Source organism: Rhizobium sp. C104 (assembly GCF_022354505.1).
Lineage (GTDB): Bacteria > Pseudomonadota > Alphaproteobacteria > Rhizobiales > Rhizobiaceae > Rhizobium > Rhizobium redzepovicii.
The window spans coordinates 1,367,719-1,425,389 of sequence record NZ_CP092348.1 but is presented as its reverse complement, the minus strand read 5'-3'; the positions used below and the strand labels follow the sequence as shown (position 1 = coordinate 1,425,389).

Annotated in this window: 45 protein-coding genes and 11 pseudogenes (2 of these 56 only partly in view); 24 read left to right on the top strand and 32 right to left on the bottom strand. The window is 61.6% G+C overall.

Translation table 11 applies throughout. The features are described from left to right. Window positions 1–297: pseudogene (locus tag MF410_RS08185) on the bottom strand (extracellular solute-binding protein); it reaches 1,507 nt to the left of the window's first position. Window positions 298–580: 283 nt separating this feature from the next. Between MF410_RS08185 and MF410_RS08180 the strand changes: the two are divergent. Next, window positions 581–1,245: pseudogene (locus MF410_RS08180) on the top strand (invasion associated locus B family protein). Window positions 1,246–1,359: 114 nt separating this feature from the next. Here the strand turns inward: MF410_RS08180 and hspQ are convergent. The 3 genes and pseudogenes from hspQ to MF410_RS08165 form a co-directional block, all read right to left on the bottom strand. Beyond that, window positions 1,360–1,689, bottom strand: a complete 330-nt coding sequence (gene hspQ, locus MF410_RS08175) for a heat shock protein HspQ (RefSeq protein WP_003539613.1) — start codon at window positions 1,687–1,689, stop codon at window positions 1,360–1,362. Window positions 1,690–1,847: 158 nt separating this feature from the next. Next, window positions 1,848–3,258: pseudogene (gene glnA, locus MF410_RS08170) on the bottom strand (type I glutamate--ammonia ligase). Between the two features lie 79 nt (window positions 3,259–3,337). After that, window positions 3,338–3,676 carry a P-II family nitrogen regulator gene (locus MF410_RS08165; RefSeq protein ID WP_003539626.1) on the bottom strand — a complete coding sequence of 113 codons (339 nt, stop codon included), beginning with the start codon at window positions 3,674–3,676 and terminating at the stop codon, window positions 3,338–3,340. A 344-nt stretch (window positions 3,677–4,020) separates the two neighbouring features. Between MF410_RS08165 and MF410_RS08160 the strand changes: the two genes are divergently transcribed. After that, window positions 4,021–5,493 carry an NAD(P)H-hydrate dehydratase gene (locus MF410_RS08160; RefSeq protein ID WP_097628915.1) on the top strand — a complete coding sequence of 491 codons (1,473 nt, stop codon included), beginning with the start codon at window positions 4,021–4,023 and terminating at the stop codon, window positions 5,491–5,493. 38 nt (window positions 5,494–5,531) lie between these two features. Here the strand turns inward: MF410_RS08160 and MF410_RS08155 are convergent, their stop codons facing one another. From MF410_RS08155 to uvrA, 3 genes are read right to left on the bottom strand one after another with little or no spacing between them, the layout of a single operon-like run. Further along, window positions 5,532–6,338 carry a DUF72 domain-containing protein gene (locus MF410_RS08155; protein ID WP_097628914.1) on the bottom strand — a complete coding sequence of 269 codons (807 nt, stop codon included), beginning with the start codon at window positions 6,336–6,338 and terminating at the stop codon, window positions 5,532–5,534. Between the two features lie 24 nt (window positions 6,339–6,362). Then, window positions 6,363–6,824 carry a GNAT family N-acetyltransferase gene (locus MF410_RS08150; RefSeq protein WP_097628913.1) on the bottom strand — a complete coding sequence of 154 codons (462 nt, stop codon included), beginning with the start codon at window positions 6,822–6,824 and terminating at the stop codon, window positions 6,363–6,365. After that, on the bottom strand, window positions 6,821–9,742 hold the full coding sequence (gene uvrA, locus MF410_RS08145) for an excinuclease ABC subunit UvrA (RefSeq protein ID WP_097628912.1): 2,922 nt from the start codon (window positions 9,740–9,742) through the stop codon (window positions 6,821–6,823). The genes MF410_RS08150 and uvrA overlap by 4 nt, the downstream gene beginning before the upstream one ends. A gap of 283 nt (window positions 9,743–10,025) precedes the next feature. Between uvrA and MF410_RS08140 the strand changes: the two genes are divergently transcribed. Further along, the gene (locus tag MF410_RS08140; RefSeq protein ID WP_003586486.1) at window positions 10,026–10,532 is read left to right on the top strand and encodes a single-stranded DNA-binding protein; all 507 of its coding nucleotides are present in this window, start codon (window positions 10,026–10,028) and stop codon (window positions 10,530–10,532) included. Between the two features lie 83 nt (window positions 10,533–10,615). Here the strand turns inward: MF410_RS08140 and MF410_RS08135 are convergent, their stop codons facing one another. After that, complete coding sequence (locus tag MF410_RS08135) at window positions 10,616–11,263, bottom strand: MarC family protein (RefSeq protein WP_097628911.1); 648 nt, start codon at window positions 11,261–11,263, stop codon at window positions 10,616–10,618. Window positions 11,264–11,513: 250 nt separating this feature from the next. Here MF410_RS08135 and gyrA point away from each other — a divergent pair, with 250 nt between their 5' ends. Further along, window positions 11,514–14,336 carry a DNA gyrase subunit A gene (gene gyrA / locus MF410_RS08130; RefSeq protein ID WP_097628910.1) on the top strand — a complete coding sequence of 941 codons (2,823 nt, stop codon included), beginning with the start codon at window positions 11,514–11,516 and terminating at the stop codon, window positions 14,334–14,336. Window positions 14,337–14,670: 334 nt separating this feature from the next. On the opposite strand, the gene MF410_RS08125 is transcribed toward gyrA, so the two are convergent. Next, window positions 14,671–14,826: a hypothetical protein gene (locus MF410_RS08125; protein WP_003539654.1), complete on the bottom strand. Its 156-nt coding sequence runs from the start codon at window positions 14,824–14,826 to the stop codon at window positions 14,671–14,673. A gap of 142 nt (window positions 14,827–14,968) precedes the next feature. After that, window positions 14,969–15,247, bottom strand: coding sequence for a hypothetical protein (locus tag MF410_RS08120; protein ID WP_097628909.1), 279 nt, complete (start codon window positions 15,245–15,247; stop codon window positions 14,969–14,971). A gap of 90 nt (window positions 15,248–15,337) precedes the next feature. Here MF410_RS08120 and coaD point away from each other — a divergent pair, with 90 nt between their 5' ends. From coaD to tgt, 5 genes and pseudogenes are all read left to right on the top strand, one after another. Next, the gene (gene coaD / locus MF410_RS08115) at window positions 15,338–15,832 is read left to right on the top strand and encodes a pantetheine-phosphate adenylyltransferase (RefSeq protein WP_097628908.1); all 495 of its coding nucleotides are present in this window, start codon (window positions 15,338–15,340) and stop codon (window positions 15,830–15,832) included. Between the two features lie 58 nt (window positions 15,833–15,890). After that, window positions 15,891–16,464 (top strand): annotated as a pseudogene (locus MF410_RS08110) (peptidylprolyl isomerase). A gap of 28 nt (window positions 16,465–16,492) precedes the next feature. Then, window positions 16,493–17,003: pseudogene (locus MF410_RS08105) on the top strand (peptidylprolyl isomerase). Window positions 17,004–17,079: 76 nt separating this feature from the next. Continuing rightward, window positions 17,080–18,165 carry a tRNA preQ1(34) S-adenosylmethionine ribosyltransferase-isomerase QueA gene (gene queA, locus MF410_RS08100; RefSeq protein WP_097628906.1) on the top strand — a complete coding sequence of 362 codons (1,086 nt, stop codon included), beginning with the start codon at window positions 17,080–17,082 and terminating at the stop codon, window positions 18,163–18,165. Continuing rightward, window positions 18,162–19,292: a tRNA guanosine(34) transglycosylase Tgt gene (gene tgt, locus MF410_RS08095; RefSeq protein ID WP_097628905.1), complete on the top strand. Its 1,131-nt coding sequence runs from the start codon at window positions 18,162–18,164 to the stop codon at window positions 19,290–19,292. Before queA ends, tgt begins: the two co-directional genes overlap by 4 nt. 2 nt (window positions 19,293–19,294) lie before the next feature. Here the strand turns inward: tgt and MF410_RS08090 are convergent, their stop codons facing one another. The 11 genes and pseudogenes from MF410_RS08090 to MF410_RS08040 all read right to left on the bottom strand — a co-directional run bounded on the left by MF410_RS08090 (window position 19,295) and on the right by MF410_RS08040 (window position 30,450). Next, complete coding sequence (locus MF410_RS08090; protein WP_239620307.1) at window positions 19,295–20,377, bottom strand: acyltransferase; 1,083 nt, start codon at window positions 20,375–20,377, stop codon at window positions 19,295–19,297. A 224-nt stretch (window positions 20,378–20,601) separates the two neighbouring features. Further along, complete coding sequence (locus MF410_RS08085; protein ID WP_097628903.1) at window positions 20,602–20,985, bottom strand: hypothetical protein; 384 nt, start codon at window positions 20,983–20,985, stop codon at window positions 20,602–20,604. Window positions 20,986–21,070: 85 nt separating this feature from the next. Next, window positions 21,071–21,499: a DUF4864 domain-containing protein gene (locus tag MF410_RS08080; protein WP_097628902.1), complete on the bottom strand. Its 429-nt coding sequence runs from the start codon at window positions 21,497–21,499 to the stop codon at window positions 21,071–21,073. An 80-nt stretch (window positions 21,500–21,579) separates the two neighbouring features. Then, window positions 21,580–22,845: a beta-ketoacyl-ACP synthase II gene (fabF, locus tag MF410_RS08075; protein ID WP_097628901.1), complete on the bottom strand. Its 1,266-nt coding sequence runs from the start codon at window positions 22,843–22,845 to the stop codon at window positions 21,580–21,582. 13 nt (window positions 22,846–22,858) lie between these two features. Continuing rightward, entirely contained in the window at window positions 22,859–23,365 is a 507-nt protein-coding gene (locus tag MF410_RS08070; RefSeq protein WP_097628900.1) for a helix-turn-helix domain-containing protein, read from the bottom strand. Window positions 23,366–23,421: 56 nt separating this feature from the next. Continuing rightward, window positions 23,422–23,955: pseudogene (locus MF410_RS08065) on the bottom strand (NUDIX hydrolase). A gap of 130 nt (window positions 23,956–24,085) precedes the next feature. Continuing rightward, complete coding sequence (locus MF410_RS08060) at window positions 24,086–24,907, bottom strand: inositol monophosphatase family protein (RefSeq protein ID WP_097628943.1); 822 nt, start codon at window positions 24,905–24,907, stop codon at window positions 24,086–24,088. A gap of 31 nt (window positions 24,908–24,938) precedes the next feature. Continuing rightward, on the bottom strand, window positions 24,939–26,000 hold the full coding sequence (locus MF410_RS08055; RefSeq protein WP_097628899.1) for an ABC transporter ATP-binding protein: 1,062 nt from the start codon (window positions 25,998–26,000) through the stop codon (window positions 24,939–24,941). Continuing rightward, on the bottom strand, window positions 25,997–28,228 hold the full coding sequence (locus MF410_RS08050) for an iron ABC transporter permease (protein WP_097628898.1): 2,232 nt from the start codon (window positions 28,226–28,228) through the stop codon (window positions 25,997–25,999). Before MF410_RS08050 ends, MF410_RS08055 begins: the two co-directional genes overlap by 4 nt. Before the next feature lie 86 nt (window positions 28,229–28,314). Next, window positions 28,315–29,340, bottom strand: a complete 1,026-nt coding sequence (locus tag MF410_RS08045) for an ABC transporter substrate-binding protein (protein WP_097628897.1) — start codon at window positions 29,338–29,340, stop codon at window positions 28,315–28,317. A gap of 117 nt (window positions 29,341–29,457) precedes the next feature. Continuing rightward, a complete protein-coding gene (locus MF410_RS08040) occupies window positions 29,458–30,450 on the bottom strand; it encodes an ABC transporter substrate-binding protein (protein ID WP_131710914.1) in 993 nt (330 codons plus the stop codon). A gap of 235 nt (window positions 30,451–30,685) precedes the next feature. Between MF410_RS08040 and MF410_RS08035 the strand changes: the two genes are divergently transcribed. Both MF410_RS08035 and MF410_RS08030 read left to right on the top strand, forming a co-directional pair. Beyond that, a complete protein-coding gene (locus MF410_RS08035; protein WP_041683629.1) occupies window positions 30,686–31,426 on the top strand; it encodes a response regulator transcription factor in 741 nt (246 codons plus the stop codon). Further along, the gene (locus tag MF410_RS08030) at window positions 31,423–33,525 is read left to right on the top strand and encodes an ATP-binding protein (RefSeq protein WP_097628895.1); all 2,103 of its coding nucleotides are present in this window, start codon (window positions 31,423–31,425) and stop codon (window positions 33,523–33,525) included. Before MF410_RS08035 ends, MF410_RS08030 begins: the two co-directional genes overlap by 4 nt. On the opposite strand, the gene MF410_RS08025 is transcribed toward MF410_RS08030, so the two are convergent. Beyond that, complete coding sequence (locus MF410_RS08025; protein WP_097628894.1) at window positions 33,522–33,824, bottom strand: hypothetical protein; 303 nt, start codon at window positions 33,822–33,824, stop codon at window positions 33,522–33,524. The genes MF410_RS08030 and MF410_RS08025 overlap by 4 nt on opposite strands. A 127-nt stretch (window positions 33,825–33,951) precedes the next feature. Next, window positions 33,952–34,299: pseudogene (locus tag MF410_RS08020) on the bottom strand (calcium-binding protein); the annotation flags it as partial. 333 nt (window positions 34,300–34,632) lie between these two features. Here MF410_RS08020 and MF410_RS08015 point away from each other — a divergent pair. Next, window positions 34,633–37,005 (top strand): alpha-amylase family glycosyl hydrolase, encoded by a 2,373-nt coding sequence (locus MF410_RS08015; protein ID WP_097628893.1) that lies wholly within the window; start codon window positions 34,633–34,635, stop codon window positions 37,003–37,005. Window positions 37,006–37,050: 45 nt separating this feature from the next. On the opposite strand, the pseudogene MF410_RS08010 reads toward MF410_RS08015, so the two are convergent. Further along, a pseudogene (locus MF410_RS08010) lies at window positions 37,051–37,238 on the bottom strand (hypothetical protein). Window positions 37,239–37,446: 208 nt separating this feature from the next. Here MF410_RS08010 and MF410_RS08005 point away from each other — a divergent pair. The 7 genes and pseudogenes from MF410_RS08005 to MF410_RS07980 all read left to right on the top strand — a co-directional run bounded on the left by MF410_RS08005 (window position 37,447) and on the right by MF410_RS07980 (window position 42,618). Beyond that, entirely contained in the window at window positions 37,447–37,842 is a 396-nt protein-coding gene (locus tag MF410_RS08005; RefSeq protein ID WP_097628891.1) for a hypothetical protein, read from the top strand. Between the two features lie 197 nt (window positions 37,843–38,039). Then, window positions 38,040–38,870, top strand: coding sequence for a metallophosphoesterase (locus MF410_RS08000; RefSeq protein ID WP_097628890.1), 831 nt, complete (start codon window positions 38,040–38,042; stop codon window positions 38,868–38,870). After that, on the top strand, window positions 38,867–39,001 hold the full coding sequence (locus tag MF410_RS36585; RefSeq protein ID WP_275593026.1) for a hypothetical protein: 135 nt from the start codon (window positions 38,867–38,869) through the stop codon (window positions 38,999–39,001). The genes MF410_RS08000 and MF410_RS36585 overlap by 4 nt, the downstream gene beginning before the upstream one ends. Then, window positions 38,982–39,578, top strand: a pseudogene (locus MF410_RS07995) (TOBE domain-containing protein); the annotation flags it as partial. The gene MF410_RS36585 and the pseudogene MF410_RS07995, both read left to right, overlap by 20 nt. Beyond that, window positions 39,571–40,494 (top strand): sugar ABC transporter permease, encoded by a 924-nt coding sequence (locus tag MF410_RS07990; protein ID WP_097628889.1) that lies wholly within the window; start codon window positions 39,571–39,573, stop codon window positions 40,492–40,494. The pseudogene MF410_RS07995 and the gene MF410_RS07990, both read left to right, overlap by 8 nt. Beyond that, window positions 40,491–41,327 carry a carbohydrate ABC transporter permease gene (locus tag MF410_RS07985; protein ID WP_097628888.1) on the top strand — a complete coding sequence of 279 codons (837 nt, stop codon included), beginning with the start codon at window positions 40,491–40,493 and terminating at the stop codon, window positions 41,325–41,327. Before MF410_RS07990 ends, MF410_RS07985 begins: the two co-directional genes overlap by 4 nt. A 25-nt stretch (window positions 41,328–41,352) precedes the next feature. After that, window positions 41,353–42,618: an ABC transporter substrate-binding protein gene (locus MF410_RS07980; RefSeq protein ID WP_097628887.1), complete on the top strand. Its 1,266-nt coding sequence runs from the start codon at window positions 41,353–41,355 to the stop codon at window positions 42,616–42,618. A gap of 65 nt (window positions 42,619–42,683) precedes the next feature. Here the strand turns inward: MF410_RS07980 and MF410_RS07975 are convergent, their stop codons facing one another. After that, entirely contained in the window at window positions 42,684–43,664 is a 981-nt protein-coding gene (locus tag MF410_RS07975) for a substrate-binding domain-containing protein (RefSeq protein WP_097628886.1), read from the bottom strand. Between the two features lie 196 nt (window positions 43,665–43,860). On the opposite strand from MF410_RS07975, the pseudogene MF410_RS07970 reads away from it, so the two are divergent. Continuing rightward, window positions 43,861–46,705 (top strand): annotated as a pseudogene (locus tag MF410_RS07970) (insulinase family protein). A gap of 34 nt (window positions 46,706–46,739) precedes the next feature. On the opposite strand, the gene MF410_RS07965 reads toward MF410_RS07970, so the two are convergent. From MF410_RS07965 to MF410_RS07955, 3 genes are all read right to left on the bottom strand, one after another. Next, on the bottom strand, window positions 46,740–47,420 hold the full coding sequence (locus MF410_RS07965; protein WP_097628884.1) for a GNAT family N-acetyltransferase: 681 nt from the start codon (window positions 47,418–47,420) through the stop codon (window positions 46,740–46,742). Further along, the gene (locus MF410_RS07960) at window positions 47,417–47,908 is read right to left on the bottom strand and encodes a MarR family transcriptional regulator (protein ID WP_097628883.1); all 492 of its coding nucleotides are present in this window, start codon (window positions 47,906–47,908) and stop codon (window positions 47,417–47,419) included. Before MF410_RS07960 ends, MF410_RS07965 begins: the two co-directional genes overlap by 4 nt. A gap of 78 nt (window positions 47,909–47,986) precedes the next feature. After that, a complete protein-coding gene (locus MF410_RS07955; protein WP_097628882.1) occupies window positions 47,987–49,156 on the bottom strand; it encodes an MFS transporter in 1,170 nt (389 codons plus the stop codon). Window positions 49,157–49,324: 168 nt separating this feature from the next. On the opposite strand from MF410_RS07955, the gene MF410_RS07950 reads away from it, so the two are divergent. Beyond that, window positions 49,325–50,236, top strand: coding sequence for an agmatinase (locus tag MF410_RS07950; RefSeq protein ID WP_097628881.1), 912 nt, complete (start codon window positions 49,325–49,327; stop codon window positions 50,234–50,236). Window positions 50,237–50,283: 47 nt separating this feature from the next. On the opposite strand, the gene plsY is transcribed toward MF410_RS07950, so the two are convergent. Beyond that, on the bottom strand, window positions 50,284–50,943 hold the full coding sequence (gene plsY, locus MF410_RS07945; protein ID WP_097628880.1) for a glycerol-3-phosphate 1-O-acyltransferase PlsY: 660 nt from the start codon (window positions 50,941–50,943) through the stop codon (window positions 50,284–50,286). Between the two features lie 127 nt (window positions 50,944–51,070). On the opposite strand from plsY, the gene MF410_RS07940 reads away from it, so the two are divergent. Continuing rightward, window positions 51,071–52,579, top strand: coding sequence for a winged helix-turn-helix domain-containing protein (locus tag MF410_RS07940; protein WP_097628879.1), 1,509 nt, complete (start codon window positions 51,071–51,073; stop codon window positions 52,577–52,579). Here MF410_RS07940 and MF410_RS07935 read toward each other — a convergent pair. After that, window positions 52,552–53,064 (bottom strand): annotated as a pseudogene (locus MF410_RS07935) (MFS transporter); the annotation flags it as partial. The gene MF410_RS07940 and the pseudogene MF410_RS07935 overlap by 28 nt on opposite strands. Before the next feature lie 110 nt (window positions 53,065–53,174). Between MF410_RS07935 and MF410_RS36580 the strand changes: the two are divergent. Both MF410_RS36580 and MF410_RS36575 read left to right on the top strand, forming a co-directional pair. Next, window positions 53,175–53,474 (top strand): LysR substrate-binding domain-containing protein, encoded by a 300-nt coding sequence (locus tag MF410_RS36580; protein ID WP_275593025.1) that lies wholly within the window; start codon window positions 53,175–53,177, stop codon window positions 53,472–53,474. Further along, window positions 53,441–53,716 carry a LysR substrate-binding domain-containing protein gene (locus MF410_RS36575; RefSeq protein WP_275593024.1) on the top strand — a complete coding sequence of 92 codons (276 nt, stop codon included), beginning with the start codon at window positions 53,441–53,443 and terminating at the stop codon, window positions 53,714–53,716. Before MF410_RS36580 ends, MF410_RS36575 begins: the two co-directional genes overlap by 34 nt. Before the next feature lie 31 nt (window positions 53,717–53,747). Here the strand turns inward: MF410_RS36575 and MF410_RS07925 are convergent, their stop codons facing one another. After that, a complete protein-coding gene (locus MF410_RS07925; RefSeq protein WP_003586427.1) occupies window positions 53,748–54,428 on the bottom strand; it encodes a peroxiredoxin-like family protein in 681 nt (226 codons plus the stop codon). 72 nt (window positions 54,429–54,500) lie between these two features. Beyond that, on the bottom strand, window positions 54,501–57,671 hold the 3' portion of the coding sequence (locus MF410_RS07920) for an adenylate/guanylate cyclase domain-containing protein (RefSeq protein ID WP_097628878.1). Its footprint extends 75 nt past the window's final position; only the last 3,171 of its 3,246 coding nucleotides appear in the window; its start codon lies beyond the right edge, outside the window; it ends in the stop codon at window positions 54,501–54,503.

The following is a 57,671-nucleotide window of genomic DNA, read 5'->3' as shown; positions in this document are numbered from 1 at the left end:
CTCGTCCCTGGAGCGCTGCATCAGCGATTCGTAGACGAGATTGCCATATTCCGGATCCCACATGCCACGCGCCGTCGTGCGCATGCTTTTCAGGATGAACGGGTTAAGGCTGTCGAACGTGCCGACGACGCCATAGGTGATCTTGCCGCCCTTCTTCACGTCGGGATTGACGTAAGGGAAGTGTTTGTAATCAGCCGGCAAGGCCGGTTCGCCATGCATCGCGATGCCATGCAGCGGCTCGGCGGCAACAGCGCCGCACAGCAGCGAGAGGACGAAGGGGACGACGATCCGGAGCATTCGGCAATCCTTGCGGCCACGAAAACGGGCATGATTCACCGCGGAGATTATCATGGGGTCGAGCGATTCCAACACGAAGCGGCGATTTCTTTGGCATCGCGACGAAATGCTCCTCAAATGGCCAAAGAAAAGCTGGATATCTTGAACGCTGCGATGTAACAGGTGAACCCGAAGTTTCGGGGTCATGCATTTGCCTTATTTTTTTAAGAGGTGGGTGCCGAACGACCCGAGGTTGGGGCGGCAAGTCGCTGTCTCGAACGGATATCAGGAGACGGAATTCGTTATGATGTTCAAGTCTGAAAAGAAAATGCGGGCAGCGCTGTCCGTTCTGGCAGTGATGTTCGGCGCCGCTTCGGCTCCGATCTCCTCCTTCGCACAGGATGCTGCGGCACAGGCTCCGGCCGAGGGCCAGGCGCAGGCCGCCGGCGCGCCCAAGCTCGGCTGGTACAAGACCTGCAGCAAGCAGGAAGACAACGACATCTGTGTTGTCCAGAACTTGATTCTCGCCAATGGCGGCCAGCTTGTCACGGCCGTTGGCCTGATCTCGGTCTCCGGCAAGATCAACCGTAAGCTCCTGCAGGTGTCTGTTCCCACGGCACGCCTGATCCCCCGGGCATCATCATGCAGATCGACGGCGGCAAGGGCCAGAAGCTCGACTACGCCGTCTGCCTCCCGGATAAGTGCACGGCTGAAATTCCGCTGACCGACGCGATGATCGCCAGCCTCAAGAAGGGCAGCGACGTGATCTTCACGTCAATCAACTTCCGCCGCGCCCCGAACCCGATCAAGATTTCGCTCGAAGGCTTCACCGGCGCTTATGACGGCGAACCGGTTTCCGAATCGAAGCTCGCTGAAAGCCAGCGCAGCTTGCAGGAAGGCATGCAGAAGAAGGCCGAGGAGGCCCGCAAGAAGCTGGAAGACGCCCAGAAGGCTGCCAAGGCGCAGTAATCCTGCCGCCGCCATATCGAATAGAAACCCGGCTTCGTGCCGGGTTTTTTTGTGTCAAAAGAAAAGGCCTCGCTGGGAGAGGCGAGGCCTTGTTGTTTGATCGGCGCCTTTGATTTAGTGGGCGAAGCTCATCTTGGGTTTGAACTGCCCTGACGGGGCCTGATCGAAAATCTGGTAGATCTGTGGGTTGCGAAGCGGCGTGCCGCTTTCGTCGTTCATCAGGTTCTGCTCGGAGACATAAGCGACATATTCGCTTTCGTCATTTTCGGCGAGCAGGTGATAGAAGGGCTGGTCTCTGCTCGGGCGCACCTCGGCCGGAATGGAATTCCACCATTCCTCCGTATTCGCGAACTCCGGATCAACGTCGAAGATGACGCCGCGAAACGGGAAAACCTTGTGCCGGACCACTTCGCCGATACTGAACTTTGCTACTCTTTCTTTCATGGTACGACTTCCTTTCATCACCAAATCTGGTGATTGGTGCCGCGCAAATCAAGATTTTTGCGCAAGCGCGTCACATGAACGTCATATCCTCCAGCTGGCGTCCATGACCCTGGGAGGGGAAAGCCCCGGCAGTCCGGGGCTTTCCGTGTTCAGGCCGATCAGGCCGAATAGTACATGTCGTATTCGACAGGATGCGGCGTCATTTCGAAACGCATCACCTCTGCCATCTTCAGTTCGATGAAGGCATCGATCTGGTCGTCGTCGAACACGCCGCCGGCCGTCAGGAACTTGCGGTCCTTGTCGAGACTTTCGAGGGCTTCACGCAACGAGCCGCAGACGGTCGGAATCTTCTTCAATTCCTTCGGCGGCAGGTCGTAGAGATCCTTGTCCATGGCCTTGCCGGGATGGATCTTGTTCTTGATGCCGTCGAGGCCGGCCATCAGCATGGCGGCGAAGGCGAGATAGGGGTTGGCGGTCGGATCCGGGAAACGGACTTCGACGCGCTTGGCCTTCGGGTTGGTGCCGAACGGAATGCGGCAGGAGGCTGAGCGGTTGCGGGCCGAATAGGCAAGCAGAACCGGTGCCTCATAGCCCGGGACGAGACGCTTGTAGGAGTTCGTCGACGGATTGGTGAAGGCGTTGATCGCCTTGGCATGCTTGATGATGCCGCCGATGTAGTAGAGGCAGCTCTCGGAAAGACCGGCATATTCGTCGCCGGCAAAGGTCGGCTTGCCGCCCTTCCAGATCGACTGGTGCACGTGCATGCCCGAGCCGTTGTCGCCGAAGATCGGCTTCGGCATGAAGGTCGCCGTCTTACCATAGGCATTGGCCACCTGGTGCACGACGTATTTGTAGATCTGCATCTTGTCGGCGTTGCGCACCAGCGTGTCGAACTTGATACCGAGTTCGTGCTGGGCGGCGGCGACTTCATGGTGATGCTTTTCGACGACGACGCCCATTTCGGATAGAACGGTCAGCATTTCCGAACGCATGTCCTGGGCGCTGTCAACAGGCGGAACCGGGAAATAGCCGCCCTTGACGCGCGGGCGATGGCCGAGGTTGCCGGTTTCGTAATCGGTGTCGTCATTCGACGGAAGTTCGGTCGAATCGAGCTTGAAGCCGGTATTGTAAGGATCGGCCTTATATTTGACGTCGTCGAAGACGAAGAATTCGGCCTCCGGGCCGACGAAGATCGTATCGCCGATGCCCGATGCCTTGAGATAGGCTTCGGCCTTCTTGGCGGTGCCGCGCGGATCGCGGTTATAAGCTTCGCCGGATACCGGATCGAGAATATCGCAGACGATGACCATGGTCGACTGAGCGAAGAACGGGTCCATATGCACCGTCTCGGTATCGGGCATCAGCACCATGTCAGAACTCGTTGATGGCCTTCCAGCCGCCGATCGAGGAGCCGTCGAACATCACGCCGTCAGCGAACATGTCCTCGTCGACGCAGACAACGTCCATCGTCACATGCTGCAGCTTGCCCTTCGGGTCGGTGAAGCGCAGATCGACGAACTTTACGTCGTTCTCCTTGATCTGCTTCAGAATTTCGCTTGCGGTCGCCATTAAATACCTTCCTCCGATTTACGATGACAATACATGGCTGCGCTGACCGTATCGAACTTTGCGCGCTTGGCAAAGTGGGTCAGATGGCGTCGATGCCGGTCTCGCCGGTGCGGATACGGATAACCTCTTCGACGTTGGAGACGAAGATTTTTCCGTCGCCGATGCGGCCTGTCTGCGCCGCCTTGCGGATCGCGTCGATGACGGCTTCCGCGTTCTCATCGGCCAGCACCACTTCGACTTTCACCTTCGGCAGGAAATCGACGACGTATTCTGCTCCGCGGTAAAGTTCCGTGTGACCCTTCTGACGGCCGAAGCCCTTGGCTTCCGTGACCGTGATACCTTGCAGGCCGACTTCCTGAAGAGCTTCCTTCACTTCGTCCAGCTTGAAAGGCTTAATGATCGCTTCGATCTTTTTCATGAGAAAATGTCTCTCCGCTTCTCCCGTTATGGCAGGAATTTTCCCGCTCGCCGGATATGATGCAGATATCGTGCCAGTTTGAAATCCGTCTTGTTAAAAAAATCCACGGATTTTGCCGAAACCGCCGCATTTGCCGAGAAGTCTGATGTCGATTTGGTGACAAAACAGTCGCGAAACTCCACCCTTCGATCAAAATCATATCGAAAATCCGAAAAAACTCATGTTTAAGGAGTCCTGCAAGTGCGTCCGTGCAAGATGAAAAGATAGGCAAATGCACAAAATTGGTTCCTTTCTTTATCATTTCAGGCGGTTGTTTTTTAGGCGTTTTTCGATTGAATAGGCCGATGAGCCACCAACTGTCCGACCTTCTTCTCACTCCTGCCGAGATGGCCGCCGTCGACACCGCTGCAGCCGCATCCGGTATCGATTCTTTTGGCCTGATGGAAAGGGCAGGTGCGGCGGTTGCGGCTGCAGCCCTGCGCCTTCATCCCGGAGCCTTGCGCTTCGTCGTGCTCTGCGGGCCGGGCAACAATGGTGGCGACGCCTATGTCGCCGCACGACATCTGCAGGAGGGCGGGGCTCCAATGGCGCTCTTCCATCTTGGTGATCCCTCCAGGCTGAAGGGCGATGCGGCCCGCGCGAAAGCCGGATGCGCGTTGCGGGGAGAACCGCTCCACCTCTATAGTCCCAAAAGCGGCGACGTCGTTATAGACGGCCTGTTCGGTGCGGGGCTTAGCCGAGAGGTGCCGGCCGATGCCCGCACTGTGATCGAGCGGATTGCCGAGGCCGGTCTCCCCGTGCTTGCCATCGACCTGCCCTCCGGCCTGGACGGCCGTACCGGCCGGGTGCTGGGAGCCGCCTTCCGGGCCAGCAACACCATCACCTTCATGACCCGCAAACCCGGCCATCTGCTGATGCCGGGCAGGGAGCTGTGCGGTGAGTTGGAGGTCTTCGATATCGGCATTCCCGCCCGCATCATTAGGGCCGAGGCGAGCGGCGTCATCGCCGAGAACAGGCCGGATGCCTGGAAGGGTGTGCTGCCCACCGAGCAGCTGGAAACCCACAAATACAAGCGCGGCCATCTGGTCGTCTTCTCAGGCGAGGCCGATAAGACGGGCGCCGCGCGCATGTCGGCGATCTCGGGCCTGAAGGCGGGGGCCGGCCTGGTGACGATCGCGGCCCCTCATGCGGCGATAGCCGCCAATGCTGCGCATCTCACCGCCGTCATGCTGCATGCGATCGACGATGCGGCCGATCTCGAAGACTGGCTCACCGACAAGCGGCTGCAGACCTTCGTTCTCGGCCCTGGTTTCGGCATCGGCGCCAGGGCGCGCGCTTTCGTCTCGGCGCTCGCCGAACGCCGGCTGGTGCTCGATGCCGACGGCATCTCCTCGTTCAAGGACGATCCGCAACAGCTTTTCGAACTTTTCGGCGGTGAGCCGCGCCTGGTGCTGACGCCGCATGAGGGCGAATTTTCGCGGCTCTTTCCCGATATCGGCGGCGACGATGCGCTGGGGAAGGTGGACAAGGCCTTAGCCGCAGCCCGCCGCGCCAACGCCGCGATCGTCTATAAAGGCGCCGATACCGTCATCGCCGCGCCGGACGGCCGCGCGCTGATCAATACCAATGCACCTGCCTGGCTTGCCACCGCCGGCTCCGGCGACGTGCTCGCCGGCATCATCGGCGGATTGCTCGCCCAGGGCCTGCCAGTCTTCGAGGCCGCGGCCGCCGGCGTCTGGCTGCATGGAGAGGCCGCCCACCGTGCCGGCAAGGGGCTGACGGCGGAAGACCTCGCGGCTCACGTCTTGCCACTTTAGCCCGGTCGGCGCATAGCCACTCCGAGCTCCGGGCTGGCTTACTTCGCCAGCAGTTTCTGCAGGGCCATCGCCCCATGCGGCGCATTGACCTTGCCCTCATGGATCATGAAGGCGAAAACGTCGCGCGGCTCGGCCTTGACCTTGCGATCCCCGTCGATCAGCGGCAGATCGTCAGGAACCTTGCCTTCGGCCCAGGTCTCGAGCCGGTCCGCCCAGGCCTTCAGGTCCTTGTCGGGGTAGCAGGTTGCAATATCGTCCGATCCTTTCTGCAGCCTGGCATAGACGAAATCGGCCGTGACGTCGGCGATCATCGGATATTCGAAATGTTCGGCGCAGACAGGCGCCACGCCGTATTTGGCAAGCAGCGCCACGAACTCCGGCACCTTGAAGGAATCATGGCGTACCTCGACCACGTGGCGAAGCGCCAGCCCATCCTGCTTTTCCGGCAGCAGCTTCAGGAAGGCCTCGAAATCGTCCGGATCGAATTTCTTCGTCGGCGCGAACTGCCAGAGCAGCGGTCCGAGATGATCGCCAAGCTCGCTGATTCCGGATGACAGAAAGCGTTCCATCGATTCACCGGCTTCGGCCAGCACTCGCCGATTGGTGACGAACCGGGTCGCCTTGAGTGAAAAGATGAAACCGTCGGGCACGTCGGCTGCCCATTTGGCAAAGACCGCCGGCTTCTGGGTGCTGTAATAGGTGCCGTTGACCTCGATGACATTCAGCTGGCGGCTGGCATAGTTCAACTCGTCCTTCTGTTTCAGGTCATCGGGAAAGAAATGCCCGCGCCAGGGCTCGAAGGTCCAGCCGCCGATGCCGGTGCGGATAGTGCCGGATTTCGTCATGTCGTCCTCCCCATTCGCAGCCGCTCAGGCTGCGTTGATCTGTTTCGCCATGTCAACGAGGGTCCATCCTGGCCGAGAAGGGTTCGGCCGGCGACCAGTTTCCTGAAACCCGAAGGCGCTATAAAGCGCGATATTCCGCTCCATGAGCGCATTCGTATAAAGCCGGATCTGCGGCTGCGCCCATTCGCGCGCTTTGGCTTCTAGCCAATGGAGCATCGCCAACCCATGCCCGCCACCTTGAAAGGCCGGTGACACCGCGATGCTGAACAGCAAGAGGTGATCCGAATGCCGCTTGACGACCACCAGGCCGGCCGTTTCGCCGCCGACCTCGCGCAGCCAGACCTCGCCGCGTTCGATTCGCGGCGTATAGTCTTCCGTCACCGGGATCGGCGGAGCGCCGAAGAGCTCGGTATACGGCCGATAGGCGGCTGCCGTCAGCGTCGCGACCCTTTCCAGATCATCGGGCGACGCCGGCCTCATCGTCATTCCGCCGCAACCGCCTTCTTCGCCGGCCGCCGTTCCAGCAATTCCTTGAGGAACTGCCCGGTGTAGGAGCGCTTTTCCTTGACGATCGCCTCGGGCGTGCCGAAAGCCACGATCTCGCCGCCGCCATCGCCGCCCTCGGGGCCGAAATCGAGCACCCAGTCGGCCGTCTTGATCACCTCGAGATTGTGCTCGATTACCACAACAGAATTGCCCTGGTTGACCAGTTCGTGCAGCATTTCGAGCAGCTTGGCGACGTCGTGGAAATGCAGGCCGGTCGTCGGTTCGTCTAGAATGTAGAGCGTGCGTCCCGTCGAGCGCTTCGACAATTCCTTAGCGAGCTTGACGCGTTGCGCCTCGCCGCCGGAAAGCGTGTTCGCCTGCTGGCCGACCTTGATGTAACCGAGACCGACATCCTTCAGCGCCTGCAGCTTGTCGCGCACTGCCGGCACCGCCGCGAAGAAATCGACGCCTTCCTCTACCGTCATGTCGAGCACGTCGGCGATCGACTTCTGCTTGAAAGTGACGTCGAGCGTCTCGCGATTGTATCGTTTTCCGTGGCAGACGTCGCAGGTGACGTAGACATCGGGCAGGAAGTGCATTTCGATCTTGATGACGCCGTCGCCCTGGCAGGCCTCGCAGCGTCCGCCCTTGACGTTGAAGGAGAAGCGGCCCGGCTGGTAGCCGCGTGCTTTTGCTTCCGGCAGGCCGGCGAACCAGTCGCGGATCGGCGTGAAGGCGCCGGTATAGGTCGCCGGGTTCGAGCGCGGCGTGCGGCCGATCGGCGACTGATCGATATCGATCACCTTGTCGATATGCTCGAAGCCGTCGATGCGGTCGTGGTCGGCGGGGTTTTCGCGTGCGCCCATGACGCGGCGTGCTGCCGATTTATAGAGCGTCTCGATCAGGAAGGTGGATTTGCCGCCGCCGGAAACCCCGGTCACTGCCGTGAACACCCCGAGCGGGATTGCCGCCGTGACGTTCTTCAGATTGTTGCCGCGCGCCCCGACTACCTTGATCTCGCGGCCCTTTTTCTGCTTGCGGCGCTCGTGGGGTACGGGAACGCCGAGTTCGCCGGACAGATATTTGCCGGTCAGCGACTTCGGATTGTCCATGATGTCCTGCGGCGTGCCGTGGGCGATGACCTGGCCGCCGTGAATGCCGGCGGCCGGGCCGATATCGACGACGTCGTCGGCCGTCATGATCGCGTCCTCGTCATGTTCGACGACGATGACGGTGTTGCCGATGTCGCGCAGGTGCTTCAGCGTGTCGAGCAGCCGGGCATTGTCGCGCTGATGCAGGCCGATCGACGGCTCGTCGAGCACGTAGAGGACACCCGTCAGCCCCGAGCCGATCTGCGAGGCCAACCGGATACGCTGGCTTTCGCCGCCCGACAGCGTGCCGGAATTGCGCGACAGGCTCAGATATTCCAGGCCGACATCGTTGAGGAAGCGCAGCCGGTCGCGGATTTCCTTGAGGATGCGCACGGCGATTTCGTTCTGCTTGGCGTTGAAGCTTGCCGGCAGTGTCTCGAACCAGTCGCGGGCGACGCGGATCGACATACCGGTCACTTCGCCGATATGCAGCGTGTCGATCTTCACCGCCAGGGCCTCTGGCTTCAGGCGGAAGCCGTTGCAGGACGGGCAGGGGGCCGCCGACATGAAGCGCTCGATGTCTTCGCGCGCCCAGGCGGAATCGGTCTCCTTCCAGCGGCGCTCGAGATTGGTGATGATGCCCTCGAAATTCTTCTGCGTCGTATAGGAGCGGGCGCCATCGGCATAATGGAATTCGATCTTGTCCTCAGTGCCGTTGAGAATGACGTCTTTGGCCTCGTCGGAAAGATCGTTCCAGCGGGTGCCGAGCTTGAAGCCGTAATGTTTGCCGAGCGCCTCCAGCGTCTGGTTGTAATAGGGTGAGGTCGACTTGGCCCAAGGGGCGATCGCGCCGTCACGCAGCGTCCGTTCGGGCTCGGGCACGATCAGATCCGGATCGATCTTCTGCTGGGCGCCGAGGCCGTCGCAGGTCGGGCAGGCGCCGAAGGGATTGTTGAACGAGAACAGCCTGGGCTCGATCTCGGGAATGGTGAAGCCGGAAACCGGGCAGGCAAATTTCTCCGAAAACAGCACGCGCTCATGCGTCTCGTTCAGCGACTTGTTGGCCGAGCCGCCGGCCGAGGTCTCTTCCGGCGGCAGCGGCTTGTCGGCAAATTCGGCAACTGCCAGCCCGTCAGCGAGCTTCAGGCAGGTCTCCAGGCTGTCGGCCAGGCGGGCGGAGACATCCGAACGCACGACGATACGGTCGACCACCACGTCGATGTCGTGCTTATATTTCTTGTCGAGTACCGGCGCCTCAGCGATCTCGTAGAACTGCCCGTCGACCTTGACGCGCTGGAAGCCCTTCTTCATCAGCTCCGCCAGTTCCTTCTTGTATTCGCCCTTGCGCCCGCGCACGAGCGGCGCAAGAATATAAAGACGGGTGCCCTCACCGAAATCGAGGATGCGGTCGACCATCTGGCTGACGGTCTGGCTCTCGATCGGCAGGCCGGTCGCCGGCGAATAGGGAACGCCGACGCGGGCAAAGAGAAGGCGCATATAGTCGTAAATCTCGGTGACGGTGCCGACCGTCGAGCGCGGGTTGCGCGAGGTGGTCTTCTGCTCGATCGAGATCGCCGGCGACAGCCCGTCGATCTGGTCGACGTCGGGCTTCTGCATCATTTCGAGGAACTGCCGGGCATAGGCCGACAGGCTCTCGACATAACGGCGCTGGCCCTCGGCATAGATCGTGTCGAAGGCAAGTGAGGACTTGCCGGAGCCCGAAAGCCCGGTCATGACGATCAGCTTGTTGCGCGGCAGATCGAGATCGATGCCCTTGAGATTGTGCTCGCGCGCGCCGCGGATGGAGATCGTCTTCAGTTCGCTCATCGTCTCAGCTTGGTCCTTTGGGATAACAGCCCTTATTTAGTGATGCCGACCGGCAAGTCGAGGCTGAATGTCCGCAACACCGAAGGTTTTCGATTCTGTTGACACGATCATAAGGATAAACTAGAACAAATAAAGAACAAAATTCCTGATGGATGCATGCGGCGTTCTGATGGATAAACATGTGGATTAAATGCCGCCCATGCGCATCGGCGGTCCGTGATGGTTTAAGGTGCGCCGATCGATTGAAACGCCGCCGGGCAGGGCGGCAGGCAGGGTGAGAAGCATGGCTGGTAGCGTAAACAAGGTAATTCTGATTGGAAACGTCGGTGCGGACCCCGAAATCCGCCGCACGCAGGATGGCCGGCCGATCGCCAATCTCCGTATCGCGACCTCGGAGACCTGGCGTGACCGCAATTCCGGCGAGCGCCGTGAGAAGACCGAATGGCACACGGTCGTCGTCTTCAACGAAGGCCTTTGCAAGGTCGTCGAGCAATATGTGAAGAAGGGCGCCAAGCTCTATATCGAAGGCCAGCTGCAGACCCGCAAATGGCAGGACCAGCAGGGCCAGGACCGCTACTCGACGGAAGTGGTGCTGCAGGGCTTCGGTTCGACCCTGACCATGCTCGACGGCCGCGGCGAAGGCGGCGGTGCAAGCTCCGGCGGCGGCCGAGGCAGCAGCAACAATGATTATGGCGATGACTACGGCGCCCCGGCTCCCTCTTCATCGCCGAGCCGCGGCGGTGGCGGCGGTAATTTCTCGCGCGATCTCGACGACGACATCCCGTTCTGATCAACCGCTTTCCCGGCTCTGTAGACTATCCGAGAGCATGATGCCTTTGATGGCGTCATGCTTTTTTCTTTGGTTTGCACCGTTCAGTGCGGTGTCGCGCTGATCAGATTGAGCGCCGCCTTTGCGCCGTCGACGACGAATTGCACCGCTAGGGCGGCGAGGATGACGCCGAGGAGCCGCGTCAGGATCGCCCGGCCGGTGACGCCGAGGAAGCGGTCGAGCCTTTCGGCAATCAGCAGCATGAGGAAGGTCAGCAGCAGATTGGCGGCGATGACGGCGATGAACTGGGCTTTTTCGACGGAGGTCGGCAGCGTGCCGGCAAGCAGGATCGTCGCCGAGATCGCGCCCGGGCCGGCGATCAGCGGCAAGGCGAGGGGAAAAACGGCGATATTTTCGATATGATCCTTGGTGACGGCAGCTTCGGTGGCCTTCTCCTTGCGCTCCTGCCGCCGCTCGAACACCATCTCGAAGGCGATCCAGAAGAGCAGCAGCCCGCCGGCGATGCGGAAGGCGCCGATCGAGATCCCGAGCACGCCGAGCACGCTCGCGCCGAACAGCGCGAAGACGGCAAGGATGATGAAGGCGATGGTCGAGCCGCGCAGCGCCACCTGCGTGCGCTGGGCGCGGCTCATGCCGGTCGTCAGCCCCAGGAAGATCGGTGCGAGCCCCGGCGGATCGATGGTGACGATGAGCGTCGTGAAGGCGTTGATCAATTGGTCGGCGCTTGCCATCGTCCCTCGAAAACCCCATATAGCCGCATGGTTTTTATGCGTGGTTTTTGTGATTGTGAAGCGGCGATTCCGATTTGGCAAATATCCCGCGGCGGCCCGCGGCGGATTTGTCCGGTGCGGCCGCGCTACTTGCATGTTTTACCCTCTTTAAGCCGCAAAAGCCTGTTCAAAACGCCCCGTGAAATTGGCGCGGGAACAGGCTTTCCGCTATAAATCTTCAAGTGATTCTCAGAAGAGATCGTGATCTGTTTTGACTGAGCAAACACCCCCCGGCGGCGGGAAGCTCCCGCCAGGCATCGAGCCCATCTCCATCATGGAGGAAATGCAGCGGTCGTATCTCGATTACGCCATGAGCGTCATCGTCAGCCGCGCGCTGCCCGACGTGCGCGACGGACTGAAGCCCGTGCACCGGCGCATCCTTTACGGCATGTCTGAGCTCGGCATCGACTGGAACAAGAAATACGTCAAATGCGCCCGCGTCACCGGTGACGTGATGGGTAAATACCATCCGCATGGCAATTCGGCGATCTACGATGCGCTGGCCCGCATGGCCCAGCCCTGGTCGCTGCGTCTGCCGCTGATCGATGGCCAGGGCAATTTCGGCTCGGTCGACGGTGATCCGCCGGCGGCTGAACGTTACACCGAATGCCGCCTCGAAAAGGCAGCCCATTCGCTGCTCGACGATCTCGACAAGGAAACCGTCGATTTCCGCGACAACTACGACGGCACGCTTTCCGAGCCGGTCGTGGTGCCCGCCAAGTTCCCGAACCTGCTCGTCAACGGCGCCGGCGGCATCGCCGTCGGCATGGCGACCAATATTCCGCCGCATAACCTGTCGGAAGTCATCGACGGCTGTATCGCGCTGATCAACGATCCGGCTATCGAACTGCCGGACCTGATGCAGATCCTTCCCGGCCCCGACTTCCCGACGGGTGCGAAGATCCTCGGCCGTGCCGGCATTCGCTCGGCCTATGAGACCGGCCGCGGTTCGGTCATCATGCGTGGTGTCGCGGCCATCGAGCCGATGCGCGGCGACCGCGAGCAGATCATCATCACCGAGATCCCCTACCAGGTGAACAAGGCGACGATGATCGAGAAGATGGCCGAGCTGGTGCGCGACAAGCGCATCGAAGGCATCTCCGACCTGCGCGACGAATCCGACCGTCAGGGGTATCGCGTCGTCGTCGAATTGAAGCGCGACGCCAATGCCGAGGTCATCCTCAACCAGCTTTATCGCTATACGCCGCTGCAGACGTCCTTCGGCTGCAACATGGTGGCGCTGAACGGCGGCAAGCCTGAGCAGCTGACCCTGCTCGACATGCTGCGCGCCTTCGTCTCCTTCCGCGAGGAAGTCGTTAGCCGGAGAACGAAATTTCTGCTGCGCAAGGCGCGAGATCGCGCCCATGTGTTGGTCGGTCTCGCCATTGCCGTCGCCAATATCGATGAAGTCATCCGCGTCATCCGTCAGGCGCCCGATCCGCAGTCGGCCCGCGAAGAACTGATGACCCGCCGTTGGCCGGCCGAAGATGTCGAAAGCCTGATCCGTCTGATCGACGATCCGCGCCATCGCATCAACGAGGACCTGACCTACAACCTGTCCGAAGAGCAGGCCCGCGCCATTCTCGAACTGCGCCTTGCCCGTCTGACGGCCCTTGGCCGCGACGAAATCGGCGACGAACTCAACAAGATCGGCGAGGAAATCAAGGATTACCTCGATATTCTCTCCTCGCGCGTCCGCATCCAGAGCATCGTCAAGGATGAGCTCACTGCCGTGCGTGACGAATTCGGCACGCCGCGCCGCACCGAGATCGTCGATGGCGGCCTCGAAATGGACGACGAGGATCTGATTGCCCGCGAGGACATGGTCGTCACCGTCTCGCATCTCGGCTATATCAAGCGCGTGCCGCTGACCACCTATCGCGCCCAGCGCCGCGGCGGCAAGGGCCGCTCCGGTATGACCACTCGCGACGAGGATTTCGTTAGCCGGCTATTCGTGGTCAACACCCACACTCCGGTCCTGTTCTTCTCCTCGCGCGGCATCGTCTACAAGGAAAAGGTCTGGCGCCTGCCGATCGGCACGCCGACCTCGCGCGGCAAGGCACTGATCAACATGCTGCCGCTCGCCCCCGGCGAGCGCATCACCACCATTCTACCCTTGCCCGAGGACGAGGAGAGCTGGGACAATCTCGACGTCATGTTCTCGACGACGCGCGGTACGGTTCGCCGTAACAAGCTGTCGGACTTCGTCCAGGTCAACCGCAACGGCAAGATCGCCATGAAGCTCGAGGAGGAGGGCGACGAAATCCTCTCCGTCGAGACCTGCACGGAAAATGACGACGTGCTGCTGACGACGGCGCTCGGCCAGTGCATCCGCTTCTCGGTCGACGACGTCCGCGTCTTTGCCGGCCGCAATTCGATCGGCGTGCGCGGCATCAGCCTTGCCGGCGGCGACCGCATCATCTCGATGACCATCGTCCGCCATGTCAACGCCGAGCCGTGGGAGCGCGCCGCCTATCTGAAGCGCGCCGCCAACGACCGCCGCCTGACGACAGGTGAGGCCGAGGAGATCGCGCTGGTCGGCGAGGAAGTCACCGAAGAGGGACAGCTCTCCGACGAGCGTTATGAGGAGCTGAAGCAGCTCGAGCAATTCGTGCTCACCGTCTCCGAAAAGGGCTTCGGCAAGCGTTCGTCGTCCTACGATTTCCGCATCTCCGGCCGCGGCGGCAAGGGCATCCGCGCCACCGACACGTCGAAGACAGGCGAGATCGGTGAACTGGTCGCGGCCTTCCCCGTCGATGATGGCGACCAGATCATGCTGGTTTCCGATGGCGGCCAGCTGATCCGCGTGCCGGTCGGCGGCATCCGCATCGCAAGCCGTGCCACCAAGGGCGTCACCATCTTCTCGACGGCCAAGGACGAGAAGGTCGTCTCTGTCGAACGCATCAGCGAGCCGGAGGAGGATGAGACGGAGGAGGCTGTCGAGGTCGCCGAAGGCGCCGCCACCACCGAGGAAGCGGCTGCCGGCGAGGCGCCGGCTGCCGATGGTGACCCGGCCGGGCCGGCTGAGGAATGATCAAGTAAAAAGGGCGGCTTCGGGCCGCCCTTTTCTTTTAACCCGCGCTCGTCCTTACCGGCCCAAAGAAAAAGCCGGACGCTGGGTGCATCCGGCTTTGAATGGCCTTGGCAGCGGAAGGGGTGCCGCTCAAGGTGGGGAAGGAGTTGGGATAAGAGGAATGTCAGAATGCGCTATGTTTTTCGTTCAGCGCCTTTACCTCTTCACCTTCGCGCCGAAGCGCAGATATTGTCGAGGCTACAGACACTATGAACATGACGCTGATAAGGGCGGTGAGCACTGTCAAGATCGTGAACATAGGCATTCCTTTCCTGGGGAGTTGCGTTCTCGCCCCTCAGTACTGGCCCAGTACGGCCGTCCGGGCCGAAGCATAGGGACCATAAACCTTGGACGTATCAACCTTCTGATCATAGAGAGCGACAGTTGCGGTCAGCATGCCCGTGACCATTACCATCCAGAGCACGTTAATCATCGTAATCTTGCCGGGCATCTTTAGTCCTTCCTGCCGCGATAATCGCATCTATGTATCGGTTGAATGAACGCATCCGTTTTAAAATGGTTCCGCCGGATGTTGACGGGGTGTTTACCAATGCCGATCTGAAGCCTCCTTGAATGTCTCGTTCATCTGGCGTTCAGATTCGAACGTCGTTTTTTGCGCGCAGCCGGCCCTGGGCCCGCACGATCGCGGCATGCTCGGCAAGCTCCGGCCGCACCCAGCTCACTTCGTAGCGATCGGCGAAATAGCCATAGGCTATCTCGGCGGCAAGCGAGGAAACGACGGCAAGTGCAACGAGCACGATCAGCATGGAATTGGTCTTTCGGGAGGCGCCGGACGCCGGAATGGCATCGGCTGCGTTGATGATCTGAGTTAAGCAGATCCTGTCTGAAACCGCCTTGAACGGGCCGTTCATCCACCGTTCAACCGTCCGGGATGATTGGCCAAATCACTTGCGGCAAGCCGGCATCCGTGACAAAAGGCGTCAAACCAACGGTCGGGCCAGATGACGACAGCTTTTTATCCCGGGTCTTTCGACCCGATCACCAATGGGCATGTGGATGTTCTGGTCCAGGCACTGAACGTCGCCGAAAAGGTGATCGTCGCGATCGGTATCCACCCCGGCAAAGCGCCGCTCTTTTCCTTCGAAGAGAGAGCCGAGCTGATCCGCCTTTCGCTGGCGGAAGCGCTGCCCGGCAAGACCGGCGACATCGACGTCGTCGCTTTCGACAATCTGGTCGTCGACGCCGCCCGCGCCCATGGCGCCACGCTTTTGATCCGCGGTCTCCGCGACGGCACCGATCTTGATTACGAAATGCAGATGGCCGGCATGAACAGGACGATGGCGCCCGATATCCAGACCATCTTTTTGCCGGCGGGAACGGCCTCGCGGCCCATTACGGCCACATTGGTCCGCCAGATCGCCGCCATGGGCGGCGATGTCAGCGCCTTCGTGCCGGCCGCCGTCTTGCAAGCCCTCTCATCCAAGCGCCCAGACTGATAAATACGAAGTCTGGCAAGCGCAAAGACCAGGCGAAACCCGCCGCAACGGAGCCCATATGAAACTCTTTTATCTCGCATTTGCCGGCGTGTTGTATCTCGCCTCCTTCGCGGGGGACGCCTTCGCCCAGTCGGCCGATCATTATCTCACCATCCAGTTGAAGAACGGCCCCGTCGTCATCCAGCTGATGCCTGAGGTAGCGCCGAAGCATGTCGCCCAGATCGAGGCGCTGGCCAAGAAGGGTGAATACGACAACGTCGCCTTCCACCGCGTCATCGACGGCTTCATGGCCCAAACCGGCGACGTCAAATACGGCAATATGGAAAAGGGTTTCGATGCGAGTTCTCGCCGGCACCGGCTCCTCCGACATGCCGGATATTCCGGCCGAGTTCTCCAAGACCCCGTTCGTGCGCGGCACGGTCGGCATGGCCCGCTCGCAGGATCCGAATTCCGCCAATTCGCAGTTCTTCATCATGTTCGCCGACGGCTCCTTCCTCAACGGCCAGTACACCGTTGTCGGCAAGGTCGTGTCCGGCATGGAAAATGTCGACAAGATCAAGCGCGGCGAAGGCCAGAACGGCGAAGTCAAAAGTCCCGACCGGATGATCAAGGTCGCCCTGGGCAAGAAGTAAGTTACGAGAGAAACAAGAGGAGAAGGCAATGGCCGAGATCAAGGATCCCGAAAACACCATCATTCTGGAAACCACCAAGGGCAAGGTTGTCATTCAGCTTCTGCCGCAGGTCGCCCCGGAGCATGTCGCCCGCATCAAGGAACTCGCCCGCGAAAAGGCCTATGACGGCGTCGTTTTCCACCGCGTCATCCAGGATTTCATGGCGCAGACGGGCGATGTCGAATTCGGCAAGAAGGGCTCGGAAACCTTCAATCCCGGCCGCGCCGGCATGGGCGGCTCCTCCAAGCCGGATCTGAAGGCTGAATTCTCCGCGACCACCCATACGCGCGGCACCTGCTCGATGGCCCGTTCGCAGAACCCGAACTCCGCCAATTCGCAGTTCTTCATCTGCTTCACCGACGCGCCCTGGCTGAACAAGCAGTATTCCGTCTGGGGCCAGGTCATCGAAGGCATGGACAACGTCGACAAGATCAAGCGCGGCGAGCCGGTTTCCGATCCGGGACTCGATCGTGTCGATGCGGGTTGCCGCCGACGTCTGATTGTGATTTCTGCTGAAACCCGCTCTTGCGCGTTAACCGCGTGGGGGCGGGTTTCGCTTTGTCTGAAAGTGCCGTTATGCGCGTAGACCTTTTCGATTTCGATCTGCCGGATGAACGCATCGCGTTGCGGCCCGCCGAGCCCCGCGACAGCGCCCGTCTGCTCGTCGTCAACCCCCATGCTGAAACCGTGCTCTCCGATCATCGGGTCGGCGATCTGCCGTCCTTTCTGCGGCCGGGCGATGCGCTGGTCTTCAATGACACCAAGGTCATTCCCGCCCAGCTGGAAGGCATCCGCCATCGCGAGGGTGCGGGCGGCCAGCAGGTGTCGGCAACGCTGCATATGCGCATCGGCCCCAGCCGCTGGAAGGCCTTTGCAAAACCCGGCAAGCGCATCAAGGAGGGCGACCGCATCGCCTTCGGTCATAGCGGCGAAAGCTGCTTTCTTGGCGCGCTCGATGCCACCGTCGAGGAAAAGGGCGAGGCCGGCGAAGTGACGCTCGCCTTCGATCTCGCAGGCCCGGCGCTCGACGAGGCAATCGCCGCCGTCGGCCATATTCCGCTACCGCCCTATATCGCCGCCAAGCGCCCCGATGACGAGCGGGACCGCGCTGACTACCAGACGATCTACGCCCGCGAGGAGGGCGCCGTCGCTGCCCCCACCGCCGGCCTGCATTTCACGCCTGCGCTGTTCGAAGCGCTCGACAGAGCCGGCATCGAACGCCATTTCGTCACGCTGCATGTCGGCGCCGGCACCTTCCTGCCCGTGAAGGCTGACGACACCGTCGATCACAAGATGCACCTTGAAAGCGGCACTGTCAGCCCTGAGACTGCCGCGCAACTGAACGCCGTCAAGGCAAGGGGCGGGCGCATCGTCTGCGTCGGCACGACCTCGCTGCGGCTGATCGAAAGTGCTGCGGAAGAAAGCGGCGAGATCCGCGGCTGGAGCGGCGCCACCGGCATCTTTATCACGCCCGGCTATCGCTTCAAGGCTGTGGACATGCTGATGACCAATTTCCACCTGCCGCGCTCGACACTGTTCATGCTGGTCTCGGCCTTTTCAGGCTTCGAAACCATGCATGCGGCCTATGAACACGCCATTTCGACAGGCTACCGCTTCTACTCCTACGGAGACGCGAGCCTTCTTTTCCGGAAAGACAAATGACAGAAAACTTCCAATTTACGTTGAAGAAGACTGATGCCGGCGCGCGCCTCGGCGAAATTTCCATGCCGCGCGGCACCATCCGCACGCCGGCCTTCATGCCGGTGGGCACCGTCGGCACCGTCAAGGCGATGTATCTCGACCAGGTGCGCGAGACCGGCGCCGACATCATCCTCGGCAATACCTATCATCTGATGCTGCGCCCCAGTGCCGAGCGCGTCGCCCGCCTCGGCGGCCTGCACAAGCTGATCCGCTGGGAACACCCGATCCTGACGGATTCCGGCGGTTTTCAGGTCATGTCGCTCTCCGGCCTGCGCAAGCTCGACGAGCAGGGCGTCACCTTCAAGTCGCATGTCGACGGCAGTCTGCACCATATGTCGCCGGAGCGCTCCATCGAGATCCAGGGGCTGCTCGGCTCCGATATCCAGATGCAGCTCGACGAATGCGTGGCGCTGCCGGCCGAGCCGAAGGAGATCGAGCGCGCCATGGAAATGTCGCTGCGCTGGGCCGAGCGCTGCCGGGTCGCTTTCGGCGAGCAGCCTGGAAAAGCGATGTTCGGCATCGTCCAGGGCGGCGACATCCCGGCGCTGCGTATCCGCTCGGCCGAGGCGCTGAGTCAGCTCGACCTCAAGGGTTATGCGATCGGCGGCCTTGCTGTCGGCGAACCGCAGGACGTCATGCTGCAGATGCTGGAAACGACGCTGCCGGTGCTGCCGCTGGAAAAGCCGCGCTACCTCATGGGCGTCGGCACGCCTGACGATATGCTGAAATCGGTCGCCCGCGGCATCGACATGTTCGACTGCGTCATGCCGACCCGCTCCGGCCGCCACGGCCTGGCCTTTACCCGCCGCGGCAAGGTCAATATCCGCAATGCCCGCCATGCCGAGGACATGCGCCCGCTCGACGATCAGTCGAACTGCCCGGCCTCGCGCGACTATTCACGCGCCTATCTGCACCATCTCGTCCGCTCCAACGAAGCACTCGGCGGCATGCTGCTCTCCTGGCACAATCTGGCCTACTACCAGGAACTGATGCAGGGCATCCGCAAGGCAATCGCCGAAGGCCGCTTCGCCGATTTCATGGCGGAGACGATGGAGGAATGGGCGAGAGGCGACCTCGAACCGGTGTAAGGCTACGTCACCCCCGCCTGGCTTTCCGAGGTAACCTTGGACACCGGACTTGGTGCAACCATCATTCCGAGCTTTTTGCGCACCGGCTCGTCGAAGCGAATGGCGACGACGCTGGCCACAATGAAAATCGCTATCACGACGACCATACCGGCCGCCGGGGAGGCTGGGAGGGCAAAGCCTCTTTGCCGCAGTAAATGCAGTAACTCGAAGATAGGCGCATGTAGGATATAAATCGGATAGGAAACTATCCCCAGCCAGCGGAATACCAGCTCGACAAGGCCGGTCTGCCTCGTGCGCATTGCGATCCAGACAATGGCTGGGAAAATCACCAAGCACATGAAAAGATCAAAATAGGGAAAACCGTAGAATGTGCTCGCGGGTATATTCGCGATCACAATCAGGCAACCACAGAGGAAAATGCCGATGGTGTTGCCTCTATTGAATGCATTCGGCAGCCGAACCTCGTACAACCTGTAAAGGCAGATCCCGAGCGAGAACGAGAACAAAATTCTCGAGAAGCCAAATCCGAAGTAGCCCGCCTGATGGCCAATGTCGAAATTGCCTCCAAGGGCTCCGTACAAGGTGATACCCGCTGTCCCGAGGGCGATGGCGAGCAAGATTCTGGACGAAAGTCGCACCAGAAGAATGGAGAACAGCACTCCAGCCCAGAGTTCGAAGAAGAGCGACCAACTCGGCCCGTTTAACGGAAAGGCGCCGCCCGTGCCTGCGTTTGGAATGAATAAAATCGCCCGCAGCAGAAGGCCGGCCAGGGTGAGGTAATCCAAGCCGAATTGAACGGCATAGCTGACGAGGCCGACAGGAAGCGACAGCAGATAGACAGGATAAAGCCGAATGATACGCTGCAGCAGAAATCCGCCGGGCGAAATCTGTCTCGTTGCCAGTTGCCGTTCGTATGAATTTGCAAGAACGACGCCGCTCAAAAGAAAGAAGAGATCAACGGCAAGGTAGCTGATATTCACGGGTATCGGACCAAGCGTGCCGCCGGTATGCAAAAACATGACCATGATGGCCGCGAATTCCCGCAAGGCTTCAAGACCTGTGAAAAATCGCTTGCCGGTATTCAACCTGCCAATCCCCCGCTGATGGTTTTTTACTCCAGCACGATTTCAAAATAGTTAGCGTAACGAATACAAGTGCTGAATAGTGTTTCATCCAACCAATGCCAGCGCGTCAAATGCCGTTGCTGTTGGCATCCGGTATCATCGGCACGCCGCTCATCCGGAACTGAAGCAGGGTCCGCAAAGCGATCGCTGAAGGCCGCATCGTCTCCACCTTATGGTGCCCTCGGTCAGCGGGTGGGAGTGCAACTTCCGACATCGGCCGGTTTGACGCGGCCGGTCTGAAGATCGCTCCATTGCGGTATGGACGGATCGGGGCCACCGATCGAGGCCTCAAACGCGGCGCGGTCCAGCTTGACCAGCCGTCCGCTTGAAAGGATGCTCACCATCTCCTTCTTGCTCACATAAGCCAGGCTGGCATCCAGCCGGCAGAAGAACTGCTTGCTGCCGTTCGATACGACCCAGCCGTAGCCGCCGGCCTTTCCTTTGGTCAGTTTTCCGACGGGATAACTCTGCTGTGCAAGCCTTGAAAAGGATTCCGCATGCGCCACACATGGCACGGTGGAAAGGCCGATGATGACCGTTTCAAGCGACCGCGTGAAGGAAATAGGCATTGAGCTTCACCCCTGACAGAAAACCATAAGTTCTCTACGTGCTGGGGATGCGGAACACAACTTTAATATGAAAAATACTCAATCGCTAGATGCCCTTGCTGTCGGCATCCGGCATGATCTGCACGCCGTTGATCCGGTAGCTGCCGTCCGGCTGGCGGGTGATCTGGTAGATCGCCGTCCAATCCTTGCCGTCGCGGCCGGAGATCAGCACCTCGTGATAGATCAGCGCGCCGTTGTCGATCGAGCGGCTGCGGCCGAAGGCGTAGTTGCCGGGATGATAGACCGGCTCGTAGCTCTTCTTCACCATGGCGAAGAACAGGTTCTTGTCGGGATACATCGCCCTGATGCCGGGAGCGGCGAAGGAATAGGCGGTCTCGGCATCGTCCTTGAGGAAGGCTTTGATCTGTTCTTCGATCATCGTCCGCGTCGTGTCGATGGGGTCTTCGGCGCGAGTCGAGACTGTGGAGAAGAGGGACGCGGCACACAGAATGACAACTGCGAAGAAGGCGCGCATGGGGAATCTCCCGCTCTATCGGAGAATGATCCCCGAAAGAGCAGAAGTGTAGGCGATTTTTTACTTAAGAAAAGCGGACTTTACGACCAGCGGCGGAAGAGGGCGCTGGCATTGACGCCGCCGAAGCCGAAACCGTTGGTGATGGCGTAGTCCATCGTCAGCGGCCGCGCCATCTTGCCGACGATATCGATCCCATCGGCGACGGCATCGGCGTGATCCAGGTTGCGGGTCGGCGGCGCGATCTGATCGCGTAGCGCCAGGATGGTGAAAATCGCCTCCAGCCCGCCGGCAGCACCCAGCAGATGGCCGGTCGCTGATTTCGTCGCGCTGACGGCAATGCCGCCATCGCGGCCGAAGACTGTGGCGATCGCCGCGATCTCGCCTTTGTCGCCGACCGGTGTCGAGGTCGCATGCGCGTTCAGATGCTTGACCTCGGACGCCGGGATCTTCGCCTGCCGGAGCGCTGCCTCGATCGCCCGGCGCGCGCCGTCGCCGTCTTCGGGACCTGAGGTCATGTGGTAGGCGTCCGCTGCCGTGCCGTAGCCGACGAGTTCGGCAAGCGGCGTCGCGCCGCGAGCAAGTGCATGCTTCAGCGTTTCGATCACCAGGATGCCGGCGCCTTCGCCCATGACGAAGCCGTCGCGCGCCGTGTCGAAGGGCCGCGACGCCAGCTCCGGCGTTTGGTTGAAGCCGGTGGAAAGGGCACGCGCCGCGGCAAAACCGCCAAGGCTCACCTTGTCGATGCAGGCCTCGGCGCCGCCGCAGATCGCCACATCCGCTTCGCCGGAACGGATCAGCCGCGCCGCATCGCCGATCGCCTGGACGCTGGCCGCACACGCCGTTACCGGCGCGCCGAGCGGGCCCTTGAAGCCGTAGCGGATGCTGACCTGGCCGGCGGCGAGGTTGACGAGGAAGGAGGGCACGGTGAAGGGCGACAGCCGCCGGACGCCGCGCGCCTCACCGATCCGGACTGCCTCGGCGATGGCAGGAAAGCCGCCGACGCCCGAGGCGATGATCGTTGCCGTGCGTTCGCGCGCGCCTTCGTCGGTTGGCATCCAACCGGCCTGCTTCACCGCCTCCTCCGTCGCCGCCATGGCGAACTGGATGAAGCGGTCCATCTTCTTTTGGTCCTTGGGCGTGATGTAACGGTCGGGATAGAAACCGGCCTCCGCATCCTCTGTGGTATCAGGAACGATGCCGCCGACCTTGGCCGGCAGCTCGCCGACGATATCGTCCGAAAGCAGCCTCAGCCCCGACCTGCCGTCAAGAAGGCGCCTCCAGGCGAGCTCGACGCCTGTGCCGAGCGGCGAGACAAGTCCCATGCCGGTGACAACAATGCGGTCCATGATATTTTCCTCTCTATGCGTCGATGCCGAGATACCAGGCGCGCATGCGGGCGATCCGCGCACGCATCTCGTCATCGGCTGCGGGGCCTGGAAGCAGGCTGGTGTTTTCGGGTGTCACTTCTTCGCCGGTCCGTGCGTCGACCAGTACCGTTTGGCGCTCTCGGCCCGAAGCGGCGTCGCCGAGCAGAAAGGCGAGATCTTTCTGCGGCATGTGCCGGCTTCCCCAGGAAAACAGCGTCATCAGCACCGGAAAGAAATCGCGGCCCTTGTCCGTCAGCCGATATTCGTAGCGGGCAGGGCGCTGATGATAAAGCCGCCGTTCGAAAAGCCCCTGATCCGTCAGGTGTTTCAACCGCCGCGTCAGGATGTTCGGCGCCACTCCGAGGCTCTTCTGGAAATCGTCGAAGCGCGACAGCCCCTGAAATGCGTCGCGGACGATGAGGATGCTCCACCAGTCGCCGACGCTGTCGAGCGCGCGCGCTGCCGGGCATTTGAATTGGCTGAAGCTCGTCCGTTGCATAGGGATGTCACTATAGCAGTGACTATCATCATGCAAGTAACTAATGGAGACAGCTGTCAGCGAGGATCGCGCTTCCTGCGCGGGCGAACTTCAAATTCGACGAGCAGCGACTTGAGTTCGATCTCGCGAACGCGTCGTGCCGCTTCATCGGGGCTGACCCATTCCAAAATACGCTGGCCTTGCTCCTTGAAGTCGTTGCTGATCTCGACGACTTCAACCTGAAACAAATCGACGATGCAGGGAGCTACGTCGCCATCGTCGAGGTCCTTTAGATAGGTGTAGCGGCCGACCGGTTTCTTCCTCACCGTCCCGCGCACGCCTGCTTCCTCCCAGGCTTCGATCGCTGCCGCTTCAAACGGCTTCTTCCCTTTCATTGGCCACCCTTTCGGAATGACCCAGCGCGCGCTCTCGCGCGATGTAATCACGAGGATTTCGATTCCCGCTCAGTCATTGGCGTAGCGGAAGCAAATCGCGCCGTATTGTTGGCGGAATGCCCCCGAAAACAGCTTGGCAGGAACGGCGGCGAGCTGCCGCAGCAATGGCTGAGACTTGTCTGGTCGAGGCTTGCTGCGTTTTTTCGGAGTCTTCATGGCAATTGGGGATTGTTGAATTTGCTGATTCTTCACCCGCCTGAGCGTGTTCATGGCAGATTATGATAATCAGTTGTAGGCGCAACCATCCGCCGTTGTCAGCCGTGCGCTCGCCGCCACGCAGCCTGCTCTATAGTGCGGTTCTATTACCGTCGCGCAGATTGTGAATCGCCAACAATTCCGGATATGCGGAAACATTGCTGGCCAGGACGGGATGCCCCTTGAACAAATCTTCGCCCTCGGTCGGGAAGGGCAGGTACCGGCCGCCGGCTTCTTTCACAAGGCAATAACCCGCCATGCAGTCCCAAGCCCGCATGTGAGGTTCATAATAGCCGACGAGACGCCCTGCAGCCACATAGGCAAGCATCAGCGCTCCGGAGCCGTTCCGAATAAACGTGCCGCCGCTCGCGAGCAACGCCGTTATGATGGAGCCGACAACCTCCGGAGCGACGTGCGTATTGCAGCCAATGCCCGTCATGGCGTTCTGTATCGTGCGGGAGGAATCGAGCAAAAGCGTCTCGCCATTCAAGCTCGCGCCAAGGCCAAGGGCTGCGGCATAAAGCTCGTTCGCGCAAGGCGCTTGGATCACGCCGACGACCGGGACGCCTTGGTAGAGGACAGCGACCGAAACGCACCAGGTGGGCATGCCATTGACGAAGGGCGCCGTGCCGTCGATCGGATCGACAACCCAGGTATAGCCGGAACGTCCCGCTTGATGGCCAAACTCCTCGCCGAGGAAACCGTCCTCGGGAATTGCTGTTGCAACCCGCTCGAGGAGAAAGGTCTCGACGTTGCGATCCGCGATCGACACGACATCCTGAAGATCGCGCTTTGTCTCGATCACAAGAGTCTCGCGCTTGTTGAAATAATCGAGCGCCAAAGCGCCAGCCTCCTCAGCAAGGGATTTGGCCAGGGCGAAGCGCCGTTCCAGGTCGGTATCATGCATCGTCATGTTGCTATCCTTTATTCGCATTTCAAAAATTTCAGGCATTGATCAGCGCAATGCCGCGGTTCTCGAACCCGAGTGTGACATTGCTCGCAGGCGACAGGTTTCTTTCAACGGCATGGTCGATGATGAAAAGCGTTCCTACATCGGTTTCGATCTCATATTCGACATGTCCGCCAAGATAGGCACTATGGAGCACGCGTCCCGCCAGACCCTCGTGGCCGGCTGCCGCTATGGTGATCGATCCGGGCCTGACGGCGAGTTTTGCCATGCCGAGCTTTGCGCTGCGGCTTGGCAAACGATAATCCACGCCGGCAACGCGGATAAGCGCCTCCGTCCCTTCGAGGCCGATCACCTCGCAGGGAATGACATTGGCCTCGCCCATGAAATCGGCGATGAAGGACGATGCCGGCGCTTCATAGAGCTCACGCGGCGTCCCGGACTGGGCAATCTCACCATCCTTCATGACGATGATGCGGTCAGACACCGCCAGAGCCTCATCCTGGTCATGGGTGACATAAACGGCGGTGAAGCCGAGCCGTTGCTGCAGTTCGCGGATTTCCGTGCGCACCCGGCGGCGCAGGCGTGCATCGAGGTTGGAGAGCGGTTCGTCGAGCAGCAGCACCTGCGGCTCGAGCACGAGCGCGCGGGCAACTGCGACGCGTTGCTGCTGGCCCCCGGAAAGCTCGGCCGGCAGGCGATGGCCCATGCCCGCGAGGCCGACGAGCTTTAATCCTTCCTCCGCCTTTTCCCGCGCTTCCTTCTTGCCGAGGCCCGACGACTGCAGACCGTAAGCGACATTATCGAGCGAAGTCATATGCGGAAACAGGGCATAGGACTGAAACACCATCGAGACATCGCGCTCATTGGCGGGCAGCATGGTAACGTCAGCGCCGCCGATCAGAATACGCCCGGATGTCGGATGCTCGAGCCCGGCCAGCATGCGCAGCGTGGTGGTCTTGCCGCAGCCGGATGGGCCGAGCAAGGTCACCAGTGTGCCCGGCTCGATGGAGAGGGAAAGGTCCGGAATGGCCGTGAATGCACCGAAAGACTTGCGGACATTCTGGAAGGTGACGGAACCGGGTTTGACGGTGATCATGCGGGTTTCTCCTGACCGAGAGGAACAGAGGGAGCTGAGCTGGTGCCGGTGACGCGATTTTCGCGGCGTAGGCGGCGCTCGCCGACGACGAACTGGAAGCCGGCGATGACAATGCTCATCACCACGATCAGCATGGATGAATAGGCGATCGCCACGCCGTACTCGCCATTCTCGACGAGGCCGACGATATAGGACGTGGCCATGTTGTATTCCGCGCTGACGAGGAAGATGACGGCGCTGATCGAGGTTATGGCGCGAACGAAAGAGTAGACCAGGGCAGCGGTGATGGCTGGCCGCAGCAGCGGCAGGATCACCTTGCGGATCGTGCGGAAACTGTCCGCACGCAAAGTCAGCGAAGCCTCGTCCAGGCTCTTGTCGAGCTGGCTCATCGCCGCGATCCCGCCGCGTACGCCGACCGGCATATTGCGGAAGACGAAGCAGAGGATGAGGATCAGCGCCGAGCCGGTCATCTCGATCGGAGGCAGGTTGAAAGCCATGATGTAGCTGACGCCGATAACCGTTCCGGGGATGGCGAAGCTCATCATCAGCGCGAATTCGAAGACGTTCCGCCCAACGAATTTCTGCCGTACGATGATATAAGCCGTGAGCAGGCCCACCGCAGCGGTCAGGGGCGCGGAGACGAGCGCGATTTCCATCGTAGTCCAGAAGGAGTTCCACGCCACGCCGGTCCACGCGATTGCGCCATTGTCGAAACCGATCGAGAAGGCGCGAGCGTAATGGTCGAGCGTCAGCGAGTTGTCGAGGCCCCAGGTTTTCACGAAGCCGCCGATCAGGATCATTCCATAAACGATGACGGTGAAAATCATCCACGGAACGACCACCGCATGCACGGCAATGGAAAGGCCCCGCGGCAATGCGATATGAGCGCCGCTGTCGCCCTTGCCGGTGACCGTGGCGAAGCTTTTGCCCGATAGCCAGAGACGCTGGGCAAGGAATGCCGAGAGAGTGAAGCAGAGGAGCACGATGGCAAGAACGGCCGCGCGCGACGGATCGTTCTGCGATCCGACGACGGCAAAGAAGATTTCCGTCGAAAGTACGCCATGCGTGCCGCCGAGCACGAGCGGATTGCCGAAATCGGCCATGCTCTCGATGAAGCCGATCAGGAAGGCGTTGGCGAGACCGGGCTTCATCAGTGGCAGGGAGACGCGCCAGAACGTTCGCCAACGACCGGCACGCAGGGTCTGCGATGCCTCCTCCATCGAGGGGCTGACGCCTTCGACGACGCCGATAAGAACGAGGAAGGCGATCGGCGTAAAGGAGAGCACCTGGGCGATCCAGATGCCGGTGAGCCCATAGAGCCAGCGGCCTGGCTCGATACCCAACAGGCTCGACAAGGTCTCGGTGATAACGCCGGCGCGGCCGAACAGCAGCGTCAGCGCCAGGCCAATGACGAAGGGCGGCGTGATGATCGGCAGCACCGTCAGCAGGCGCAATCCCTTTTTGAAAGGAAAACGCGTGCGCGTCGCCACCAGCGCAAAGCCGAGGCCGAGCAGGGTCGAGCAGGAAGCTGTCATGAGGGCGAGAAGGAGTGTGCGCCAGGCAACACCGCAACGTTCTTCGCCCGCTATGCAGGCCAGGCTCCAAATGCCGGGGTCCTGGATGTTGCGTATAAGACCATCCGGATTGAAGGAACCATCGAAATCCTGCACCGAAGCGATGAACATGCTGCCGATCGGGTAGAAAACGAAGACGGTGACCAGGAATGCAAGGATGGAAATCGAGCCGACGATGAAGGCGTCTCCCTTCATCACTCCGCGTTCGGCCAGTCCGAAGGCAAAGAGGAGAACGAAGACGAGCGCCAGGAGGACCGCGCCGGCACCCATCGAAGGCTGTCCTTCGGACAACATGCCGAACAGGTTTTCACTGATTGCCCAGGTCCAGCCGGAAAAGCCGATTGCCAGTCCCTGCAGAGACAGGAAGACGAGGCCGACGGCGCCGATCCAGGCGAGCAGGGTTCCGCGCCGCATCGGATTGCCCACCAGACGCGCCAAACAGCCGAGCAGAAAGAGCAGGACAACGCCGGCAAGCCAACTTCTTCCATGCTGCAGGATTTGTAGCAGGCCTGGCGCCGTATCGGCGGAGAACGGGAATGCAGACAGCCATTTGAATCCGAAGAAGCCGCCCTCGATGCGATACCACGGGACCAGGATCAGGGCAGCCGCTCCCAGGCCAAGGACGATGTCCAATCGGCGATTGCCACGTCTCATGGCATACCTCTTATTTCACGTTGATGAAATGGGAGAATGGAGCGGCATCCCGGATTCGTCCGGGATGCCACGTCATTCATCGATCTTCAGTTGGCAATGGCGCCGACTTCCCGGTCCCAGCGCTCAAGCAGGGCCTTGCGCTTTGCCGGATCGCCATAGGTCTTGAAGTCGTAGTCGATCAGCTTGATGTCTTCGAACTTCGGCGCTTCCTTCGGCACCTCCGCCGATTTGTTCGACGGCAGCTGGAAGGACTTGGCATCCTTCATGCGCGACTGAACTTCGGGCTGCAGCGCCCAGTCGTACCAGACCTTGGCATTGTCGAGATTGCGGGCGCCTTTGATGATCGACATGGAGCCGATTTCATAGCCGGTGCCCTCGCATGGCGCGACCGACTTGACCGGAAAGCCTTCGGCGGTCTGGGCGACGGCATCATGCATGAACACGATACCAAGCGCCGTTTCGCCCCGCGCCGCAGCCTTGACCGGAGCCGATCCGGACTTGGTGTATTGCGAGACGTTGGCGTTCAGCTTTTTCAGATAGTCGATGGCCTGGTCTTCGCCCATGATCTGCACCAGTGAAGCGAGAGCCGTATAGGCCGTGCCCGACGAGTTCGGATTGGCGATCTGGATTTCGCCCTTCAATTCCGGCGCCAGGAGATCGGCCCAGCAACGGGGTTCTTTATAACCCTTGGTCTTGAAGATCTCGGTGTTGTAACCCCAGCCGAGCGCACCGGCATAGACGCCGACCGTCTTGAAGCCGGTGCTCTCCGCCTGCTTTTTGGCCCAATCCTGCAGCTGGTCGAGCATCGGCGACTTGTACTCCAGTGTCAGGTTTTCCGATGCTGCCTGAACATGCGGATCACCCGTGCCAGCCCACCAGATGTCGGTCTTCGGATTGCGAGCCTCGGCGCGTATCTTGGCATAGGTCTCGCCCGAGGACAGGCGCACCATATTCACCTTAATGTCGTGAGCCTTTTCAAAGTCGCCCTGCATCTGCTCGCAGATGACGACATCGGCCGAGCAGATGAGGTTGAGCTCGCCAGCGGCCTGGACCGAACCGGCAGCCAGCGCCGTTCCGGCAAAGAGAAGCGTGGAAAGAACTGTCAGTCGCATGGGTATCCTCCTGTTGCTTGCGTCTGAGAGGGTGTTGGGTCAGCGGCACACGCGCTGCCCGTCGCGGCGCGTCGATCGCACCGTGTGCCAAATGTCGGATGGCGGTCGGATGCCGGCCTATTGGGTCGGAGAAATCTCGGCGTCGAAGCGGGTCAACAGCCGACTTCGCTCGTCGGACAAGCCGAATGTTGCAAAGTCATAATCCACCATCTTGATCATGGTGATGTCGGGGGCGGCCGGCGGCAAAGCCGCTTTGGCGTTCGACGGGACCTGGTTCTGGCCGGCGGCGGCTCCTGTCGCCTGGCCTTCGGGACTAAGCGCGAAATCGACGAAGGCTTGGGCGGCTCTGGCATTGCGGCTGCCCTTGACGATGCTGACCGCACCGATCTCGTAACCCGTCCCTTCGCAGGGGGCGACGATGACAAGGGGGGCGCCTGCTTCCTTCAGGGTGACCGCGTCATGCATGAACGAGATGCCGATCAGGATTTCACCGCGGGCCGCAGCCTTAACCGGCGCCGCGCCGGACCGGGTATACTCGACGATATTACGGTTGAGCGCGGCCATGTACCGAAAGGCCTCCTCTTCGCCGAGGAGCTGCACGAGTGTGGCCAGCATTGTGAAAGCGGTTCCGGAGGAATTCGGATTGCCGGACTGGATATGGCCGCGATAGGCCTCTTTCGTCAGGTCCTGCCAGCAGGTCGGGGCCGGAAGCTTCAGCGCTGCGAGGAGATCGGAATTGTAGGCGAAACCCAAAGCCCCCGCATATATGGCGGCCGACCGTGAGCCGGACATAGCAAAAAAGTTCTGCGCCCAAGGCAGCATATCATGTTCATGGTCGGGCTGGTATCGATCGAGCAGATCCTCTGAGGCCGCCTGCAGATGGGCATCACCGGTTCCACCCCACCAGACATCCACAGTCGGATGTGATTTTTCGGTACGGATCTGATCGAGTATGTCGCCGGTGCTCTTGCGAACCATCGAGATATCGATACCCGCGCGGGTTTCGAACGCTTTTTCCATGGTCATGCACCAGGCTTCGTCGACGCCGCACAGGACGTTCAATCGCGCCTCGCTCATGCCGTGGCTTGCGCCGCACAGCCAGAAAGCCATGCCCGCAGCAAAAGCGGTCAATATTCTCACGCAAGCCTCCCTTGGAACCTCCCGTTCCAATCTCCACAGGCAGCATGTCAGATCTTCGCTTCACCGCAATCGAAGAATGGTTACCGATTTTTCATCGCCGGGCGGAGCGACATTACATTCATTACAAATGTGACAAACCCCATCATCAGAGTGTCTTTGAACATTGGCGGCGGCATGCCTATGATTGCGCCGGGAGGATCAAGCGGTGCTGAATCAGAAGGTTCGAATTCTGATCGTCGAGGACGATCCGGATATGGCGGAACTTATCTCCGATCTCGTCGAGGCCGAGGGGTGGATTCCGACCTGCGCGGGATCCGCCGAGGAGGCGACCGATATTCTGGCACGAGAGCAGATGCATCTGGTGCTGGTCGACCATAACCTGCCGCGGACATCCGGCCGGGCTTTCGCCCAAAAACTGCGGTCGGAGGCCAATATCGGTATCGTCATGGTGACGGCAGCCGGCAGTGCCGCCGATCGTGTTCTCGGCCTGGAAACTGCTGCGGATGACTATGTCGTCAAGCCGTTCGAACCGATCGAACTGACGGCCCGCATCAAAGCTGTCTTACGGCGAACCGTGCCCTCACTGAAACAGGAAAAGGAGAGTGAGCGGGAGCACGAACGTCCCTCTCTGCTGCTTGGCGATTGGGCCATCGACCTGATGGGCCGGCAAGCCGTCTGCCTCGCCGACCGCAGCAAAACGCTGACGACGGCCGAATTCGCCCTGCTTGAAATCCTTGCGCAGACCCCCAACCAGCCGGTGAGCCGGGCGCAGATCCTCGATCGGCTTGGCTCGGAAAGCGATCGCTACATCGACCGCAACGTCGACGTTCTGGTTCTGCGGCTCCGGCGGAAAATCGAACGCAATCCCGACCTCCCGCGCCATATCAAGACACGACGCGGAAAGGGCTATGTCCTGCACACCGGCGACGGCGAGCCGTCCGCGTGATCAGCCGCTCCTTTCTGTCGTCGATTGCCTTTCGCTTGCCGTTCGCGATTGCGTTTATCTGCTTCCTGGTGTTCAGCCTGTCGGCGATCGCGATCTACGGGCTGCAGCGCGCCCGTGACGAGATGGCAGCTTACGGCCTGCAGGCCTTCACGAGCCTCGCCAAGGCCTCGCTCGTTTCCCGGCAAGTCTCCGATCTGGTGTCGAGCGCGCCCTTCCTGATGAACTCGACCTCGCCATACCGGGTGGCAAGCGAGAGCCGCGCTGTCGTGCTGCAGGTCGACAGCCTGCTGAAGACGGCCGCGCCCCACGGAGCAGACCAGGCTGCCCGCGGCTTTGCGAGTCCGAGGATGGTTGAGCTTCTCGATCTTATCAGGACACAGACGCTTGTGCTTGCCAGGGATGCCGACGCTGCACAGAATCACAAAGCTGAAGCTGCCGCGGCGCTGGGGGAGGTGGCGACCGGCAAAGGCATCGTCGATCACGAGTTGCGCCGTCAAGTGAATGGAATCGTGCAAGCGGCTTCCACCTCCGACAGTCTTTTCCAGCTCGGTGAACTTCGCAGACGATACGTGGCGGATACGACGGCCGCGCAGGGGAAAACCGAGCCCGATTTGAGAATTTCGCCTGCCGAGCTGCAGCCGTATGAGCGCGTGTTCGAAGCTCAAACACGATACCTTTTGAATATGTTCGCGATCCGGGCGGCGGTCGCAAAGCTGCATGCCGTCTCCCGCGACCTCTCCCATGCAACGGAGACGCAAAGCGATGCAGTTGCACGCCAGCTGAACGACGATCTGCTTTCGACCTCCGATGCCTTGAGCCGGCTCCTGGCCACCGTGGCCTTGGCTTTCCTGCTCGTGCTCGTCATGGCCATATTCTCCATCCGGTCGGTCATGCGCGTATCACGGGGCATCGTGGCGCTGTCGAACGGCATGAATGCGCTCGCCAAGGGTGAAAACGAAGTGGGTCCGCCAGCCTATCGTGGAAATGAAACCGAGCTTGTGCGTCTGCTGGACGCCTTCCGAGCTTTCAAGGACAGCGTGGATCGCGTGTCTCGCTTGAGACGCACCGCAGAAGCCGCCGCTCGCACCATCCGTTCAACCTTTCGCAATATGAACGAGGGGATTGCGCTTTTCGACAGGATCGGGCGACCGATCACCATGAACAGGCGGATCATCGAACTGTTCGGCCATTCGGGTTCCGCGCGCAAATTGCCGCTGCGCCGGTTTGTCGAGCCGGTGCCGGAGATCGATCTCGCCCTGCTGCCCTCCGATCCGGAGCGCGGCACTCTGTCGGAACGCGCAGTCGTCCGCCATCGCACCGGCGACCAGCGGGTGATCGAGATCTCCATGTCACGACAGCCGGAGGGCGGCATCGTTCTTCTGGCACGCGACGTCACGCTGATGGATCGACAGGAAGCGGAAGCGGCAAAGGTTCAGCGACTGGACGGCATCATGCGCATGACGCATCAGGTGAGCCACGAAGTCGGCAACATGATCGGCATCATCACCGGCAGCCTCGGCCTTCTCGAGCGTGAAACCGGCTTCAACGATCGGCAGAAACGCAACATTGCGCGGATTCGCAAGGCTGCCGAGAGAGGACGTTCGCTGGCCGGCAGCATGCTGTCGATCGGCAGCCAGCAGCCGTTCTATCCAAGCGCGGTGGATGTCGCCAGCCTCCTTCGCGGAATGGCCGATATCCTGGAGATCGCTGTCGGCGCAAAGTGCCATATCAAGCTGGACCTGGATACCGGCCTGCCGGTCGTATCGCTCGACGCGGCCCTTTTGGAGCAGTCCGTTCTGAACCTCTGTCTCAACGCTTCGGCAGCGATGCCGACAGGAGGCGTCATCATTATCGGTGCAACGGCAAACGGAGACACCTTGCTGATCTCGGTGACCGACAGCGGCATCGGCATGAGCCCAGAGGTCGTAGACAAAGCTTTCGAGCCTTATTTCACCACACGAGGCGGAGATGGTGGAGCAGGGCTTGGCCTGGCCATGGTTTATGGCTTCGTCCGTCAGAGCGGCGGAGAGGCATCCATCTATTCCTCTCCCGGGCACGGAACGACCGTCAAGCTGAGCTTCCCCACAGGTTTGCGCTAGTTCACATCGCCGCCGAAAATCCGGGCGAGCAGGATGCCGGTGACGAGCATGCCGGCCGCCACGAAGATCGTATCGCCCGGCGTGCCGATATAGAGCGGCCCGATATTGGCAAACAGCAGGAAGGCGACGAGGAAATTCGCCCAGCCCCAGACGACATTCGCCGTCGGCGAACTACGTTGGCTCCGCGGTGCGAACGGGATGCGGAACGGCCTGCCGCTGACGCCGTTGACGAAATGCGGGATACCGTTGGTCAAAAAGGCGGCGGCGATGAAATGGACGATATAGGCGATCCAGGGCAAGAACTTCTCCAGTGCTGCAAGTGGCGTCAACGGAGGAATGTGGCCGGGAATGTCATGCCGGCAAGAGTAGCCTGGAAACGCAGTGTGGTGTGGCAGCTGCCGCAGAACAGCGACGGGCCTGACCCGGTCAGATCAGCAGGAAATCTTTGAAGTGAAGCTCAGCGGAATTGTCGAGCTCCGCGACATGCATTGCCGCGCCCGCCGCGCTCCCATCCGCGTCAAAAGATAGAACGCCGCTCGCCTGATCGTAGATCAGCTTGTCATCCGCCTCGAGCGCTTTCTTGCCGTGAACGAAATTCTCATCCGAAAATGCGGACAGGCTGAGCGCGGCGAAAATCGAATGGTCGAGCAGCAGCTTGTCTTCAGCCGCGAAGAAGAAATCCCGGATCTTCTCGACGCTCATATTGTCGGGCTTCACATCGAAGACGAAGTTATCGCCTCCGCTGCCGCCGGTCAGCCTGTCCTCACCGGCTTTGCTGTCGATATGAGTATCAATTCCGAAGGAGCGAATAATATCGTTTATTCTATCGGATTGGGCCATAGCTTTCTCCCGATTTGCAATGCAATCGGCCATGAGAAAATATCCCCATTTTCCGTCGCCAATTCGTTTTAATACACGCGGAGGGCCGTGCATTGCCGCTTGTTAACCATGATTTGTTGTCTTGAATGTGGCCCGTATCGGGCCGCAATTTGTGTAACGCGACCGTCAATCTTTGCTTGCATTTTTCCGGTCGGGGGGCAGATCATGCCTGGGTGAGACGGCCGCATCAGCAGAGCCGGGGAAAATCCGAAGCATCTGGAGGTTCCGATGACCGTCAATGTTCATTTCCGGTTTCGCAGCGGTCTGCTGTCGATGGCGTTCGACAATGTCCGCCTCCGCGGCAGTTGGGACCGGCACGGCCGCCCCTCGGCCGACTGGACATCGGTTCCCATGCAGCGCTCCGAGGACGAAGATGGCTATGATGTCTTTGTCGCCAGGGTTTCCTTTCCCGATGGCGAGATCGGCACGAATTTTCGCTGGGGTATCGAGCTTGACCGGCCGGGCGTGGCGGATCTATGGGCTATCGCCGCCGAATTGGACGACGAGGCCTCGTCGCGTCGGGAATGTTCCTTCGAACTCCAGCCGGGCATGGAGCCGCAGATCTATTATCTGACATGGATCGGCCGTCTGGGGGCGAACCGGATTGAAAGGCGCAACGGTGCCGACCGCATTCGTTTCTCGGTCTGGGCGCCGAACGCCCGGGAAGTCTTGCTGGTGCTCGCCGATCCCGCCATCGGCTACGTCGCCGACGACGGCACCGGAGCGCTCGGGACCATCAGCATGCGAAGGACTGTCGACGGGTTCTGGACCGTTGAAACCGCCGACGATCACCGCCTTTCGGATTTCGACGGCATGGTCGGCACGCCCTATATGTATCGCATCACCAAGGACGACGGATCGCTTGCCTACCGGACCGACATCTGGTCGCTGATGCAGATCGGGGCGGGAGATTTCGATCCGGATGGTGCGCCTTATCATGGATCGCCGGCTGGTTTGGACGGACCGCAGAGCTGCTCGGTCGTCTGCGACCCGAAGCGGGTGGTGCTGCCGTCCGGGCAGGAGCTTGCCGCGCAGGCTTTCTGGGCTGACGAATTCGTGGCCGGCCGCAAACTTCCGGACCGGCTCGAGGATCTGGTGATCTATGAATTGCATGTCGGCGCGCTCGGTTTCGGCAAACCCGCGCCGGGAACGCTCGATGATGCGATCGCCTTCGTTGCGCATCTTTCCGCGCTCGGCGTCAACGCCGTCGAACTGTTGCCGATCGCCGAATTCGAGGCGCGGGCCAATTGGGGTTACGGCACCTCGCATTTCTTTGCCGCCGATCAGGGCGCCGGCGGCACCGACCGGCTGAAGTTATTCGTCAAGGCCTGCCACCAGCAGGGCATCGCCGTCATTCTGGATGTCTGTTACAACCACTTCGATCCGGATGGCGAGCGGGCGCAATGGGCCTATGATTCCAACGATCCCACCCGCAATATCTACTACTGGTATGAGGGACGCCCAGGCGACTACGCCAATCCCGCGGGCGGCTATATCGACAACATCTCCACGGGATGGGCGCCTGCCTTCGACGAGGAGGCGGTTCGGCAGCTTTTCATCTCGAGTGCGGCATTTCTCGTCTCCGTCTGCCATATCGATGGCTTCCGGCTCGATCAGACCAGTTCGATCCATCAATATCCAGTGCTGCATGCCGACGGCCGGCGCGCCGATCGGGCAGCCGCCTTCGGCGCCAAATTCCTGAAGCAGTGGACCCGCACGATGCGGCTGATCAAGCCGCAACTTTTCCTGACAGCCGAGGATTATTCGGACTGGTCGGCAATGACGGAGCCGAGCCTGACCGGCGATGGGCTCGGTTTCGACGCCACCTGGTACGGCGATTTTCATCACAACCTTGTCGAATATCACGGTGGCGCGCAGGCGCAGCTTTTGAAGAATGCCGGTTTTGGCGACAGTCGGGCGCTGACCATGTCGTCGCTTGCCGGCGCATTGCAGACGAGCGCGCGATCGAAGGTGGTCTACAACCAGTCGCACGACGATTGCGGCAATCGCGAAGGGTCGGCACGAACCGCTGTCATCGCGGTCAATTTCGCGCCGATCGTCGGCAAGACCAGGGCTTGGGCGGAGGCGAGATCCAGGTTTGCGGCGGCGATGACGCTGCTATCGGCCGGGACGCCGATGTTTTTCATGGGCGAGGAAATCGGCGCCCAGAAGCCCTATCGTTACAATGATTTCCTGGAGAACCGGGAGAATATCCTCGGCGAGGCTGCGGGCAACGGGGCAGGGATGATCAGCTGTTATCGCGACCTAATCGCCCTCAGCATCAAAGAGGCAGCCATTCGCTCCCGCAACATCGCCATTCCTTACGTCCATGACGAAGACCGGGTGATCGCATTTCATCGGTGGAACGACGGCGAGGATTTCCTCGTGGTGGGATCGCTGAACGACGCTGCTTTCCAGAACGGCTATCGGCTGCGCAGCGAGCGTCTGGGAGACGACCTCTGGGAAGAGATCTTCAATAGCGATGCTGAGACCTTCGGCGGCTGGAATGTCGGCAACGGCGGCGGAAGGATCAGAGCCACTGCGGGAATGCTCGATGCCGTGCTGCCTGCCTCAGGCGTCCTAGTGTTTCGCAGGCTGTGATGCGTCGCGCCTTCCAAGGCAGCAGGCAATGGGTGCGCAGGGCGCTCAGGCAAATCCGACCGGCAGGTTTTCCAGTTTTCTGCCGGCACCGTAGTCGCGCTCGTGCTGCGAGCGGCGGCGGCCGTCGCGGCGAGCAGACAGATCGATCCGGTTTTCGGCAAAGATCCCATCGGCATAAGTGCCGGTGTCGTGGCAATCGGTGTCGATCTTGGGGTAAGGATTTTCAGGATCATCGGGGTTCCTCCGCGGCGCACCATCAACACTCGGAAAGGCCGCTTCGTTCTCTTTATAAACTCTGAATTATTAATAAATTAACCATAAGCGTCACGGAAAGGCTCAGCAGTTGCCAACGTCCTGCCGCACACGTCGACGTGGAATGGCCTTGCCGTGGAACTCAGGGACCGTGATTGCCGTTGATATCGAAGGACACAGGAGGTTTCCATGCAGTTGATCGATACGCGAGTGTCACAGGCCGGTGACATCTTCACCGTCGAATTCCTGGGCGAGGGAGGGGAATCGATCTCCGTCAAGATCGACAACTCTCACGGCGAACTCGACCACTCCAAGGCCGTCGACCACGCCAAGGTGATGATGGTCCAGCTGACCAGCTTTTCCGGCAGCGAGGCGGATGGCAGCATCAACCGTTACGACGCGTTGAGCAACGGCAATTTCGACGAAGGCAGCAAGGGCCTGATCGGCCAGCCGAGCGCACGTTCGACCCATGATAGCGCGGTGCTGGAGGAAGAGCTCAATGAAGGTCTTGAGGACAGCTTTCCGGCAAGCGACCCTGTATCGGCAACGGTATCGTCCATTCCCGCCAACGCGCGACGGCACTGATCGCACTACCTTTTGAATTCCAATTGCCGGAAAAGGCTGCCCGTTCCAGCGGGCAGCCTTTTCATTGCATGACAGATCGATGTCAAAACTGAGAAACAGCTGAAAACATCGGATGTCTGATTGACATGGGAGCCTTCTAGAGAGGGCCCGAGAAGGGAGTGCGCACGACGCGCTTCTAAGGTCTCGGAGACGCACTCATGAAAATCATTCAGATCACCGACACCCATTTCAGCCCGAACAAGCCGCATTTCAACGGCAACTGGGCGCCGCTTCTGAGCTGGATCGAAGCGACCGGCGCCGATCTGATCATCCACACCGGCGATCTCACACTCGACGGCGCCGACAAGGACGAGGACATCACATTCTCGATGGATCTGATGCGGCAAGTGTCGATCCCGATGCTGATCGTCCCCGGCAATCACGATGTCGGCCATCTCGAGGGGTCCGACCAGCCCGTCAACGCCGAGCGGCTGGCCCGCTGGCGCAGCCTTGCCGGTGACGATCGCTGGCTGGAGGATGCGGCCGGCTGGCGCTTCATCGGCTTGAACTCGCTGCTTCTCGGTCATGAGGATGACGAGGAAGAGGCCCAGTTCGAATGGCTCGCCAAGGCGCTCGAAGACAGGGCAGGGCGGCGCGTGGCTCTCTTCGCGCATAAGCCTCTGTTCGTCGATGCACCCGATGAAGGCGATACCGGCTATTGGAGCGTTCGTCCGGCTCAGCGCCGGCGGCTTTATGATCTGATAGCAGCCCATGACGTGGCGCTGTTTGCCAGCGGCCACCTTCACCGGGCCTGGCAGGGTCGCTTCGACGATACCCAGTTGACCTGGGGCCCGTCGGCGGCCTTCATCATCGACAAGATGGAGCGCGAGATGCCGGGCGAGCGCCTGATCGGCGCCGTCATCCACGAGTTCGATACGTCGGTCGAAAGCCAGATCGTCGCCGTTCCCGGCATGACCGCGCATGTGCTCGACGATGTCGTGCTCGAGGTCTATCCGCAGGCGGTCAAGCCGCGCGAGGCCGTCGAATGAGCGCGCTCTCGCTTCGCAGCATCACCAAGGCCTTCGGCGGCAACCAGATCCTCAACGGCGCGTCCTTGCCGGCCTCGACCATGCCGAAAGCGGTGAGATCCTGGCCGGCGGACGCTTTACGTCACCCATGATCAGGCGGAGGCGCTGTCGATGGCCGACCGCGTCGCCGTGATGATAGGTGGCCGATTGCTGCAGATCGCAACTCCTCAGGTCATCTATGACGACCCGGCCCATATCGAGGTCGCCCGCTTCATCGGCCAGCCGCGCATCAACCTGCTTCCGGCCTTTGTCGAAGGCGGCGTGATCCTGTGCGGCGGCCTGCGGCTGACGCTTGAAAATGCACCTGCCGGCAAGACGCCGGTCACGATCGCCATTCGCCCCGAATTCGTCTTTCTCGCCAAGAGCCGGCATGACGGCCTTGCCGCCCGGATCGAACGCCTCGAATTCCTGGGGTCCGAAGTCATCCTCCATTGCCGGCTCGATGCGATCGGCGAGACCGTCATCGCCAAGGTACAGCCGTCCGAAGCCTCCGGGCTTGCGGCGGGCGATGCCGTGGGGCTCCGATTGTCGCCCGGCCGCACGCTGGTCTTTGCCGAGGACGGCAGCCGGCTCGCCGGCGTGGTCGCCGGCGGCGATGCCGGGCTCAGCTCTGCTAATGCCGGGCTCAGTGGTGATGCCGATACCGAGCGGGAGAGGGCGCATGGCTAGCCTCGCCTCTATGGCCATTCCTGGTCATTCCGCTCTTGCCCATCGCCGCAGCGAGGGCCGCATCGCCTGGATGCTGGTGCTGCCGGCGATAACACTGCTTTTTCTCTTCGTACTTTTGCCGGTCGCCGCTGTCGTCGTGCTCGGCTTTACCGATTTCGAACTCGGCTACGGCGAGTTCCGTTTCGTCGGCTTCGAGAACTACGCCCACCTGATCACCGACCGCACCTTTCGCAAGTCGCTGTGGAATACCACGGTCTATACGGCGATCGTCGCGCCCGTCTCGATCCTGCTCGGCCTCGGCATCGCCATGCTGATCGAAAGCGAGACTGCGGCCCGCAGCGTCTTCCGCACCGCCTATTTCCTGCCGGTCGCCTCGCTGATCGTCGCCATGGCGACCGTCTGGCAATATATGTTCCACCCGACGATCGGCCCGATCAATGCGCTGCTGGCGCTTGCCGGATTGCCCGGTCCGAACTGGCTGGGCAGCTCCGGCACCGTACTTTACAGCCTGTCGATCATCGGCGTCTGGCAATCGGCCGGCTTCAACATGGTGCTCTTCCTGGCGGGGCTGACGGCAATCCCGCGCGAGCTTTACGCCGCAGCGGAAGTGGACGGCGCAAAATCCTCGCTCGACCGCTTCCTGCTGGTGACCTGGCCGATGCTCGGGCCGACGACGCTCTTCGTCATCACCATCAGCATCACCAATGCGGTCAAGGTCTTCGAGACGGTCAAGACGCTGACCGAGGGCGGCCCGAACAAGGCGTCTGAAGTGCTGCTCTTTACCATCTACCAGGAAGGCTTCGTCTATCTGCGTGTCGGTTATGCCTCGGCGATGACCGTGGTGTTTCTGCTGATCCTGGTGGTGCTGATGTTCCTGCAGTACCGCATTCTCGACCGCCGGGTGCATTACACATGACGACAAGCGCTTTTTCCCTCGGCAGAGTGATCCGCCTCAGCCTGCTTTCCCTCGGCGCGATCGTCTTCCTGTCGCCCTACATCTTCATGATCTCGGCGGCCGGCAAGACGCAGAGCGACATTTTCACCTCGTCGCTGTCGCTGATCCCGGCGCATTTCGCCTATGCTGAGAATCTCGCCAAGGCCTTGAGCCGGGTGCCGATGGCGCGGCTCTTGTGGAACGGCGTCGTCGTCTGCAGCCTGATCTTCTTCTTCCAGGTGCTGGTGGCGATCCCCTGCGCCTATGCCATGGCGAAGCTGCGTTTCGGCGCTGCCCGCGCGCTGATGGTGCTGGTCATGCTCGGCCTTCTCGTGCCGATCCATGCGACGGCGCTGCCGCTTTATGTCGCCTTCGACCGCGCCGCCCTGCTCAACAGCTATGCCGCCCTGATCGCACCCTTCACCATTTCGGTCTTCGCGATCTTTATGTTCCTGCAGTTCTTCCGCGCCATGCCCGACGACCTCATCCATGCCGCCCGTCTCGACGGCATGTCGGAGCTCGGCATCGTCGCCCGCGTCATCGTGCCGAATGCCTGGCCGGCGGTCACCGCCTTCGCCATCTTCTCGGTCGTCGCCCATTGGAACGATCTCTACTGGCCGCTGATCGTCATCAGCAAGCAGGACTATGCCACGCCACCCCTCGGGCTGATGTATTTCCGCGCCGCCGAGGCCGGCGACGACTACGGCGCGCTGATGGCGGCGACCCTGATCATTACCCTTCCTCTCGTCGCCGCCTTCCTGCTTGCGCAGAAGCGTTTCGTCGAGGGCATCACCATGACCGGTCTCAAAGGCTGACCGGCTTCAACCAGGAGAACGAGCGATGAAACATATCACCCAGCTTCTCGCCGCAGCGGCCGTATCGATGGCAATCGCGCTTCCAGCGCATGCCGAGACGACGCTGACGGTTCACTACCCCATGCCGGGCTTCTTCAAGGACGTGATGGACACGATCTCGAAGAAGTTCATGGCGGAGAACCCCGATATCAAAATCCAGTTCGCCAGCCCGTCGGCGACCTATGAGGAAGGCATCCAGACGATCCTTCGCCAGGTCGGCACCAGCGAAATGCCCGATATCACCTTCATCGGCCTGAACCGCCTGCGCATGCTCGACGAACGCGATGTCGCCGTCGACCTCGGCCCGCTCGTCAAGAAAGAGGGCAACATGGCCGAGCAGGGCTTCTCCGACACGATCCTCAAACTCGCCCAGGTGAAGGGCAAGCAGGTGGGCCTGGCTTTTGCGACCTCCAACCCGATCATGTATTACAACGCCGATCTGGTGAAGGCGGCCGGCGGCAATCCCGACAATCCGCCGAAGACCTGGGACGAGGTCATCGCGCTCGGCGGCAAGATCAAGGCGCTCGGCAACGGCGTCGACGGCATCGATTTCCGCTGGCAGGGCGACGACTGGATGTTTTCGGCTCTGCTCTTCGGCGCCGGCGGCAGGATGCTGAGCGACGACGAAAGCAAGGTCGCCTTCAACGGTCCGGAAGGCGAGAAGGCCGTCGAGGTCCTGCATCGCCTGGTGACCGAGGGCGGCATGCCGGTCTTCACCAAGCCCACCGGCGAACAGGCTTTCGCAGCCGGCAAGGTCGGTTTCGAGTTCCAGACCACGGGCGCGCTGCGCAACACGATCAAGAATGTCGGTAACAAATTCGATCTGCGCACCGCCAAGATCCCGCTGATCGATCCGGTGAACGGCCGTCTTCCCACCGGCGGCAACGCCGTCGTCATCCTGACCCATGACGCCGCCAAGCAGGACGCCGCCTGGAAATTCGCCAAATTCGCCGCCGGCCCTTACGGCGCTTCCGTCGTCGTGCCCGGCACCGGTTACGTCCCGAACAACGAGCTTGCCGCCAAGTTGCCGGAATATCTCGGCGATTTCTACAAGCAGAACCCGCTGTTCCAGGCAGGCCTCAGCCAGATGCCCGTGATGATCCCCTGGTATGCCTTTCCCGGCTCCAACGGCGTCAAGGTTACCCAGACGATCGTCGACAACCTCTCGCGCATCGTCGACCAGTCGGCCGAACCCAAAGAAGCGCTCGACGACGCGGCCGCCGACGTCGAAGGCATGCTGCCGCGCAGCTGATCGCTTTCCGCGTCAGAAGAAGGGCCGTCACGCCGAGTGCGTGGCGGCCCTTTTGTTTCGAAGCTTCAGATGGCGCGCACCGTGCCGCCGCGGCGCAGCGTATAGGCGACATCGAGATGGCGGGCAGGGGCGGCATTCTCCGCCATGTCTAGGAGCAGCGAGGCGGCCGTCGCCCCCATGCTGGCATCCGGCATTTCGATTGTCGTCAGCGGCGGATCGATCAGCCGGCCGATGGCGATGCCGTCGAAGCCGGCGACCGATACATCCCCGGGCACCGACAGCTCCTCGCGCTTCAGCGCGCCGATGACGCCGAGCGCCAGAAGGTCATTGGAGGCGATGATCGCCGTCGGCGCAAGCGAGGTCATCACCGTGCCGAGGTCGATCTGGTCGTAGCCGCCGAGGAAGGGGATTTGCACGGCGTCGAGCGGTGGCAGCTCGTTCTCGGCCATGGCGTCGAGATAACCCCGGTAGCGCAGGCGGGCGCGGTCGGAAGCGGCAAAATTGCCGGAAAGGAAGAGAATGCGGCGATGGCCCATGCCGATCAGGAAGGTGGCGATCTCGCGGCCCGCGCCGCGATTGTCGGCGGTGACGGCCGCCGGAAACTGCGCGGTCGGGAGGTTGTTGAGCAGCACGGTCGGCGGCAGTCTGGCCAGCAGCGCCTCGCTGGTCGACGGATCGCAGACGGTGAGGATCAGCCCGGTCGGCTGGTCGTTGAGCAGGGCGGCGACGGCGTCAGCCTCGCGCGCCGGATCGTAATTCGACTGGGCGATCAACACGCCGTGGCCGGCGACCAGCATGCGGTTCTGGATGCTCGACAGCGACGACGCAAAGACCGGATTGGTGATGCTCGGAATCAGCACGCCGACCACCGGCCGGCGCCCGATCCGCCCGGCGGAATGGCCGGCCGGGCGATAGCCGAGTTCTGCGGCGGCGCGGCGCACCTTGCGCACCATCAGGTCGCTCGCCGGTCCGTCACGGCTGAGAACCCGGCTTGCGGTTGCCAGCGAACATCCGGCCCGGAAAGCGACCTGCTGCAATGTCGCCATCGAAAACGCCTCCTGGTGACAGATAAGGCGCAATCCCTTAGGAGGTTTCGATGACATTGGTCTGACATCGGCGGAAGCAGCTGGCCGGAGTTTTGCCGTCTCGTCCACTGGCACACATAGAAGTTGAAGAGAAATGCAACCTGTGGAATAGTCAGATCAACACGATCCATCTCTTTACGCTCATCCCTGGACAAGAATGTCTTATAAAATGGAATGCTCCGCCGCCTGGCGGTTTCTCGCGACGGTTGCTCTGGTCGCAAGCTTGGCGTCGCCGGCCTATGCGGACACCTCGTCCACATCCTGGCCACAAACACAAAGCGACCTACAAGCCGACACCGACGTCCATTTCGGCACGCTCGCCAACGGAATGCGGTTTGCGATCATGCGCAATGCCACGCCACCCGGGCAGGCGGCGATCCGCTTTCGCATCGGCTCCGGCTCGCTCGAGGAAAACGACAACCAGCAGGGCTTGGCGCATTTTCTGGAGCATATGGCCTTCAAGGGTTCGACGCATGTCGCCGAAGGGGAGATAATCCGTATCCTGCAGCGCAAGGGCCTGGCCTTTGGGCCTGATACCAACGCCCACACCTCTTATGACGAGACTGTCTATGCACTCGATCTTCCCGAGGTCGATGCTGACACGGTTTCGACGGGCCTGATGCTGATGCGGGAGACGGCGAGCGAACTGACCCTCGATGCCGGCGCCTTCGATCGCGAACGCGGCGTCATCCTGTCGGAGGAGCGGCTGCGCGACACGCCGCAATATCGCGCAGGGCTCGGAATCATGAATTCCTTGCTCGCCGGCCGCCGCGCGACCATCCGCGTGCCGATCGGCAAAACCGACATCATCAGCAATGCGCCTGTAGACCTCGTCCGTGATTATTACCGGGCCAATTATCGGCCCGAGCGGGCAACGCTGATGGTGGTGGGCGATATCGACCCGGCTGCCATGGAAACCCAAATCCGGCAGCACTTCGGCGACTGGAAGGCCGTGGGGCGGGCACCAACAAAACCGGATCTGGGCACACTGGAGACGAAAGGCGAAAGCGCCGACGTCCTCGCTGTTCCCGGCGGCATGACCAGCATCCAGATAGCCTGGACGCGTCCCAATGACGCCGCGGCTGACACATTTGCCAAGCGCCGCACGCAGCTTATCGAAGATCTCGGCCTGTTGGTGCTCAAACGTCGGGTGAGCACTATTGCCAGCAAGGCGGATGCCCCTTTCATCAGTGCGGTCGCCGGCTCCCAGGATCTTCTTGATTCCGCGCATATCGTCCTGATCGTGGCGAATTCCGAGCCGGATAAATGGCAGGCGGCGCTCGCGACCATCGACCAGGAACAGCGGCGTATCGAGGAGTTCGGCGTTGCGCAGGCTGAACTCGATCGTGAAATCCTCGAATATCGCTCGTTCCTCCAGGCTGCCGCGGCCGGAGCCGCGACGCGCACGACCACCGACATCGCTTCCATGCTGGCCAGCAGCGTCGATGACAATCAGGTCTTTACGTCGCCCGCCGAAGACCTTTCGCTGTTCGAGACGATCACGAAGGACGTCACGGCAGCCGAGGTCAATCAGGCGCTGCGGCATGCCTTCTCCGGCAACGGTCCGCAGGTCGTGCTGCAGACGGCCCAATCACCGCAGGGCGGAGCCGACGCGGTTCGGCAGGCCTATGATGCTTCAAAGGCTACTGCCGTCTCGGCATCATCCGGTGCAGCCGACGTCGCCTGGCCCTACACCCATTTCGGCGAGCCGGGCGCCGTGGTCGAACGCCGCGCCGTCGACGATCTCGGCGTGACCATGGTGCGCTTTTCCAATGGCGTCCGGCTTACGGTCAAGCCGACCAAGCTGCGCGCCAATGAAGTGCTGGTGCGCGAAGATATCGGCCGCGGCCGGCTGGACCTGCCGCAGGACCGTCCCGCCCCGATCTGGGCGTCTCCGGCCGTCGCGCTGTCCGGCGTCAAGGCCATGGACTACCAGGATATCCAGAAAGCGCTGACGGCCAACATCGTCGGCATCGACTTCTCCGTCGGCGACAGTTCCTTCAGCTTCGACGGCCGCACGCGAACTGAAGATCTTGCGAGCGCGATTGCAGCTGATGACGGCATACACCGCCGATCCCGCCTACCGCCCGGAGGCTTTCAAGCGGGTGCAGCAGGCCTATTTGAGCGGCCTCGATCAGTATCAGGCGACCCCCGGCGGCGTTGTCAGTCGCGATTTCGGAGGTCTCGTGCATTCCGGCGATCCGCGCTGGACCTTCCCCGATCGCGCTGCCTTGTCCGCCGCCAAGCCGGACGATTTCGAGGCGCAGTTCCGGCCCATGGTTTCCACCGGCCCGATCGATATCACCATCGTCGGCGACGTCACGGTGGATGACGCAATCCGGATGACAGCCGAAACCTTTGGCGCTTTGCCGCCGCGGCCGGAGGCGGTGCTGAGCAAGGAGTGGGGTGACGTGCGTTTCCCGGCGGCGAACAAGACGCCCATTTTGCTGACCCATAGCGGCAGGGCGGATAACGCGGCCGCCGCCTTCGGGGCACCGATCGGCGATTTGCTCTCCGATCTGCCGCGGTCCTTCACCGCCAATATCGCCACCCAGATTTTTCAGAACAGGCTGATCGACCAGTTTCGTATTGCGGAAGGCGCAAGTTATGTCCTGGAGGGTGACGCGAACCTGTCACGCGAAATCCCCGGCTATGGCTACGCATTTTTCTACGTCGAGACGGAACCGGCAAAGATCGGGCGCTTCTATGCACTTGCCGACGACATCGCCAATGACCTGCGATCGCATGATGTCTCCCCGGACGAGTTCGCGCGCGCCCGGGAACCGATCATCGAGACACTGAAGCATCAGCGGCAGAGCAACGAATATTGGATCGAATCTCTGCGGGGCGCTCAGATGGATCCGCGTCGTTTAGACCGGATACGCGACAGTCTCAGCGGCTACGACAAGGTCACCGTCGAGGATATTCGCGCATTTGCCGGGACCTATTTCAGCCCGGAAAACTTCTGGAAATTCGAAGTACTGCCGGCGGCGGTAAGATAGGCGCTCCGGGGCTCCTGCATCGTCGTGCGATCGCTCAGCCGCGGCGTTTGACCACGCGCATGTTCATCTCTGAGCGAAGCGTGAAGCCGAGCGCGAGGTAGAGGGCGATGGCGGACGTATTTGCCGCATAGGCATGCAGATAGGCGGTATCGCCGCCGGATGCGATTTCGCCGGCAACGAAGCGGAAGAGCAGGGTGCCGAGGCCGCGCCCCTGGAAATCGGGATGGGTGCAAAGCCCGCTGAGTTCGATGAAACCGGTCTGCCGCATCCGCTGCCCGGCCATTGCCATTAGCCGGCCCTCGCTTCTGATCCCCCAGAAGCTGCCGAGGCTCTGGGCTCTGAGCGTGAATGGGCCGGGTTTGGTCAGCGTCGCCAGAGCCAGCATGTCGGCGGCATCGGCCTCCGTCAGCCTCTCGATGCGGGAATCCGAAATCCGCTTATGCGGCCGCTCGGCAATCATCTGGACCGCCGATGCTTCCGTGGCAACGGCAAGGCCTGTTGGGATGGCGATCGGCCCGGCTTCCAAGAGGATCATGCTCTCCTCCGACGCCGGCAGCATCTCCAGGGCGTCGAGGCTTTCAGGCCTATCGTCGGCGGACGCCGCGAAGGGGACGATCGATGGTGGGTATCGCCGCGCGTTTTCGTTCCCCTCTGCAAGGCCGGCATGCGCTGTCTCCAACGCGGTCCAGATCGGCCGGTCGAGGATATGGGTCATGCTTCTTCCTCCTTGGCGGCGTGGCGGCGCGCAAGCGGCACCGCCGCAAGCCCGTCCTCGATGGCTGCGAGCTGCTCCAGAATCGGCCCGTCGAGATCGCCGCAGAGATCCGCAACGGCCGCCGCGATGCGCGGCCAGATGACCATCTTCGAATGATCGACAAGATCCTGTCCCTTGCCGGTCAGCGAGACCAGTCTGCGTCGCTGATCGTCCGGGGCCGGCTGCATATCGACGAAGCCGAGTTCGAGAAGCTGGCCGATGGTGCGGGTTGCGCCGGGCTGGGTGATCCCGACCGCCTGCGCAAGCTCACCGATCGTCAGCGGGCCGGATCGGTCGATCGCGGCCAAAAAGGGATATTTGCCCGCCTGAATGCTGAGACCGGCTTCGTCGATGACCTGCTGCGTATCGGCCTGCAGCCTCTCTCCGATCCGCCGCAGCCGGCTGCCCAAGCACAGAAAACCGAGGGTTCGAACCACATCTTCGACCATGCCTGTTCTCCGTTGCATTGAATGTTATATAACGCGTTATATACTCGCGGTTCAATGCCTGAAAGTCGAGGGCAGGGTTCACCCGCCCCGCCGTCTCGCCGCCAACAGAAACCCCGCCAGGACACAGCTGAGTAGGCCAAGCGACATCGGCAGCCCTTGGTGTCCAATCAATTGCATCGCCAATCCCGCAGCGGGCGAGCCCACCATACCGCCGATGCCCCATGTAAAAGCGAAGGCCGCGTTGCCGGCGATCAGGGCCTGGCCGGTGAAACGTTCGCCGAGCTGGATCAGCGACATGGTGTAAATCCCGAACGAGACCCCGCCCCAAACGAAAACCAGCGGCCAGATCAGCCATGCGTTGAAGACCAGCGGCAGCAGCAGGCAACCGGCAAGGCAAGCCAGGACGCAGAATGACATGGTCCTTGTCGAGCCAAGCCGTTCGGCGACGCGGCCGAGCAGGATCTGCATCACCGCGTTGCCAGCAATGAAACAGGTGATGAGCGCAGCGATCCGTCCCATGGCGCTGCCGAGGGCCGCGCCATAGACCGCGAATAGGGAAAGCAGGATCTGCTCGAAGGCGGCAGCTGTGAAAACAGCAAACATCAGCAGCGGCGCCAGTACGAGGAAGCCGCCGAGCGATGTTGCCTCGCCTTCGCGAGGCATCTTTGGCACGCGTGGTGCGACGGCAACCACGATGAAGCCACAGGCGAGGAAGGCCGCGATACCGATCATGAAGGGTGGCCAGCCCTCCGTGCCGGTGAAGCCGAGCGACAGCGGGCCGATGGCGAAGCCAGCCGAAACAATCGACGAATAAAGGCCCATGATCCGGCCGCGCCGCGGCGCCGGCGTGATCGTGATCAGCCAGGTCTCGCTGATCACATAGAGCGGATTGGCAAAGACGCCGAGCAGGAAGCGCAGCGGCATCCAGACCCAAACATTCTGCATCAAGCCAATCGCAATCAGGGTGAGGGCGGCCAGGATCGAACACAGGATGGCCAGCCGCGCCCCGCCGAGGCGCCGTGAGAGCGCCGGAATGAAGGGCGCCGATGCAATGAAACCCAGCGGCGTCATCGCCGCCGACAGGCCGATCAGGCCGGATGTCGTTTCCTGCCGCTCCAGGATGAAGCTCAGCAGCGGATAGGTCAGCCCCTGCGCCACGGCGAATACCGTAACGGTCGCGATGACCCCTGCCATCGCCACCCATGGGATACGGGCCTCCCTTAGTGATAGGGTGTTTTCGGCACTCATGCAGATATCCTCGTCAGACCCTATGTTCTCAGAACCCTGGAGCCCGTCGGCTTAGGAGGATGAATTCTGCGGGATATGGCGAACGCCGTAATTAAGCTCTCCCAAAAAGTTCTCAAAAATTTCCAAAGGCGCTAAACAGGTCAGGATCGAACGCAGGACCATCAGGAAATGACCGCCTCGCCCTCCTTTCTCGGCCTTCCCAATCGCCTCGCTGATGACTGCTTGCCCCGGGCGGTGATTTTCGCGGCCGCCCACGGCACGACCTATCCCGGCAAGGACAGCGGCGGCTATGCCTTGGCGGCCGGCGCCATCCGTGCTGCAAGCCAGGACGATGCCGGGCTCATCGAGCACTGGGATTTCGATCTCGGCGGTCCGCTGTTCGATGGCAAGCCGATCGCATGCACCGACGCCGGCGATGTCGAGACAACCATGCACGACAATATCGGCAACCGGGCGCGGATCGAGGCGAAGACGCGAAAGGTATTGGCATTGCCGGCCATACCGATCTTGCTCGGCGGTGACTGTTCCGTGACCATTCCTTTCCTTGCCGGTTTTGCGGCGCAAGGGCCGGTCTGGGTCCTGCAGATCGACGCCCATATCGATTGGCGCGACGAGGTGCATGGCGAACATCACGGCTATTCAAGTCCGATGCGCCGGGCGAGCGAGATGCCGCATGTCGCCGGCATGGTGCAAGTCGGCTTGCGCAGTGTCGGCAGCGCGCGCACCGCCGACATCGAAGCGGCGCAACGCTATGGCAGCTGTTTTGTGACCGCTCGCGAGGTTCATAGCCAGGGCGTCGGCGCCGCTCTCCAGCATATCCCGGAAGGAGCGCAGGTCGTCGTCACACTTGATTGCGACAGCATCGATCCCGGCATCATGCCTGGTGTGGCGGCGCGTACCCCTGGTGGCCTCACTTACTCTGAGGTGGTCGACCTGATCGCCGGCCTCGGCAGGCGGGCGAGGATCGCGGGATTCGACCTTGTCGAGTTCTATCCTCCCGCCGACATTGACGGTCTGTCGGCGCTCACCGCCTCGCGGCTTCTTGTCAATGCGATCGGCGCCATCGTCCGGCAGGCTTGATCCTGCTTCTCGCAGCAAGCCGTCGATGGGGTCATTGCTCTTTTCTCTTAGGCAACTTTGCCCAGACGTGGCTCCGTCCCAGCCAGAAGCCGCCGAAAGTTGGCGCGATGGCGCACAATCACGTAAACGCCGCCGGCGATCACCAGCAGCCGATGGGGCAGCGGTTGCTCCAGGCCGCAGACCAGGGCCATGGCCGTCAACGCCGCCAGCATCGAACTGAGGGAAACAATCCTGGAGATAGCCAGCGCGGCGCCGAAAACCACCGCGGCCCATAAACCCACGGGCCATGACATCGCCAGCAGCACGCCGAGCCCCGTCGCAACCGACTTGCCTCCGGCAAAATTGAGCCAGACCGACCGGCTGTGCCCTAGCAACACAGCAAACCCCGCCAGGCAGACAGCCCAAGGCTCCGAGCTCTGCAGATCGAAGGCTGCCGGTGGAGTGGATGATGGGACTGTCGAGAGCCAGAGGCAGAACCCGCGCGCAAAGGCGATTGCGCCCACACCTTTCAGTACATCGACCAGAAGCACCATCGACGCCGGCCATTTGCCGAGCGTTCGCAATACATTCGTTGCTCCGGTGGATTTGGAGCCATGTTCCCGGATATCGATGCCTTTCAGCAGTTTGCCTGCCAGATAGCCCGTGGGTATCGAACCGAGGAGATAGGCGATCGCCAACCCGACCGCAGCCGCTATCCAGAAAACCATGCGTGTCACCTCGACGGTCTATGTTCAGGCCGCGTGGTCGCCGCCATTACTGCTCGCATCCTCGATACCACGCGGACTAAGCGGACGAACAGTTTCATCCAAGCTTTAAAGACTCTAGGATGCGGCTATGCAGGGATCGCGTTTTGCATTTGGTCCGTTCGTGCTTGATCCGGCGGCGGGAACGCTCCTTCGGAATGACGATCCCGTGGCCGTCGGCCACCGCGGGCTGAAGCTGCTTGCGGCGCTCGTCGGGCGGCCGGGCGAAATCCTCGGCAAAGCCGAGTTGATGGATGCGGCGTGGCCGGGCAGGGCGGTGGAGGAGGGCAACCTCACCGTCCAGATCGCGCAGCTGCGAAAGCTGCTTGGCCCTGCTGCAGACGGCGGCGAGTGGATTGCCACGGTTCCGCGCGTCGGCTACCGCTTCACCGGGGCCACAGATCAGCCCGGTGGCGTCAAGCGAAAGGCTTTGCCGCTGCCTGACAGGCCATCCATTGCTGTGCTGCCCTTCGTCAATATCAGCGATGACCCCGAGCAGGAATTCTTCTCCGATGGGCTGACCGAAGACCTGATTACCGACCTTTCCAGGATGCCGGGTCTGTTCGTCATCGCCCGCAACTCGGCGTTTTCCTACAAGGGAAAGGCGGTTGACATGCGAGAGATCGCTGGGGAACTAGGCGTGCGCTACCTGCTCGAAGGCAGTGCCCGACGCGCCGCAGGACGGGTCCGCATCAATGCCAAGCTGATCGACGCCGCGAGCGGCGATCACCTGTGGGCCGAACGCTTCGATCGCAGCCTCGACGATATCTTTGCCGTTCAGGACGAGGTGGCGGAAAAGATCGTCGAGGCGCTGCTCGGGCGGCTGCGCGCACCACCGCCGCGCAACCGGCCAATCAGCCTTGAGGCTTACGACCTTTGTGTGCGGGCGCGCAGGCTGATGGATGATTCCCCGCAGGCGGCTGAGGAAGCGCATCTGATGCTGACGCGCGCCGTCTCCCTCGACCCTGATTATGCCGAGGCCTATCGCTGGCTCGCCATGAACCACTGGATGGGACGGATCCATAGCGGCGGGCCGACGGAATTCGACCGCAGCCTCGCTTTAGAACTGGCACGCAGGGCCGTCACGCTCGATCCCAACGATGCCGGCTGCCGTTGGGTCCTGGCTTACCTGCTTGCCTATGAGCGCGACTTCGCCGAAGCGGATGCGGAATTCGCCAAGGCGATCGAGCTCGACCCGAATGAGGCCGATACTTTTGCCGCGCTATCCGACATCACCGTCCTTGCCGGCCGGGTCGGCGAGGGGCTCGAGCATATTCGCAAAGCGTTCCGGCTGAACCCGTTTCCGGCAAGCTGGTACTATCTGACGCTCGGCCAGGCGCAATATGCGGCCGGCCAATATGCGGCCGCCGTCGAGACGCTGCGCCGCGACGAGACCTATCGCTCAAGCTCACGCCGTTTCCTGGCGGCAAGCCTTGCCAAGCTCGGCCGGCCCGACGAGGCACGCGCCGAGACCGATCTCTTCCTCGTCGCCAACCCGCATTTTTCCATTCGCCACTGGGCGGCGACCGAGCCCTTCCGCGACGCTCGGACGCTTGCGCATTTTGTCGATGGCTACCGCAAGGCCGGTCTTCCCGAGTGATCGCCGGGCCGCGCCGCCCGCCAGACCAACGGAAACAGCACCAGGGCGACCGCCGGAAGCACGATCAAGTTGATCGTTTCCCAGCCGGAGCTGTGGAGAAGCGACCCGGCCGAGAAGGACGCGCAGGCGACCGTACCGAAGACCACGAAGTCGTTTGCCCCCTGCACCTTGCTGCGTTCGGCCGGCGTATGGCAGTCGGCGACCATCGCGGTTGCTCCGATGAAGCCGAAGTTCCAACCGATCCCGAGCAGAACCAGCGAGAGCCAGAAGTGGGAGATGTCGAAGCCGGAGAGCGCGACCGCCGCCGAGCTGCCGATGAGGAGGAGACCGACGGCCGCGACCCGTTCCTTGCCGAAGCGCACCATCAGGCGGCCGGTGACGAAGCTCGGGGCATACATGGCGAGGATATGCCATTGGATTCCCAATGCCGCCTGGTCGATCGAGTGACCATGCCCGACGCTCTATGATATCGCGGAAGGGCTCGATCGTCTCGAAACCGGGCTGCGGAAGCTTCGCGGCAGGAAAGCCCGGTCGGTCGTGGTGGTCACCGCGTCCCGTTGCCAACTGGCTGCTGGCAAGATTGGACGACTTCTCGATGAACTTTCCGACGATCGATGTCCGGCTTGATGTCTCCGACAGAGTCATCGATCTGGCCCAGGGCGAGGCTGATATCGGCATACGCTGCGGTCTTGGTGCCTGGAAGGGTGTGAAGTCGACATTCCTCATGAGTGAGGAGATTATCGCGGTATGCCACAATCGGCTGCTCGAGGTGGATCGGGAGGTGACCGCCGGCTGGATCGTCGAACAGACGCTGACGGCACGCCGCATCCGGGCGGCGACTTTCCGACATGGGCGGAATGGTTGGCGAGATCCGGCGCAAACCGGCTTCCGATAGAACGCGGGCTGAAGATCAATTCCACGGCGGCAGTCATTCAGGCTGCCGTCGCGGCAAGGGGCGTCGCCCTCGTGCGCAAGGCGCTCGTGGCGCAGGAACTCGACAGCGGCAGGCTGGTCCATCTGTTGCCAGACGTCCGCTGGCCTGTGAAGTGGGCGTATTACATCGTCGCAGCGCCGAAGGCGTTGAGTCGATACGAGGTTGCAGCGTTTCACGTCTGGCTGGCCTCGCGCCCGAGATAGACGGCGATCCCCGGAGGAAAGATTACTCGCTTCAAACAGCCATATTCGAGGCTGCCGACATCACTTCCCGAGGGGCGGGACCACCGAACATATGACGGCCACCGTCTTCGACTTCAGTGAAACACCAGCGCACGACGCCATCTCGGTCGAGCAGGAATTCGCCGACAAGCTGGCCATGGCCGGTCGCAATCATCTGCGTGTCGTCCTCAGTGAATTCGTAGCCATCCGCCTTGTCGAGATAGTCCACCGCCGCCATCACATCCATCGGCTCCGGGAGCTCACCCGGCATGTCGATACGCATCGAGGTCACCGTGCTCATGCTGAGCTTGTGCGGCCAGTCATTCTCGTCTTCGGTGAACTGGACATTCGGCAGGCCGAAGGCCCTGTGTGACATCCGTTCCGGGTCGGAAGCAGCCAGCAGGTTGGGAAGCGGGTGGTAGCGGAAATAGAGGCGGGCACGCTCGATCGGGGTATTCACGACAGTCAGGCTGTCGATGCCCTTTTCCTGCAATGCACCGGTGAGTTCGGCCATGGCGGCGATCTGCCGGCGGCAGAAGGGGCAATGCAGTCCGCGAAACAGCCCGACAAGCACCGGTTTCTGGCCACGAAAATCATCGATGGCGATCTTACCCTGGCGAGTAATCGCATCCAGCACCACGTTTGGCGCGCGATCTCCGGGCTGTAATGGTCTTTCCGAGTGGTTCTCCTGCATGATTAATTCCTCCCTTTATCTATTTGACTTGATTGGACTAACCGCTCTCCAGAAGTTACACCGGGAGGAAGGTCAGTCGAGAAACGGCAAAACGACGAGTGTGCCTGGATCGAGGTTGTGGCGGATGCACACATCCTGCGCCAGCGTGAAATACCGTTCCGCCTCGTCCATATCGTCGTGTTCGAGGCTCAGTGTCGCCAAGCCATCATAGCACGGAAAGAGCAGTTGCGGCTCGTCAATTTCCTTTGCAACCTCAAGGGCTTCCTCGTAATACTTACGAGCTAGCTTCGGCTGCCCGTGGCATTGATGAATCTGCCCGAGGACAATCAGTGGCACGGAGAGATGGTCGCGCTGATCGAGCGCCCGGTCGATTTCGACGGCCTTCTCCGCTGCCGGCACACCCTCGGCCGCGCAGCGATCGGTAAAGGTGCAGCAGGAAACCGCGAGGTTGGCGAGTAGCCGCGCCTGGAAGCCAAGATCGCCGATGCGGGTGGCGACCTCCAGGCCGCGCCGGCAGATCCTGATGGCGTTGGCCGGGTCGACGATGGTGTAGAGAACGCCGAGATTGGAATAGGCGCGGCACGCTGCACTTTGCAGATCGGCCTTTTCAGCGACCGAAAGGCTGCGCTCGACTTCCTGCACCGCATCGCGGCGGCGCCCGAGCCGCGCCAGCGCCGCACCCTTGGTGTTCAACGCCTCCGCCATCGCCCGTGCCGCCTCCCGTCCGGCCTCGGTCGTTCCGTCGACGGGCAGCGTTTGCAGGCGTTGCAGCGCCTGCGTCGCCCATTCGGCGGCAGCTGCCTGATCGCCCATGCGAAAGGCCAGATGGCCGCGCTCCTGCAGCAAGTGCGCATGTTCGATCGGCGCATCGATCGTCGCGATCAACGCTTCGGCCGCAGCGCAATGGGTTTCCGCCTGGTCGCGGCGCCCCGCGTCGAGATGCAGACGGCCGGTCTTTCGCAGGATCCGTGCTGCGGCGATCCGATCGTCCTTGGTGCGGTGGATCGCAAGCGCCCGCTGATAATGGGTCAAGGCAGCATCGCGCCGGCCGGCAGGGCCGCAGAGATCACCAAGACGCTCCATGAGCGCCAATTGCTCCGGCGACACCTCCGGCTCGTTGGCGAAGGCGGCAAGGGCCTGATGGTAGAGTCGCATGGCATCGTCATTGGCGTAGGTCTTGCGCGCCAGATCGCCCGCCGCCATCAGATAGCCGGCGCCCTTGGCTTTCTCGGTGGTCAGACTGAAGTGATGGCCGAGCTGCGTCAGGTGCTCGGCCCGGTCGGGCGCTTCGCCATATTGGCGTTCCAGAATGCGGCCGATCCTGCCATGCAGCTCCATGCGCCGCTGCAGCAGCAGATTGTGGTAGATGACGTCATGCATCAGCGTCTGGCTGAAGCGATAGCCCGGCGATCCGCCGGCATCCGGGCCGCGCAATTCCTCGATGATATTGGCATCGCAGAGATAATCCAGCGCCGCGTCGACGCCGGCCGGGTCGGAGGTGACGGTGCGGAGCAGGGCGGTATCGAACTTTGGGCCGACAACCGCAGCCTCCTGCGCCAACCGTCTCATCTCTTGCGGCAGCCGATCGACGCGGGCGAGCAACAGCGCCTGGAGATTGACCGGGATATCGACATCCGTGTCGTCGGCTGCGACATGCCAGCGATGACCGTCATGGTGCAGCGTGCCCATGTCGATCAGTCCGCGCAGGATTTCTTCGATGAAAAGCGGATTGCCGCCGGCCCGATCCAGGATGCGCTTGCGCATGGCCACCGGCAGCTTACTATGGCTCTCGCCAAAAAAGGCAGCAAGCAACTTCTGCCCATCGGCTGCAAAGAGCGGGTCGAGACGTTGCACGGTCACGTTGACGCGATCGGAGTTCAGCGGGTCGGTCTGCGATGTCGGCCGGTAGATCGCCAGCAGCATCAGCCGGCTGCGCTCCAGCCGATCCATCATGAAGCGGAGCACTTCCAGCGAGGCAACGTCCGCCCAGTGCAGATCCTCGATAACGAGCAGCAGAGGGCCTTGCGCCAACCGCCGCTCGAAGACGGTGCGTACCGCATAGAAGATCTGTCGCCGCAACTGTTCCGGCTCGATGTGCCGTAATGCCCCATCGGCGTCGCCGAGACCGAGGACATGCAGAAAGAGCGGCAAAAGCCCCTCGACATCCTCTTGGGTGAGATCGAGCGCGCGGAATCCGGTTGTCAGCAGCTGCCGTGTTCTGGCGAGATCATCCCGCTCGCCGATACCGTAAGCGCTGCGCACGACCGCGGCGAGCGTGCCATAGGATCGTTCGCCGAGGGGAGAGCAGGTGGCGTTGCGGATGGCAAGGCCGGGGAAACGGGCCGCATCGCCGGCGGTTCCAACGAATTCGTTGACCAGCCGCGATTTGCCGATACCGGCTTCGCCGATCAGGCGGACGAGTTGCGCCGCACCGCCGCAGGCGAGATCGAGGCAGGTCAGCAGCCGCGACAACTCGCCATCGCGTCCGATCATCGGCGCCTGAAGGCCGAAACTTTCGAGCCCGCGCGCCGTATGCGGCGCTTCCAGCAGCCCAGCCAGCCGATGGACGAGGACGTTTCCGCTTTTGCCACGGAGCGTCTGCGCGCCAAGACTGTCGAAGGCAAAGGCATGGCGGGTGAGGCGATAGGTCAGCGGTCCGACGAGGATATCGTTTTCGCCGGCCATCGATTGCAGCCGCTGGGCGGTGTTCACCGTGTCGCCGGTCACCGAATAGGATTTTGTGCTGACCGCACCGAAGCCGCCGGTGACGACAGGCCCGCTATTGATGCCGATATGCAGACGCAGCGGCACACCGGCGCGTGAGCGCCAGCGGTCGCCGACGTCAGTCGCCCGCCGAATCATATCGAGTGCGGCACCGAGCGCCCGGACCGGATCATCTTCATGGGCAACCGGGGCGCCGAACAGCGCCAGCAGCGCATCGCCGACGAACTTGTCGACGAATCCGCCATAAGCCTCGACCGCCTGCGTCATCTCTTCGAATAGTTCGTTCTGCAGCACCCGCATGATTTCTGGGTCGATCTGCTCGCTCAGCGTCGTGAAGCCGCAGAGATCGGCAAAGAGCACCGTGACCGGCCGCCGGTCGGCATCGCTGTCTGATTTATGCGGCACCACCTCGATGCTTGGCTTCGGCGCAGGCGGGACTCGGCCTGAGATGGCCGCGCCGCATCTCGGGCAGAAGGCAAAATCCGGCTGACAGGCACAGCCGCAGGCAGCACAGGAGAG

Coding starts and splice junctions, on each gene's coding strand:
- hspQ (WP_003539613.1), bottom strand. CDS start 1,689: ATGAAAGAAAGAGTAGCAAAGTTCAGTATCGGCGAAGTGGTCCGGCAC.
- MF410_RS08165 (WP_003539626.1), bottom strand. CDS start 3,676: ATGAAAAAGATCGAAGCGATCATTAAGCCTTTCAAGCTGGACGAAGTG.
- MF410_RS08160 (WP_097628915.1), top strand. CDS start 4,021: ATGAGCCACCAACTGTCCGACCTTCTTCTCACTCCTGCCGAGATGGCC.
- MF410_RS08155 (WP_097628914.1), bottom strand. CDS start 6,338: ATGACGAAATCCGGCACTATCCGCACCGGCATCGGCGGCTGGACCTTC.
- MF410_RS08150 (WP_097628913.1), bottom strand. CDS start 6,824: ATGACGATGAGGCCGGCGTCGCCCGATGATCTGGAAAGGGTCGCGACG.
- uvrA (WP_097628912.1), bottom strand. CDS start 9,742: ATGAGCGAACTGAAGACGATCTCCATCCGCGGCGCGCGCGAGCACAAT.
- MF410_RS08140 (WP_003586486.1), top strand. CDS start 10,026: ATGGCTGGTAGCGTAAACAAGGTAATTCTGATTGGAAACGTCGGTGCG.
- MF410_RS08135 (WP_097628911.1), bottom strand. CDS start 11,263: ATGGCAAGCGCCGACCAATTGATCAACGCCTTCACGACGCTCATCGTC.
- MF410_RS08125 (WP_003539654.1), bottom strand. CDS start 14,826: ATGCCCGGCAAGATTACGATGATTAACGTGCTCTGGATGGTAATGGTC.
- MF410_RS08120 (WP_097628909.1), bottom strand. CDS start 15,247: ATGAACGGCCCGTTCAAGGCGGTTTCAGACAGGATCTGCTTAACTCAG.
- coaD (WP_097628908.1), top strand. CDS start 15,338: ATGACGACAGCTTTTTATCCCGGGTCTTTCGACCCGATCACCAATGGG.
- queA (WP_097628906.1), top strand. CDS start 17,080: ATGCGCGTAGACCTTTTCGATTTCGATCTGCCGGATGAACGCATCGCG.
- tgt (WP_097628905.1), top strand. CDS start 18,162: ATGACAGAAAACTTCCAATTTACGTTGAAGAAGACTGATGCCGGCGCG.
- MF410_RS08085 (WP_097628903.1), bottom strand. CDS start 20,985: ATGCCTATTTCCTTCACGCGGTCGCTTGAAACGGTCATCATCGGCCTT.
- MF410_RS08080 (WP_097628902.1), bottom strand. CDS start 21,499: ATGCGCGCCTTCTTCGCAGTTGTCATTCTGTGTGCCGCGTCCCTCTTC.
- fabF (WP_097628901.1), bottom strand. CDS start 22,845: ATGGACCGCATTGTTGTCACCGGCATGGGACTTGTCTCGCCGCTCGGC.
- MF410_RS08070 (WP_097628900.1), bottom strand. CDS start 23,365: ATGCAACGGACGAGCTTCAGCCAATTCAAATGCCCGGCAGCGCGCGCG.
- MF410_RS08060 (WP_097628943.1), bottom strand. CDS start 24,907: ATGACGATGCATGATACCGACCTGGAACGGCGCTTCGCCCTGGCCAAA.
- MF410_RS08055 (WP_097628899.1), bottom strand. CDS start 26,000: ATGATCACCGTCAAACCCGGTTCCGTCACCTTCCAGAATGTCCGCAAG.
- MF410_RS08050 (WP_097628898.1), bottom strand. CDS start 28,228: ATGAGACGTGGCAATCGCCGATTGGACATCGTCCTTGGCCTGGGAGCG.
- MF410_RS08045 (WP_097628897.1), bottom strand. CDS start 29,340: ATGCGACTGACAGTTCTTTCCACGCTTCTCTTTGCCGGAACGGCGCTG.
- MF410_RS08040 (WP_131710914.1), bottom strand. CDS start 30,450: ATGGCTTTCTGGCTGTGCGGCGCAAGCCACGGCATGAGCGAGGCGCGA.
- MF410_RS08015 (WP_097628893.1), top strand. CDS start 34,633: ATGACCGTCAATGTTCATTTCCGGTTTCGCAGCGGTCTGCTGTCGATG.
- MF410_RS08005 (WP_097628891.1), top strand. CDS start 37,447: ATGCAGTTGATCGATACGCGAGTGTCACAGGCCGGTGACATCTTCACC.
- MF410_RS08000 (WP_097628890.1), top strand. CDS start 38,040: ATGAAAATCATTCAGATCACCGACACCCATTTCAGCCCGAACAAGCCG.
- MF410_RS36585 (WP_275593026.1), top strand. CDS start 38,867: ATGAGCGCGCTCTCGCTTCGCAGCATCACCAAGGCCTTCGGCGGCAAC.
- MF410_RS07990 (WP_097628889.1), top strand. CDS start 39,571: ATGGCTAGCCTCGCCTCTATGGCCATTCCTGGTCATTCCGCTCTTGCC.
- MF410_RS07985 (WP_097628888.1), top strand. CDS start 40,491: ATGACGACAAGCGCTTTTTCCCTCGGCAGAGTGATCCGCCTCAGCCTG.
- MF410_RS07980 (WP_097628887.1), top strand. CDS start 41,353: ATGAAACATATCACCCAGCTTCTCGCCGCAGCGGCCGTATCGATGGCA.
- MF410_RS07975 (WP_097628886.1), bottom strand. CDS start 43,664: ATGGCGACATTGCAGCAGGTCGCTTTCCGGGCCGGATGTTCGCTGGCA.
- MF410_RS07965 (WP_097628884.1), bottom strand. CDS start 47,420: ATGACCCATATCCTCGACCGGCCGATCTGGACCGCGTTGGAGACAGCG.
- MF410_RS07960 (WP_097628883.1), bottom strand. CDS start 47,908: ATGGTCGAAGATGTGGTTCGAACCCTCGGTTTTCTGTGCTTGGGCAGC.
- MF410_RS07955 (WP_097628882.1), bottom strand. CDS start 49,156: ATGAGTGCCGAAAACACCCTATCACTAAGGGAGGCCCGTATCCCATGG.
- MF410_RS07950 (WP_097628881.1), top strand. CDS start 49,325: ATGACCGCCTCGCCCTCCTTTCTCGGCCTTCCCAATCGCCTCGCTGAT.
- plsY (WP_097628880.1), bottom strand. CDS start 50,943: ATGGTTTTCTGGATAGCGGCTGCGGTCGGGTTGGCGATCGCCTATCTC.
- MF410_RS07940 (WP_097628879.1), top strand. CDS start 51,071: ATGCAGGGATCGCGTTTTGCATTTGGTCCGTTCGTGCTTGATCCGGCG.
- MF410_RS36580 (WP_275593025.1), top strand. CDS start 53,175: ATGAACTTTCCGACGATCGATGTCCGGCTTGATGTCTCCGACAGAGTC.
- MF410_RS07925 (WP_003586427.1), bottom strand. CDS start 54,428: ATGCAGGAGAACCACTCGGAAAGACCATTACAGCCCGGAGATCGCGCG.